The sequence below is a fragment of the Arthrobacter sp. UYCo732 genome (assembly GCF_040547265.1).
In the GTDB taxonomy this organism is placed as follows: domain Bacteria; phylum Actinomycetota; class Actinomycetes; order Actinomycetales; family Micrococcaceae; genus Arthrobacter.
In genome coordinates, this window is sequence record NZ_JBEPPJ010000007.1 from 54,006 (window position 1) to 111,676 (window position 57,671).

Consider the following 57,671-nt stretch of genomic DNA (forward strand, 5'->3'; position numbering starts at 1 on the left):
TAGATGCTCTTATGTGTCGGACTGGGGGCCTACAGTGCTTCCATGACTCCCGACGAAACGACCTCCGGCCCGAAATCGAAGACGAAACGCGCTGCCACGCGCATATGCCCGATGTGCGGCAGTGAGGCCTGGCGAATCGAGTACGGGATGATCATGCCGTCGGCGCGCGAAGCAATGCCAGAGAACATCGAGTTCGCAGGCTGCTGCATCGACATGGTTGTCCGTGAATACCCCGCCACCGGCAAAACGGGGATCGGCACACCCGAGTGGGCGTGCCAGAACCCGGAGTGCCGGCACCGCTGGTGGTGACTTTCGGCCCATATCAGGCCTTCGACACCCCGAAATGAGTCGAGGCGGATGAATCAGTGCTGGCAGCCTGCTCGTCAGAGCTGGCCAGATGACCGTCGGATGCGCCTTTGCCTCTCCAAGTAGTCGAGGACCCTGCCGAGTTCGACGTCGTAGAGTTCTGGGACGGTCTGGACATTACGCCCCGACCCCTTGAGAAGCATCTGGCGCGCCTCGGCGGCGCTACTTCGGCGTAGCGCCCGCACTGCGCGCATTACCTGGTCAATTTCCTTGGCGTTCAGCCGGTAATGGGTGCGTTTCATTGATCCGTGCCCAGTATCAAAGATTTCGTAGCCGTCCGCCATCTTTCCCCCTTGTCATTGTGAATACGCAACATTGTGTGTCAGGGGTCGGACATCATCCAGTCAGGACCGGCATCTGCGGCCGCTCATCTCGACACGTCAGCGGGCCTCCAGATCTGCGCTCTCGACAGAATCCGACCGAGTTCAGAACCGCCTGCCTCCGCCAGCAACCCGGAGTCGCCGACCACGACCAGGAGGCTCCGTGCCCTGGAGAGCCCCACATACAGCTGCTCCGCCGCACGCTTAGGCTCCTTGAAACCGTTCACGCACAACACTACGACGGAGCGCTCCAGACCCTTGAAGCCCAGGACGTGGCCGTAGAATTCTCGTTCGTTCGCGTGGAACTCGCGCCAATAGTCCGCGGTCGTGCCGGTCTCGAAGAACTCTCGATGGATGGGATGCCGTGCTTTGGTCGTCAACAAGGCGATTTGGTTGTTCGCCCACCCCTCCTCGATAAGGGCATCGACACAGTCCTCAGCCACATCCAGGGCGTCCTCGGTGGCACATTCAACTCGACGGACAGGCAATCCCGTGCTGCCTCGCGGAGTGAAATGCTCGCCGGCGAATGACTTGAATGTGTCCGCGATCTTTCGGGTGTTCCGGAGATTGTCGTCAATGTGGATGGGCACCAGACCAACCGCCGGATGACCGGAATCTCCCAAGGCACCGGTCCAACGGCTGTAGACGTCCTGATGATCGTCCTGGAACGCGAAGACTTCGCTGGTGTCCGGGTCCTTCGTGCAAGCCAACAGCGCTTCCCACCACAGTGGCGCGAAGTCCTGAGCTTCATCAACAACGACGGCGTCCAGCTTCAGCCACTCGTCCATGGTGGCAGCGAGTGACTTGAGTTGCCGGGGCATGTCCTCATCGAAGTAGGCCTGGCCGACTCCGTCCGGCACGCCAAGCCCGCGGGCGTAGTCGTGGAACTCCCCGGTGAACACCGGCTTTGCCTGGCGCCATGGCTCTACCTGATCCTGAAGGTACTGTCCGAGGCCCTTGTTGTAGCAGAACAGGCCAACCCGTTTCCCGGACTTGGAGAGCACTTTTGCCTTTTCGACAGCCAGCCATGTCTTACCGCTGCCGGCGCCTCCGGTGAACTGCACACGGCGCAGTGACCGCGTTGCGCGGAGCAGCACTGCCTGTCCTTCCGTCAGGTGGTCCTGCACGTACTCGTCCTGCGCGGGGTCCTGGTGGTCTCCGGCGGGCTCGAGAGTTCCGCTTAGCTGGCGAACGATTCGTTCAGTGAAGGCAGCGGCGAGTGGAGTAGCGCCGCCTCCCTCCTGTTCGATTGCCCGACGGACAAGTTCAGCGGCGGATTGCATATCCGTCTGGTCCAGGACCAAGGTTCGCGGGCAACCAGCCATGTTCCAAGTCTGAGGAACCTTTGTGTAGGGAAAGGCCACGAGGTAAGCGAATCGACTGGTCAGGCGAGACCCGGTTTGGCCGCTGATCCAGTTCTTGAAGGCGTGCTGTGAACCCTGCGACTGGGCAACGGGGCTCTGAATTTTGCGCTTATCGCTGCGGTCCGACTGGTACCACTGGGCATCGTCTACGGAGATCTGGCCGCCTTTGACTTCAATGGCGGCCATTCCGACGCCGGGCCAAAGGACCAGCAGATCAATTTCGTGCTCTGACCTGCCGTCCCGAACCTGGACGGAATGCGCCAGCACCGCCTCCTCCGGCAGGCTGGCCTTCAGTGCTTCCCAAACGGCTTTCTCGACCAACTGGCCATCGCCGAATTCAGGCTCGGCTGGAATGCATCTCATCGCTATACCTCTCTCTGCCGCATCAGGAAACCGGCACTGACAGATTCTCAAGTTTCTGCCGACGGACGTCAGCGAAGCTGGGCCTGCACAGCACCAACACGAGTTCGCTCACTCGCTCGCCGGTGGTTTCGGCGAGCAGTTCGGCATACAGGCTGAGCTGCTGCCAGTATGCGGACTGAGTCGCCTCCGCCATTTGCACATCCGTCTTGAAGTCAATGATGACCAGACTGCCGTCGTCCTCCCGGTACAACAAATCAATGATGCCCTCGATCACCACCCCGTCGCGTTCAACCGCAACGGGCAGCTCATTCCAATGCCGGCGCTCGGCTGCCCGTCGGACGGGAACAGCTGACATCGCCGATCGGGCGCAGGCTTCAAGGTCAGCCGCGGACTCCAGCCCGAATTGCAGGGCCACGGTCCGGGCCAGGCCTCCGAAGCCGTCATCGGCCTGCAGACCTGACACTTCCATGAGACGGTGCAATGCCGTGCCGAAGTCAGCTCCATGCATCCCGACGGCGCCGCTTGAGAATGGCGAACCGGCGGCAGCGCCGTCGTCGGCGAAGCTCAGTTCCTGCGGCGGCTCGTCCCGCGTACCCGCCGCCTGGACGGCCGGCACAGCGCCGCCCTTGGTCAGTGCAGTCACAGACGTGCTGGCAGGAATTGCGGACTGCGCAACCCACCGAGCACGCATGTCCTGCCATTCGTCGAATGCCGGTACAGGAGACACTCCGTGCTGGGATTTCACGCGGGCGGGGAACGCTTCGGGGAACTCAAGTTCCTGCACCGTTTCCGGATCGTCGACTGAGCCCAGCATGCCGCTGAGGCTCGAAGGGCCCCCGCTGTAGAGGGATACGACGAGGTGGCTGGTGGCCCGTGTGCAGGCCACGTAGAGCAGCCGGCGTTTCTCCGCAGCGAGCAGTTCGGCCTCCGCCTTCTTGGCCTCGGGATAGCCGGCCGACTCGATGTTGCCCGAGATGTGCACCTGCAACTGACCGAACTCGTCCCAGAGGGCCTTGTCCGACGAGCCACCTCTGGTGCTGCCCGCCCCAGCCAGAACCACCATGGGGAACTCAAGCCCCTTGGAGGCGTGGATGGTCATGATCCGGACGGCTTGGGCGTCTGTCTCGGGGACCACGGCTTCTTTGACCTTGGCATTCTCCTCTTGCTGAACGGCGGCCCAGAGCAGGTAGTCGCGCAGGCTGCCGTGGGTCGCTTCGGACCACGCGCGCGCTTGATCGACCACAAACCTCAAGCGGCGCCAGACGTCCCGGTAGCGTGGCGAGTCCGTCGCGGACTCGAGCACCCGGCGGTCAGCCAGGATGCCTTCCATGATCTCCGACGGGGGACTGTAGGAAAGATCCCAAGAGAGCGTCTTCAAATAGCTCAGCGCGCGGGCGACAGGCGATCCCGCCAAAGCCTCGGGAGCCGTTCCATGGATGCTCCAATACCCGCCTCCGGCGTGCCATTCGTACAAGTCGTCGTCACCGCAGCCGAGGTAGGGCGTCCGCAGCGCTAGGGCCAGGGACGCCTGGTCCGCCGAGTTGGCGAGGGACCGGAGCAGGAGGAGCAGATCGTGGACCTCCTGTGTTCCGTAGACCAATGAGGAAGCTTCAGCCCGGTACTCGATGCCCGCCGAGTCCAGTGCATGTTCGATGTGAGACAGTGACGTCCGGGTGGGCAGGAGGATGCAGATGTCCCGGGACTCCAGGTTGGAGAGCGCGTAGCAGGGGGCTCCGGACTGCTTCTGCCACGGCGTGCCCCCGTGACCCAGGGCCAAACCAATGGCTGCCGCCACGTCCGCGGCTTCCTGGGCATGCCGGGCCTGGGCGCTGGGCTTCTCTCCGTCGGCGCCCGGCATCATTCCGCTTCGTCCGATGACGGCTACGGCTGGACCAGTGGAGTCGTCTACCTCGGGCCTGGACGGGTCGGCATGGAGTGGTTGATAGTCGGCCTGGATGCTTCCGTTGACCTCGATCAATTGCTCAAACGTGTGATTGACCCAGCGAAGAACGGCGGGAGTGGACCGGAAGTTCGTGTTGAGCCGTGCGACCTCTGCCGCCGTATCTGCTTCGGCACGCCCTCTGGCCGTCATATATGTGGCGATGTCAGCGCGGCGGAACCGATAAATGGACTGCTTTGGATCGCCGACGGTGAAGAGTCGCCCGGCGGGTATCGGGAGCTTCTCCCAGCCGTTGGGACCGCACACCTCGTGTGAGCAGATCCGCAGGGCAATCTCAGCCTGGATAGGGTCAGTATCCTGGAATTCGTCGAGCATGACGTGGTGGTAGCGGCGGTGAACGGCGGCCTGGATCTCGCGTCGCTCCTCGCCAACCAGCAGATTGCGGGCGTGGACCAGCAGGTCGTGGTACTCCAGCTCACCCCGCCGCTGACGTTTCCCCGCCTCGTCCAGGAAGATCCCGGACATGATGGACGTGACGGTCTCCAGCGAGGGTCCCACAATGCTCGCAATGAGCTCCGCGACATTTGCCACGACATCCTGTGCGGCACTTCGCACCTGGTCGACGGGAATCTGCCAGTCACCCTTGGCTCCGCCCTTGAGATGGGCAGTCGGAACTTTGCGCAGGACACCCATCAACATGTTCGGATCGTCAGCGGACTGTGCTTCCTGGAGTTGCAGTAACCAGGCCTCAAGCCCTCTCAGGCCTTTGGCCAGCAGGACGTTGTTCGGATTGGTGCAATGTTCCCGCATGGCCAGGACCTCAGAGCATTGCCGGATAACCGGCCCGGCGTTCAGCTCGGGGATGTATCTGGTCTCCGACGGGCTGTTGTCCTCCAGACGATCCCAGTTTGAGTCGAGGGCCCGTCCGAGGTCGCGGAGGTTGTCCAGCGTGACACCGACCGCCAGCAGCACCCTCAGCGCCTTGTCCGCGCGGGGCTCGTTGAACAGGGCCGCGATCACTGCCTCCCACCGTTTGGTGAACGCAATTTGGGACCGCAGCTCGTCGACGACGTCGATCATCGGCGGGACACCTGCCGCCACTGGGTTCTCGCCAATCAGCCGGGCCGCAAAGGAGTGGATGGTCCCGATAGGTGCCGTGTCCAGCTGGTTGAGGGCCGCCGCCCGCAGAGCCACGGTGTCTTCCCTTGCCTCGTGGGACTCAGCAGCTGCGGCGAGCCGCTTGCGGACTCGCTCCCGCAGCTCGCCGGCTGCTTTCTCGGTGAATGTAATGGCCGCGATGCCACGGAGCTCGACGCCGGAATCCACCAGGGCGCAGATGCGTTCCACAAGCTCCCGGGTTTTGCCGCTGCCGGCGCCCGCCTCGACGAAAACGGTCTTGTCCAGCATCGTGCGCACGATAACGCGGTGGCTTTCATCGCGCAGTTCCAGAGCTGGGGGAAGAACTGTTGCGCTGCTCATTTGTCGTCCTTCAGGATAGCGAGTGAGACCAATTCGGAGGTTTTGGAAAGCCGCTGCCAAGTATGTTTGGCGCCGGCGGTGCCGGCCAGGTTAGTGAAGTTGGAGAAACTCGACTCCTCCGGCTTGTGCGGAAAGATGCCGCGATGCAGAGCGGAGACGATCACGGAGGCGTCCGTCCTTAACTGATGGAGCACCGCGTCGTCGACTGCATACCCAATCGGGTCTGCATCCTGTGACACAAACCAGTACTGGGCCTGGACCGGAACTGCAGTGTCGGCCTGGAGGCTGCGCGCAAAGAGCCCATAGACGGGCAGCTGAAACTTCTTCCCGCCAGCCGTAGGATCCGCTTGAGACATTCCCTTGAATCTGCTGGTGCCACCAGTCTTGTAGTCGACGACTCGGACGGCCCCGGATTCGTGCCGATCGATCCGGTCAACGAAGCCAAGGAATTGAATCTCCTGTCCATCGAGCAGGGCCAGGTTTACCGACTCATGCTGATACTGCTTGCCGTATTCGGCGGGCCCGAACCCTGCCTCCGGTTGCTGATAGGTCCATCCCTTGGCAGCGTCACGTTGGTCCGCCGCGAACACCCGCCGCAGGTCCGCGAGCATTCGGCTCCTATCCCGATCCCAGAGGTGGCCGAGCCACGCTGAGTTTTCGGGTTTCTGGAAGAGGATTTCGCCTATCGAAGTGAGGTCCTGCTCAGTGGATGCTTGCCCACCTTCGGTTGCTCCGAGCACAAACGTTTCGAGGGCTTTGTGAATGAGCTCTCCGCGCTGTATCGGACTGATCTGCAGCTCCAATTGGATGTCCTCGAACACGCTGACCTTCAGGACCCGCTTCATGAAGTAGCTGAAGGGGTTGGTTGCCCAGTCCTCGAGGCTTGTGGGTGAGATGGCCTTGGCCGGATTGAAGAAGCTTCCAGCAAAACGCGACAGATCCCCGTTGAAGCGCGAGAACGCGCCGTGGTGGCGGTCGTGGCGGATTTCCAGGGCACGGTGGAGGACACTGTCGTCGGAGGCAAGCTCATTGCGTTTGCCGCTCAGGCAGGACCTGAGCCGCCACTCCTGTGCGGTGGGGGCCAAGCCGTTTGTTGTTCCGGCGCCCGTCCGGATTCCGTGCTCGTAAGACCTGAGCTCCACCACAGACTTTGGATCTTCGAAGCCGGCGGAGATCCAGCGGGACATTTCGTAGGATCCCCCGCCTCGAAGATTGCCGCGCGGGAAGAACACTAGCGTCCGGGATCCGCTGGCCAGCGCCGCGAGAAACTGCTGGTGTGTCAGGGCAATTCTCTGTTCCGCCGTCGGAAGGCCGGTGCCCAGTTCGACCTTGATCTGGTCAGGGAGCAACGGATCCTCTCGGACCTTGGAGGGCGCGAGGCCCTCAGCCATTCCTGCCAGGATCACGACGTCGAGGTCCCGCCCAACGCCGTCGGCGATTGTCCCAACCGAGATCCCGACGCCGATTTTTCCTCTCCGCCCGGAACGGCGGTTGATTCCTTGTTCTAGCGCGGTGCGCAACGCGCCACCGCTGGGAGCGGGCGCCACTCCGTCGAGCAGGGACAGGCTGTCTGCTATCTCTAAGACTTCAGCCCGGGCGGCGCTGACCCGCGGGTGCTCTGATGCCGAGCGCGGGCCCAGGAACTCCTGGACGAAGTCTCGGAGTTCCGCTGCCGCCCCAGCCCATGAGGAGGCCTTCGCGACGCGAGCCAACCCGCCGGACAGAGCGTTGCGGAAACTGACGAACTGGGCCAACTCCGCCAGTCTCCGGGCTTTTCGCTCCTGGGACTCCTCGTCCAGCACCACGTCGCTCTCCGGTGCTTCCTCGTCTCGCGGCGGGTTCAGGTACAGGCGCTCACAGGCGGCGGCGGACGGAAGATCATTGTTGCTCCAGTGGACACTGCCTTCGGCCATGGTGTTGAGAACAGCCCTCACGTCCAAAGCTTTCGGGTCCAGTTGCAGCAGTCTCAGCAAGCCGCGGGCCTGGGGCGAGTCGCGAAGTTGCTGAGCCGAGGGGCCGCTGAACTCGATGCCGGCCTCATCCAGCCGGCGGGCCAGCAGGGAGCGATACGGGTCTGACGCAGAGTAGAAAACCCCGATGCGATGCCCAGCGACGCCGGAGCCGAGCAACTCCGCAACGGAGCGCACGATGGCGCGGCACTCATCGTCGGAATCGGAAGCGCTGTAGATGCTATCTACCCCGCGGACCGAACCATCGGCCGCCAGCGACTGCATGCCCGCAGCGGACAGCGTGTCGAGCAGGTGCTCGGCGCTGGGCCCCTGGCCCTCAGGAAGCATGAAGCCGATGATTGTACCGAGTTGGTCCAGAGCCCCCGGCTGGCTGAGAAGGAGCTTTGCCGCTCCCGAGAGTGCCTCGGCCTCGGTGAAGTACGCCGATTTGAGCGCGGTCATGGCTGCGTCGTTCAGACGAAGCACGTCCGGGACAAGTTCAGGCAGTGACGCCGAGGCGTCGACGTTGACACCGTCCAGCGCCGAGGAAGTCCTCGTCAGGGCTGCGGCCGTGCCGGGCTGGTCTGCAACCTCCTTGAAGACACCAGGATTGCGGGCGAGACTTGCCGTCAGAGCGCCCTGCCGGATCATGGGGTCCAACAAACCTCGGCCACTGGCCTCCGGACTCGGTGCAAAGAGGTCTATGGCCAGATCAATGAGCGTGAATGCGCGGACTCCGACGACACCACTGCCGGACTTCCTCGCCAAATAGCGCGGAATATCGAGGGCGCTGGCCCGGGAGGGGACGAGCACGGTCACCGGCGCGAACGGGTCTCCCGCTTTCGCCTCCTGCACCAGCCGTTTCAATTCGGCGAGGGCGGCCTGAGCCGATGCAAAGTGCTGTGTCGTCATGCTGTGATCCCCATTGGTTGTCGAAATTTTCGGTGCATGCGGCAGGTCGCCGAGCAATGGCCTTGAGAGACTGCTCAAGCCGCGTTCTGAAGTGTTTGGACTGCGCCGGCAAGAGCATCGGCAAGTGTGACGCCGCCGTCCGGACCGGGCCCGGTCGGGAATTCGCCGGTATGCCATCGAAGCTTGCTAGCGTCGTCGCAGTCCCGGCCATATCTGAAGCCTTCGAGTATCTGGTGCCCCGCTTCAATGTGCGGGATACCGTCCTTGAACCAGTTCGGAAAATCGTGATTCGGAGCAGACCAGCCATTCACGGTCAGGTAGCCGGTATCTATGGGCCACGTGTCGGCTGGCAAATATTGCTCGGACACAATTTCGAACCAGACCCCATCGGCGCTGGGAACTGCTTGGGCGTAGGGTGTCAGTCCTTCGGCGTCCTCGGCGTATTGAATGCTCAGGAATGAGTTCCACGGCATGTTTGCGAGGACCTCACTGATCAGTTCGCCCGCTTTTGCCCAACCTTCCTGGACGTCTTTCTCGGCTCTGATGTGGTTGACAAGGCCGTCGTACTCATCCTCGACTTCTGACGGCATTGCGGCGCCGATCATCGACTCCCAAGCGCCGAAGTGCCTCCTGATGGCGACCACGGACGGGCGATGGCGGCCGGCGGCCATTTCGACAGTCGCCCAACTGTCGTAGCTTGCCACGTCTTTCGGGGAGCCGAAGTAGCGGGACTCTCCTCCAAACCTACGGGCCGCCTCAACAAAATCAGACTTGCTGAAGCTAACTGGGTCCAATGTCGGCTGCAGCCCTGCGGAAGCCAACGCGGTGCCCCAGAACCCTTGGCCCAAGTGGCGCCGCACGGTGCGTGCCGGCACCGGCCAAAGGTCTCCGCGATCGGGCAGTTCGTCTCCGAGGTCCGCCGAGATTGCCTCCGCTATCTCGTCGTAGTCTGAGTACGAGATTCCGGCGTCATCACCGGCGCGGATGGCCTGCGCCGTTGTTTCAATGACCGCCAGGATTTCGGCTGGCTGGCCGTAGGGGCCGCCCGGACCCAGGAAGTTCCGGATCTCGGCGACCGATGAGAGCGGCATCATCCCCAGAGCCAATTCATAATCGGGTTGGACTCCGCGGTGGCGGCCCAGCACGTAGAGCAAGCTGAGCATTTCGATGGGAGGAACAAACTCCACCTCACCCCTATGTAGTTGGTAGGCACGGTGCGCGAGTTCCTTGAACGTGTGCGTAGTCCGGAGCATTTCCTCGGCAATGTCGACGTCGACGGGTGCTCCGAGCGCGGCGAGAACCTTGGGTATATCCACGAAATCGAGCCCGGCTCGGTTGAGCTGTTCGAAGCGTTCGCGCTCTTGGTATAGGGCTGCCAATGTGGCATTGCATCGATTCCGGAGGGCCCTGGACCGCTGCTCCTCGCACCGGTCCGCGACCCGGCTACCGAGGATGTCCAGAAGCGCCCAACTGCTCGTGTTGGCGGCAGCCGCGATGCACCGCAGTGGATCCCCGGCCAGGAAGGATCTGGTTACCTGCCCAATCACGTCGCGCGGGAGAACGTCAGTCTCGGATGAAGGTGTGCTCACGCTCAAAACCCCAGTGATTGTTGCGGCGGGTGGATTGCGCGCCGGACGGCGGATGGCAAGCCGACCAGCAGGGCGCCTTGCTCAGTATCCTCTTCGAGCACGTCGTCGTCCTCGTCCTCATCCTCTTGCGGAAGGATAATCCCCATTGCGGAAGCCCAGGTGCCGTAGTGACGGACGATTTCCACCGCCGAAGGCCGGTCATTCCTCATGGACGCTTCGGAGTAAACCCACCGGTCATAGATGGCAATGCTCATGGGATGCTCAAAACCGATGCATTCCTCCGTGAAACCGTCGAGCGCATCGAAAAAGTCTTTGTCGGTAAACCTGGACTCGGAACCTGGCAGGCTCAGCCCGGCAGCTTGCAGTGCATCGTCCGAGAAGCCATGACCGTAACGGCGTAGCAGCACGAATCCCGGCACCGGCCACTGGCCCTCGGCGGCAACTCTCGTGTTGCCCAGGCGCGAAGAAACCGTCGCCGCCGTTTTCGTGTAGTCCGCATAGGAGATGGTCCGCGCCGCCCTGGCGCGGATGGCGAGCTTGGTAGTTTCCGCCACGGCGGCGAACTCCGCCAGGCGTCGCGGCGGAAAGTTGGGCTGCATGAGTGACCGGAGCGCGGCCAACTCTTCGATCGGCATGGTGCCGAGCGCCAGTTGGCAGTCCGGTTCGATTCCGTGGTGTTTGCCCGCCACGTACAAAAGACGGAGCTTGTCGCCCAAGGTCCGTGGAGGTAGTTCCCTCGCCGTCCGCTCGGAAGCGACTCCGGGAATGTGCACGAGCTCGACGGCGACTTACACGTCGATGGCCGTCTGCAGCGCTTTCAGGACCTTCGGCGTATCAGACCAGGCAATCCCGGCGCCGTTCAGCCGGTACAGCAGGACGCGGTTCTTGTAAAGAAATTCGTCCATGGCCTGGCTCCGGCGTCGGACGGATCTCGCGCGCTGTAGCTCAAGGTGGCTGGCTGGTTGCGTGGCCAAGAAATTGCAGAGTTCGTCGACCGTGCAGCCCAGATCGGCGGCGATGGCGCGGAGAGGTTCACCGGCGGCGTACGCGTCGCCCGCTGGTTCACTGCGCATCATGGCCTCACGCTGTTCCCGACTGAGTTCAGGAGTTGTAGTCATGCTCACAGTCCTACCAGTAACGGCCGACATTGTTGGGCAGGTGATGATCTTTGCCCCGCGGTCGCGGGACCGCGGATCGGGCGAACGCTCAGACGCTCTCCACAGCGGTGGCTGCAGCCTCCGCGGTTGCTTCCGTGCGCTGCGGGTCGTAGCCGTCAAACATGTACTGACGCAATACCTGTGATCGCGATGGATGGCAGAGCTTCTTCATTGTCTTGACTTCGATCTGCCGGATCCTTTCCCGGGTGACGCCATAAACCTTGCCGATTGCGTCCAAAGTCTTTTCCTGGCCATCAGTCATCCCGAAGCGCATAGCAATAATTCCTGCCTCACGGTCCTCAAGTGTGTCCAGAACAGCACGCAGCTGTTCCTGCATAGCTACTTGAAAGAGCGGATCCGTCACGTCCAGCTCAAACGGATCGGCCAGCTGTTCGGCGAGCGATTCGGTTCCTCCTCGGCCATCGGGAACTTGCATATCCAGCGAGTAGATCGCCTTGTCCAAGGTCAGAAGGTAATCAACTTTCTCGACTGAGTTGTCCGTGAGGCGGCCAAGATCTTCATTGGTGCATGAGGATCCATTCATTACGGCAGTACGCTGCTCCGACTGGAGCTTCTGAATCTGCTCCACAATGTGGACAGGCAAACGGATAAGACGTGCCTGATCGGCCAAAGCCCGGGTGATGGCCTGGCGAATCCACCAAGTTGCGTAGGTTGAGAATTTGAAACCCAGGGTGAAATCGAACTTGCAGACCGCCCGGTGCAACCCCAGGTTGCCCTCTTGAATGAGATCCAGGAAGTCGAGCCCGCGATTTGTGTGGTTCTTGGCTATCGACACGACCAACCGAAGATTCGCATTTAGCAGCGTGTCAGCGGCTCGCTTGCCGAGCAGCGCAAGGAATTCAAGTTCACGGGTCTCGCGCCGCGGCCGCGGCGCATCTTTGTCCAGGAGGAGCTGCTCCGCGTAAAGGCCTGCTTCGACTTCCTGAGCCAGTTCCACTTCCCGCTCAGCAGTCAGCAATTCGTGGCGGCCCAGCCGACGGAGATAGTCAGCGACGGCGTCATCCGTGACGCCATCACTGCCGGCGAGCTGTTCAGGCCACTCGTCGTCTTCCAAATCAAAACCCGTTGGCTCGGCATCGTCTTGGGGTTCTTCATGTGGCGGCTCGGGAGACGCCTGGGGCTGCTCCCCACCAGCGATCGGACCCACCTCGCGGAAGGGCGGAAGTTCGGGTTTGGGCTCGGCCACAATCTGGTGGAGAAATCTCTGCAGCCGGTCCAAGTCGGTCCTGATGTCGAAGAACTCGACATTGCGGGCGAACGGAAGCACGCGGCCCAGAAACTCTTCGCCTTGGACATCGGGGTCCTCGACAGTGCCCTTCGAGTACAGGACAACCAATCGCCCGACCCGTCCGTCGGCCTTCTTGCGGATGACGCGTCCGAGTCGCTGGACCATCTGCCGCTGGCTGCGATTGGCCGCGACGATGACGCCGAGGTCAGCTTCGGGCACGTCGATGCCTTCATCGAGCAGCCTAGGCGCAGCGAGGATTTGCGAAGTGCCGTTGCGGAAGTCCTCCATGCCCTGCCGGCGTTCATCCTTGGCCATGCCGCTGAAAATGGCGGAAGCCTTGGAGCCCATTGCCGTGTACAGCTCCTGGGCACGCCGTGCGGACTCTTGAGTTTGGGTAAACACCAGCGTGCCGCGGGAGGTGTCCACGGTTTCCTTGAGCGCCGCCAGGGCGTGGTATTTCGTCCGGGCCTCTGCCAGCAAAGTGAGCCTGGACGCCATTGCCCGCATGTACTTCCGCGCAATCGTCGATTCCCGAGTGATGGAGTCTGACCCAGCCAGCGCGGCGACTGCGGCAATGAACTGGTGGAACGGCCGCCGGGGGATCCCGGCGTAGGTCTCCAGGTTGCGCGCCGCTTCCAGCATGGTGTTCGAGAGGTCGTCGTAGTTGACCCTCTCCGCGGGCGTGAGTTCAACACCGACGAGGGCAATGTCGAACGGCGCAATGACATTGTCTTTTAGCGCGCGGTCGTACCAAAGCTTGTAGACGACTCCGCCGAAATAGGGCGACAAGACCGTCTCGTGCTCTCCGTCCGACCGCTCGTACGTGGCGGTCAGTCCGAGTCGCCAGGCGAATCCTTCTTGAAGAGCCCCGGTGAACATGGGGGCGGCGTAGCGGTGGCATTCGTCCGCGATGATCAGCCCGGCCTTGTGGCTTCGCAGCGTCTCGCGGTTGGACGCCGAATGGACAATCGCCACCAGAATGTCCACCTGATCGAGTGAATCTGTGCGGCCATCGCCGAGCGCTCCCCGGCGGGCCCGGGGAAGGTCGCGCTGGATGGAGGACAGCCATTGACGCTGGAGCTCCGCGGTGGGGACAAGGATCAAGACCTTGATTCCCTGGCGGACGGCTTCAAAAGCCGCAGCGATGCCGACACGGGTCTTACCTGATCCGGTGACCGCTTCCACGACCCCGCGCCGAGCATTTGAATGCCAGGCCTTCAGAGCTTCCTGTTGCCACGAGTACAAGAATGCGTAGTCGTAAGAAGTTGGGACAGCGGCAGCCGCAGCAGACTCGGCGTCCCCATTCATCACCTCGTGGATCAGGTCAGTCAATTAATCCCCCATTTGGACTGTTCAAGCTCGTGAAAGCAGACTACTTGGCCGGTGTGACACTATTCACTCGGTCCGTCGGCACCGCGCCGAGCAGCCTAAGAAACAGCGGGTTCGGATTCGTCCCTGGCAGCACCCCGCGCACATCTTCCAGCGCCTCCAACGGAGTGATCCCCGCGACCCGAGCCCCATACAAGGCCGCCACAGTCGGCGTCCGGGACTCCGCCCGGACGCAGTGCAGCAGCACGGTCTTGCCCTCCGCACGGAAGCGTTCGACGGCGGCCGCCGCGTCGCGCAGCGCAAACGCGGCATGCGCGTTGTCCTTCTCAATAGGGGAGTCGATGACCCAGAGCGTGGCGTGGTCCTCCGGTGCAACACACGGCGCGTCCAAAGTCCCCAGCCGGCACAGCGACACCACGGCGTCGATCCCCAACTCGGCGACCTGCGAAAGCGATCTGACGCCGCCCAGCCAGACGCCGTCGTCGTAGGGGTGCCGGACCAGCGCATCGGTGCGGCCCCACATGCTGTAGTCCTGGCGCTCGGCGCGCGGCCAGGATGCGGGCCGGCGCCCCTCGCCGCGGCCCAGTTCCATGCCGAGCATCATCAGGTCGCGGGCCCGCAGCCCGGGCCACCCATGAAGACGTCGCCGCCACTCAAAGGGCACGGCCGTGTAGCCGTGGGCGCCACCCAGCAGTCCGCCCGCAATGGCGGCAACAGTGTCGGTATCCCGGCCGCCGCGCACTGCTTCCTCCAGCGCGGCCCGCAGGTGCGCCGGGCCGGAGGCCGACAAACCCGCACAGTGGATGGCACTCCAGGCGCCCTGGAAGGCCTCGACCACCCAGCCGTTGCGGCTGAAGTCCCGCGGCCGGCACCGCTCGGCCACCTCGATCCGGTCCCGCCACAGCGCGGCCCGCTCGGGTGACAGCAGCGGCAGCCCGACGCGCACATCGAGAATCCCGCTCAGCACCGCCTCCCGGATGGCCACGCACCAGAGCCCGCAGGCTTCCTGCGCGTCCGGGTCGGCGTGGGTCAGCGCGCTGAGCACCCCCGCCTCAGCCATCAAGGACGCTGGGTCCCGGTCGAGGTACGCCAGCGCCAGCGGGGCGGTGCGCATCAGCGAGCCGTTGCCGGCGCTGCGGCCGGTGCGGGCGTGGAAGTCCGCGGCGGCGGTGCTGAAGTCGGCGGCAGTCACCTCGCTCCGCCCGGAGTCGGAGGCCAGCCGGCGGGCGGCGGCGATGACGGCACTCGTCTGGGCGCCCACGTCCTTGGCATCGGCGGCCCATGCCGTCCAGGCCCGGACCACCATGGTGAGCGCCGCGGGGGAGGAGGACCCGGCGTCGGACGCCGCCTCCAGCAACGCCTGCGCGATCGGGACGGCCATGGACGTGTCGTCGGTCCACTCGGCCGGCGCGAACCCGAACGGGCCGCCGCCTTTCATGGTGACCGCAGCTCCGTCCGGCAGCGGCGCGCCGAACTCGTAGCCGGCGCCGAGGGCGTCGCCGGCGGCCAGGGCAACAAGAACGCCGGCCGCGCGGTCATTCTGCAAGGGGGTCAGTTTCATGCTAGCTCCATCAGGGGGTGTTGGGTGTTCCAGCCGGTCAGGTGGGCCAGCTGGGGGCGGCGGGCGGGAAGTTCGAAGGCGATGCCCGCGGCGGACACCGGACCGGCGGCCCCGGAGACGTTGCGGCTCCGGAGCGCACCGTGGCTCCGGACTTCAACCGCCGCGGCGCAGCCGTCGAACGCGCCGAAGTCCAGCGCCTGGACGCGGGCGGCGAAGTCGCGGGCCCGCTGGCCCGGCATGGGACCGGAGGCCAGCGCCAGGGGTGGGAGGAGCTCCAGGTCCAGCAGTGCGGAGTCGATCAGCTGTTTGTAGTGCCGGCGGAACAGCGTGCCGGTGCCGAAGACCTCCAGGAGCAGCGGCTGCGTGCCCAGCCCGATGACGACGCCGCGCTGGCCCTCCAGCAGTGCGGGGGCATTGGCGGCGTCGAAGCGGTTGTGCGCGTTGTCCTTGACCAGGTCCAGGTGGTCCAGCAGGGAGCTGGTTACCGATGCGCCGCGGGCCGCGTCGAAGCGGCTGACCCGCTCCCAGATCCGCCCCTGCCGGTCGCCGCGGCGCCGGTCCTCGAGGCCGTTGGCCAGCTCGGACCGGACGTTCAGCGGTGCGCGCCGCGCCTGCCGGCGGTGGCTGGACTGGCCGGCTTCCCAGCGGCCGGCCTCGACGCAGAAGGTGTCGATGTCGCGGGTTTCGCCGGGGCCCAGGACGACGTCGCGGGCGCAGGTCCGGTGCTGCTGGCCGCCTTCGAGCAGCTCGCCTTCCAGCAGCAGCGCCGGATGCGGGCCGTTGTTGGTGACGGTGAGCCGGGCGACCTGGGGGCCGCTGGCGAGTTCGGTCACGGCGACCTCGGCGTGGGTGCCGGTGCTGATGCCGAGGCTGCCGGGGCCGGACGTCCAGACGGGAAAGATGCTGAGCGGGCCAAGCCTGCTGCCGGCGCCGACGTGGAGCTGGGGGACTTTCATGGTGAACCTCCGGATGATTTAGATCAGTTCTGCGCTAATTGGTTCCAGTATGCACGGCTTGCATCTTTAGCGCAATACTGCAATAAATAATCCTGTGAAGGATTCCCAGAACGGCCCCGGAACGTCCCTGCTCGACTACCCGCGCCCCTCGGTGGCGGTGGATACGGCGGTGTTGACGGTGGCGGAGGGTTCCGTCTGCGTGCTGCTGGTGCGGCGGGCGGAGGACCACCAGCACGGGCGGTGGGCGCTGCCGGGCACGTTCCTGCGGGAGCGCGAGACCCTGGCGGACGCGGTGCTGCGCTGCCTGTGGGAGAAGGCAGGGATCTCCGGGCGGGTGCCGCGGCAGCTGCAGGTCTTCGACGACCCGGCGCGCGACGACCGCGGCTGGGTGCTGTCGGTGGCGCACGTGGACGTGGTCCCGCTGGCAGCGTTGGAGGCGGCGTTAGCGTCCGACGGCGTGCGGCTGGCCTCCGTGACCGGGGAACCGGTGCTGATCGCAGGGTTGCCCTACGGCCACGCGGAGATCGTGGCGAAGGCCGTGGAGTGGCTGGGCGCTGCCTACGCGGAGGCCCCGGATCCGGGGAAGCTCCTGGATGAGCCGTTCACACTGAAGGATTTGCGCGAGCTGCACGAGGCGGTGGCGGGCGAAACCCTCATGCGCGACACGTTCCGGCGTTTTATGGAGCCGAAGCTGTCGGGGACGGGGCAGATGTCCGACGGGACGCGGGGGAGGCCGTCGCGGTTGTGGGTGCGAGGTGCATCCCTAGCATGAGCCCGCACTCCCGTCGGTTACGTCGACCCGAAATAGTGCCCCGGGGGTCGGAGAAACGCCGGACTATTTGACGTATCTGCCCTAAACAGCGGCGGAGGAGGTTTAGTGCCCTAACCAGGCTAATCTGCGAAGGGGCATATATAAAGCCTGCGACAGGGGGACAAATAGACCCACGCCACGGAGAACAATTGGGAGGATCTGCCGGCATCTGTCATGCTCGTCGCATGATGACATCACTACCTTGGGCCAGAAGTCGTGGTTTTGGTCGGCTTCTCGCGAAAGAGACAAACATATCGGACTTGCTGCAGTTCCTGAGTGATCTTGACAGTAGGCCTTGGGTGGATTTTGTTGGGTTTGTTCCGGCAGAAGTGAGGCGCGAGGAATTTGCTTCGAATAATGCGGACCTCCTGTTGATCGGTGAAGACGGGCGACGGGCCGTAATCGAAGTGAAGCTGGGTCACAATTTGGGCGATAAGCAGCAGGCAGGCTATGAGAAGCTCCCGGACGAAACAGGGCTTTACCTCGCGGCACTGACCGTAGACGCAGCGCGTTTGGCAGAGGGGTTGGCGAGCCGTTGGAGCTTCCTTAGCCTCGCAGAGCTCTTTGCGGCCTGGACGGGCGGAGCTGATGTTGTGGCGCGCACGGTCGCAGCACAGGTTGCGCGGATCCTAAGTGAATGGGATGACGACGTCGCCGCGGTGCTTACGCCGTATGAGGAAGCCGGAGCCAAACCTCTGGCTGCGCTGAATCAAAAGTTTCTCGCACGAGGCCTCACCCGACAAATCGAATTTGATCTTCGGGGTCGCGGGCTGCTTGCCTCGGCAGGAGTGACCAGCGGAGGAGGTCTGCCGCTCGTCCAAGCGTGGAGGCCCATCAGGGACGAGGGGGACGACAGATGTTTCATGGCTGAAGTCCGATGGTGGGACGGAAAGCCAGGAGGCGAACTGAGGTTCGGTGTCGACTTCTGGCCCCGCCCGGGCCAGCTTGAAAATGAGGATGTCCGGCGGGCGGCCTTCGACTTGGCATGCAGTATGGACAGTTTCATTGAATTCGCGGCCATAAGTACGCACCTAGCGAATGCTAATCCTCGGCTAGCCGGGTTACTCGACCGAAAGACTATGGCCCGCCCATCTGGAAAGGGCGACTGGGAGCAGGTTATCCTCCACGGCTTCGCGGGGGCAGTCCTCCCAGGCGGTAAGAGGAACACCCGACGGAGTACACAGCCAGCATTCTATGGTGATGGGGCACTGCGATTTCAGGCCATTGTGGATATCGACTTCATGAAAGCAGGCGGTCGAGACGTTACAGAACTGCTGGAGGCGACCTTGGCTTACCTGGTGGAGAAACAACCTAGGTAAATGCTCGCCGGTTCAGGGATGACATCCGTGATCTTCGAAGTCGGCGCTAGTAAGTAACAATGTGTTGCGTTTGCCGCTGCTACGCGCGTCTTCGTTGGTTTCTCCGCGCTCGACAAGTACGTTCGACTTGAAGAGGTCAAGGCTTCGGAATCATCAACAATTTGGGGGAGATGCAATGAGTACATCGCAAAGTGAATTCGCTACCGTCCGTTCTATCTATTCCGACTTCGTCGAGTACCAAAATTTGGATAAGGAAGATGGGGCCGAGCCCGTTGACGGAACAATCTACGCGATCGACACCAACGTTCTCCTGAACCTCTATAAGTATTCACGAAAAAATGCCGATGAAATGATCGGTGCCCTCACCAAAATGTCGAACGTGCTATTTGTCCCTCACCAGACCCTGCACGAGTTCTGGTCTCGACTTGAGGACGTGCGGAAAGGGGATCACCATGGGGAAGCGGCTGGCAAGGTCGGCGCGGCTTCTGCCGAGGTGAAGCGGACGGTCGAAACGTGGCTGTCGCGAACGGGCCTTAGCCGCGCAACCGTGGACGCCGCGAGCAACATCCAGGACTCCCTCAAAGAAATGCTGAACGCTACCGCCCGGTTGCAGGACATCATCAATGAAACGCAGCAGGAATCTGCAAAAGGCAGTTCAGGGATCATCGATGCCCTGGAAAACATTCTCAGGGGTAGGGTCGGGCCTACGCCCGACCCTGAGACCCGTCAGCAACTGCTTGAGGTTTTCCGTCGCCGGGTTGCCGATGGCATTCCTCCGGGAAATCGCGATGCTGAATTGAAGAACGGCAAGACAGACAAGGCTGCGGGTGATTTCCTCATCTGGCGGCAGTGCCTAGACGAGGCGCGGAGGCGAAAGGAAAAGGAAGGTCGAGCCTTCGACTTGACCCTAATCACAAACGACTTGAAGGACGACTGGGTACGTGACAAGAGCGGGCCGAGACCGCTCGCCCATCGGCTTCTATTGCGTGAATACGCCGAACAGGTCGGTGGAGTTTTCCGCATCGCCACCTTCCTTAACTTGCTGGACACTGCATCGGACCACTTCGGCGCCACCGTGTCAGAGGAAGCCAGGGCTCAGGTCCAAGAGGTCAACCGTACAGACGTAGCCGGATGGACAGCCGACAGCGCATCGGTATATCTGAAGATTCTGTGGAATGGCTACAAGGATCAGCTCGCGGTTCTCCTGGCCTCGTATTGTGTTGCCCGCGATGAAGCCCCGCCGCTGACCATGGACGAAGCCCGGAAGATCTCTGGCCGTGACCACATGGCGGGCTTTGCCAGGCCCTTTAAGACCGTTCTCACTACAGATCGATTTCTGGCAGCTGATGAGGCCGAAATTACGATCCCAATGCTGAGCCGCGAGTTCGACGAAGAGCTGAACGATTACGTCTACAAACTCCAAGGTGATCCCATTTCAGCGCTTGGTGAGGCTATTGCTAGCGACGCAGATTTCGAAGCGAAGCTTATCGATATCAGCCAGCAAATCGAGACCATTCGCGAAGGACGTTGAACATTGAGCGTCACCTGCCGCCTCGTCCTCGTGTGTGACGTATATGCCATGGAAGCGCCGAAAAACTCCGACGGAGAATGGCGTGTGGGCCCGTTCGTCGAGACGTACACCGATCATACGGGTCGTGGTGTAAGTACTGATGGGGCAACCAGGGCCACAAATTTCCCCGTGAGCCTTGCAGACAGGTTGTTTGGCAAGACCAACGCGCCCTCAGGTCAGGTTCGCTTCTCCACGGCAGCTCTTAACGTCTCCTGGAATACCGATGTCCAGCCAATTTTGTCAGGGCAGGCGTCATTACGGCACGCGGAATTATTGCTATCTGAACCTAGTGCCCCGGGCCAGGACAGCAACCGGCCGGGCATCTTGGCATTGCACTTCGAAGTCACGGCGCCCAGCTTCGCTGATGCAGTACAGGTCACAAACCTCCTGGCTCGCCAGCGCGGTGGGATGGGGGCCTCGCCGATCCACGGTGCTCTGACTTACGAGCGGCTACGAAGGTTACACCCCGAGCTCTGCCGAGGACTCGTTTTCCCTACGGACGGCGAAGTCGGAGCAGAAACCGAATCCACCATCTTCTCCATGATCCTGATTGACCAGATGACCGTCGGGGATGCGGACCCGGGGATGCTCAGTATCAAACAGGCGTACAGTGCGGCGTCCTGCCAGAACATCGAGCGTTTGCATGCTTCTGGTGAGGCATTGGATCGAGCGTCAAAATCCGTTTTGCAGATCAGCAAAAGTTGGAGTGCTCTATTCCTGCGGCACGGAGCATCGTTTGTGGTCCACACCGGCGTGCAGGATCCATTCCGCAGCTTCATGCCGATCTATTTTGGGACTTTGTACACCGACGCCCTCATGCTGGTCCGTCTTCAATTGCTAATCGTGCGGCAGGTGGAAATCGCCGCCGTGTCGTTGCTGGAAAGGGCGGCGGCGAATCCGCATCTTGGTTCCGTGTCAGAGGACTTTGAGAACCTTGACCGCCAGCTCGCTATCAATTCAGCTCGGTATTGGATGCGGCGTTCTGAGTCGAATGCCGGTAACTCGATCAAGATCATCCACGCAATTCAAGACGCCATGTCGTTCCCCCTGCGCCTGGGCGCACTGGACGCCCACATTGACGGGCTGGCTCGAATATCGGATGCCGATGCCAAGAAGCAGTCCCTGGACGCCCAAAAGAAATTGACTAAAATCGTAACGCTATTGGGCTCCATCGCCATCCCAGTCACTTTTGCTACCGATCTGTTCCAGGTCCTTGACTTGCCGGTCACACCCCTCAGCATCTGCGGGTTGGCGGTGGGCATCTTCTTGCTCGGTGGAGTCACGTGGTGGGGACTCAGACGCCATTTGTCCCGCTCTTGAATGAAGCAAATGGAGTCTGAAGGCGCACATAGATGATCGTGCCTCGGGCGGTCGCTTTCAGATGACCTCAAATCGCGGCAGGCGATGGTGTTCAGCAACCAGCAACCAGCACCCCGAGACCCTTTGGATGAGGCAAAGTCCATGGTCGGTAGCAGTCAATCTCGAGACTGAATCTAAGCCGCAAGTCTTTGACCAGCCCGGGCGCCATGACCGCGGTTGGGTGGGGTGCGGGGCAGGGAGCAGGAGGCGCCCCGCGTCGCACTCTCCGTCAGGGCGACACTATTTATCAGATGTCAACCCCCAGTGCCGAGGGCATGCGCGCTCCGCGTCCCCCGCCCCGCACCCAATGATGCGGTCGCATGGCTTCGCTCAAGCCTGCATTCCAAGCTCTTCTAGTGCGGCATCGATAACGCTCCAAACTTCCGCAGTGTCAACTGAACGTTCGTGACGCGAGAGCACCAAGAGCTGCTGTCGCAGGTCGTCTTCGGCCTTGGTCAGCCCGCGGTTGTAGGCGGGAGCTAGCAGATAGGAGTGGTTGTCCGTGGCGTAGGCGGCCATCATGTCCAGGAAGATCTCCAGTTCCCTCCCGGCCGTAGCGACCGCCGTTTGGACCGAGGCCTGGGCGGATCCCGTTGCAGGCGCGCTCCCCGACATGGGAAGGATGTCGAGCCTGCCTTCCCAGACGAGATTCTGCAGGGGCTCGTGAAAGAGCGACAGCACCGTGCCCATCTGGTGGTTCTTGGAAACGTCGTGCGGAAGCGCACGCCTGACGTCGTGGACGATTTCGTGGAAATGATCGTCAGCAAGGCCGAAGCCAACAAATAGCAAATGATGCGTCAGCAGATGTGCCTTGACCAGCGCGGAAAGCGCGTCCCTGTTGCTGTTGTAGCCGAGGTAGTCGTCACGGGTGAGCACGATGCTGTCAGGCTGAGTTACTGAGCCGTGGAGCTTAAGGAGCCAGTCGTTGCCGACCGCGGGAACGTTTTCTGGCAGCACTGTTCGCGGCTTTTGGGCATCCTCGCAGGCTGTCTCGAACAGCCTGTCGTAGTTCAAAGTGATGGCACCGGCTGAGGGCAGGGTAGCAAGCAGCGCGGGTGCCAACCCATATCTTGGCAGATCGACAGCACCTGCGACGGCTTTGCCGAAGGCTTCCGGAGAGCCGTGCTGATCGGCGTACAGCTGTTCGAGCACGCCCGCCTGGTCAAGTGCACCCAGTGCCTTGAAAGCGGCTTCCTCCGCCGCCTTCAGATGTACGCCCGACCTCAGCTTGTCGAGGAGTCGGCTCCAGCTTGGAGCTCCGGCGCTTACGCTGACGCCGGCTCCAAAAAAGGGAACCAAGTGCCCAGAGCGGGCTTCCTGTCCCAGTGACTCGGCCTTCTCATGCAGGCGGTCACCGAGGGACGGCCACGACGAGTCACTCGATACCTCCCGCCTCAGTTTTTGAGCCAGCGAGAAAGCCGCTCTGTCTCGGAGGACAAGGACAAGGTCCACGCGGTAGGTGCCGGCCAATTGGCTACAGGCATCGAGAATCGTGCGGAGGGCGGCGCCAAGGTGGTTGCCGGCGCCGCCCCCGGCTGTTCCGAAGAAGGGCAAGGCCAGGAGTCGATAAGGTCGGTTATCTGGATCCGGAACGGCAGACATCGCACTGGCCACGAACGCTTCAAGCCGTTCAACGACGACGGCGGGTCCCCAACCGCCGTCGACGGGGACGGCAGTCAGAATGGGCAATGGTTCCGATGGGTCCCACGGCCGGATTGGCTCGGCCAGCGCGACTCCCTCTCGGAACTCAGCCGAGGACGAGCCAGACGCAAGCTTCCGTATCTCGGGATGAGCTTTGAGCCAGTGCTGCTCGATACGAACGCTGGCATCCGTTGGCAATAGCCATGCATCACATCTGAGATTCAAGATGTCGGCCATGGCTACGAAAACATGAGGCTGAGTCATGCCTTCTGTTTATCAGAACAGCGAGGCAAAGCCGCTTCTCGGTTCCGGCTGTGCGCCAACGTGCCGGTTGTCGAGCGCCAATTGAACCAGCACTCTGGCCCCGGAGTGGCACCTCCGGGACGGAGCTTACAGAACTGCCCGCAATATCCGTTCTCGATTCCTTTCGAAGGCCGCAGCGCCATTACCGTCGGGTGCGGGAACGCGGATTATGGGTGGGTGTCCCATCGCCGGAGTGGCGAGATCGCGCAGTGCGTCGTAATACGCGCGCTGCCGCTGCCGGCCGCCCGGGCCGAAGGCCGCCGCAGTTTTCGTCTGGCGGTACTTGTCGGCTTTAGGAGCGAACTGGCGGCAGAGTTCTTGATACTCCGTGGCTTCGAAATCCAGGGGATAACGGGCTGGGTAGTAGTCGAATGACTGCAGCCGGAAGCTGGTGAAGTGCTGTAGTTCGTCGATCTCAATGATCGTTCCGGTCTCAACGTGGATGAAGTCGCCGGGCAACGCCGTCATTCGTTTAGCTGCTTGCTCACTGGCTTTACCTCCAAGCGACAAAAAGATGTCACTCAGCGGACTGGTCACGTCGGAAGCTCGGTCGGGCAAACCGAAGTGCCCCCTTTGATTGAGCCACGGTACCTTGCACCGCGCGAATTCCACACCCTCACGGCGAGCGGCTTCCAGAAACGCATTCTCACAATCCCCCACAGGCATGGAGCAAGCATAAAGGGCTGGTCTACTGTCGGCACGTAAGCCGATGCAATCGCACGCCGGGCTGATCCAGGTTTCTACGTGGGCACAGGATTGGAGCCGGCAAAATGGCCACGATGCATCAGCGGGCTAAAAGTTTGGTGTCCAGACATGTACCCAATTACCCTGGCGCAGTGACTAATTCCATTGGGGGAGTGGCAGCGAAGCAGCTGCCCGAGGGCTTGTACGAACTGCTCAGCACGGATGCGCTCGGCAGTCTGCTGAACAACACTGCTGATCTGCAACCTGTCTTCGCCGACATAGAAGACCAAGACTCCTCGGACGTCCTCTCCCGCCACGTAGCCGACGCCGTCCGGCGGGCCCTGGCCGCGGCCAAACCCACCGACCGCGTGACCCTCGCGAACAAGCTCCTCCAGGAGCTGAACACCGAAGACCGCATCGCACCCGGCCCCACCCAGCTCCAGTCCCTCCACCGCCCGGACGCGCTCAAACGCCGCAGCCTGCGCCGGCCTACCACCAGGCTGAGCAACTCAGCGCTGCTCACCAACAGCAAGGACGATCCCAACCTCGCCGCGGAACTCAGGACCGAGATCGAATCCGCCGACACCGTAGACCTGCTCTGCGCCTTCGTCCGCTGGACCGGGCTAAGACTCCTCGAACCTGCCCTGCAGCAGCTCAAGGAGCGCGGCGCCAAACTCCGGGTCATCACCACCACCTACATGGGCGCCACGGAACGCCGCGCCATCGACGAACTCGTCAACCGCTTCGGCGCTGAGGTAAAGATCAACTACGAAACCCAGGCCACACGCCTGCACGCCAAGGCCTGGCTGTTCCGCCGCAACTCCGGCTTCGACACCGCCTACGTCGGCAGCTCCAACCTCAGCCAGGCAGCCCTCCTGGACGGCCTGGAATGGAACGTCCGGCTCAGCTCCGTCGGCACGCCCACCCTGCTGCAGAAGTTTGAGGTCACCTTCGACAGCTACTGGGAGCAGCGAGCATTCCAAAGCTACGATCCGGAACGCGACGGCGAAAAGCTGGACGCCGCACTGGAACGCAACGGCGGCCGGCGAACAGCCGTCCCCGGGGCAGCCACCGGCCTCGAGCTCCAACCGTTCCTCCACCAGGAGGAGATACTCGAAGGCCTCGAAGCCGAGCGGCTCAAGGGCTTCAACCACAACCTCCTGGTCGCCGCCACCGGCACCGGCAAAACCGTCATCGCCGCCCTGGACTACAAGCGCCTTTGCGAAGCGGCCGGCAAAGACCTGAAGCTGCTCTTCGTCGCGCACCGCCAGGAAATCCTCAAGCAGGCCATGCGCACCTACCGTGACGTCATGCAGGACGGCGCCTTCGGTGAACTCTACGTCGGGGAGCACAAACCGCAGCAGTGGAAGCACATCTTCGCCTCGGTCCAGTCACTCTCGTCCCTCGGCATTGAACAGCTGGCCCCCGACTTTTTCGACGTCGTGGTCATCGACGAATTCCACCACGCCATGGCGCCCACCTACCGCCGGCTGCTGGACCACCTGCAGCCGCAGCAGCTCCTCGGGCTGACGGCGACGCCGGAACGCGGCGACGGCGTCGACGTCGCCCAGCAGTTCTTTGACGGACGGACTGCCAGTGAACTGCGGCTCTGGGACGCCCTGGACGCGGATCTGCTGGTGCCGTTCCACTATTTCGGCGTCTCTGACGACGTCGACCTCAGCCAGCTGGAATGGAAGCGCGGCAACTACGACACCGCGCAGCTGAACAACCTGTACACCGGCAATGACGCCCGCGCGGCCAAGGTGATCCGCGAACTCCGCGACAAGGTCACCAGCACCGAGCAGATGCGGGCCATTGGCTTCTGCGTCTCCGTCCAGCACGCCCACTACATGGCCGAGGTCTTCAACCGCGCCGGAATCCCCTCCGTCGCCGTCGACGGCAGCACCGACGACGCCGACCGTGCCGCGGCGCTGGAGCGGCTCCGCCGGCGAGAGATCAACTGCATCTTCGCCGTCGACCTCTTCAACGAGGGCCTGGACCTGCCGCAGGTGGACACTATCCTGATGCTTCGGCCCACGCAGAGCGCCACGGTCTTCCTCCAGCAACTGGGGCGCGGGCTGCGGCGCGCTGAGGGTAAAGCGGTGCTGACCGTCCTGGACTTCATCGGCCAGCAACGCCGGGAGTTCCGCTTCGACCTGCGCTACCGGGCGCTCACCGGCTACGGGCGCAAGGAACTGGAAAAGGCAGTCGAGGACGAATTCCCCTACCTGCCGTCGGGCTCTCAAATTGTGCTGGACCGGGTGGCGCAGAAGGTTGTGCTGGACAACATCAAAGCCCAACTGCGGTTCAACCGGGCCCAGCTGGTCCGGGACATCACCTCGTACGCGGAGACGGAACTCGAGAAGTACCTGGAGCGGTCCGGGAGCGACGTGAAGTCGATCTACCGGTCCACCCGGGATTCCTGGACCGGCTACCTTCGCCAGGCCGGCCTGATCGAAGGGTTCTCGCCGCTGGAGAAGGTCCTCAGCGGAAGGATCCAGGAGCTCTCGGACGCAGACGAAAAAAAGCTCCTCGGCCGTATGGCAGCCCTGATCCACGTGGACGATCCGGAACGCGCCGCGGCGTACTCGATGCTCGTCGGCGCCGACGCGCCCTGCTATGCGGAGCTCGGCATGCGGGAGCAGACGTTCGCCCGCATGCTCTTCTACACGCTGTGGGATGACGGCGGCGGGTTCCAGTCGTACGACGCCGGACTGGACTACCTGCGCAGCTACCAGTTTGTCTGCAGCGAGATCCGCCAGGTCGTGAAGCTTGGCGTCGTCGCATCGAAGCACGCAGCCAAGGGTTTGGGTGCGGGGCTGCAGCACGTTCCGCTGCTTTCGCACGCGACGTACCGGCGTGAGGAGATCCTGGCGGCGCTGCAGTACGGGTCGCTGGAGCTCGGCAAGAACGTGCAGCACCGCGAGGGCGTTGCGTGGTGCCCGGCGACATCCACGGATGCCTTCTTTGTCACGCTCAACAAGGACGACAAGAAGCACTCGGCGACGACGATGTACAAGGACTATGCCATCAGCCCTGAGCTGTTCCACTGGGAGTCTCAGAATGCGACGTCGCCCGGAAGTCCGACGGGCAGGCGGTACCTGAACCGGGCAGCGCACGGCTCGAAGGTCCTGATCTTCACGCGCGACACATCAGAGGACGAGACCGGGCTGACTGTTCCGTACACATGCCTCGGCCAGGTGGACTATGTGCAGCACGCGGGGGAGAAGCCGATCGCGATCACCTGGAAGCTGCACCGGCCGATGCCGGCCGATGTGTTTGCCACGGCTGCTGCGGTGGCGCAGTAATGTCTTTTGCCTGCAACGACCTAATCCACTCTTAGCATTCGATCCGGTACCTAGTCACATGTGCTCGGGAGCTGCACTCCGGGTTCCATCCGTGTGAAGCGCGTCAACAGAGGTTGCCGTTCAACTCACCCGTATGCACGGCGGACACCTTGCTGCATCCAAAAGGCAGATCTTGCAATAAAAATGCGCAGACGTATACTTTGAGTGCATCTTGTGTGCGTTATTACATCAAAGGAGCCAACGTGCTGCTCGCACTACGCGTAAGAAACTTCCGGTCCATCCGCGAAGCGCAGGAACTAAATCTTCGCCGCACAAAGCCGGTGTCGCCCGACTTCCTGGGCCCGGGCCATGAGACGTGGGACCCGCTCGTAACTCCCGTCGCCGCGATTTACGGCGCGAATGCCTCGGGTAAGACTTCGTTGGTGGAGGCCCTGAAGTTCGTACTTCACGCAATCCGAAAGTCTCAGGGCTGGGAGCCGGGGGCCAAGATCGACCGCCAGCCCTTTCTGCTGGACCAGTGGTCACGTCAGGAAACAAGCGAGGTCGAGCTGGAGTTCTTGATGGATGGGGAAAGGTACCAGTACGGATTCGGGGTGAATGCCGACGAGTTCGTCACCGAATGGTTGTACGTCTATCGCTCTACCAAACCGACCGTGCTATTCGAGCGTGGAGTAAACGAAGATGAATACTGGACTTTTGGGCGTTCTCTAAAGGGACAGAATATGTCTATAGCTAAGCGCACACGTCCCAATGCCCTTTTCCTCTCCGCGGCTGCGAGCGACGCGCACGAATTTCTCACGAAGGTTTTTGCATTCTTTACAACCAAAATTCGGGTGTATAACTCTTCTGCCTACGAGGGGGCACATACCGAACTACCAGCACGCATGTATGAAGATGACGATTTCACGCGCCGCCTCACAGAGATTCTCAAGGTAAGTGATACTGGCATTCGAGGCGCCCACATAGAAGTCAACGCTCAATCGCCCGAAGACCGCCTGGAAATCAGAAATAGGCTAATTGAAGGCGGTATGGGTGAAAGGCGAGCCGAGGAAATTCTGGACAGATGGCAGGCGGACACGAAGTTCGTTCTGTCTTTTGAACACCAAGCGGGCGATCGCGTCCAGACTCTACCCCTGGAGGCGGAGTCGACTGGAACTCAGGCTTTGCTATCCCATGCGGAGGCAGTGCTCGACGCCTTAGCTGACGGAGGCGTTTGCGTCTTCGACGAGATCGACACGAGTCTGCACCCCCTGCTTGTTGCGGAACTGATTAAACTCTTCCAAACTCCAGCGACCAACCCATTACAGGCGCAGATCATCTTTACCACTCATGAGGCCTCGCTGCTCGATCCAGGCGGATCTGCACAGGGAAGCCTCGACCGAGACCAGGTCTGGGTCACCCAAAAAGACGAGTTTGGAGGCACCAACTTAATCGCCTTTAGCGAGTTCAAACCCCGCCCCAATGAGAACCTGCGTCGAGGTTACATGTCTGGCCGATTTGGTGGTCTGCCCCTGATCAAGTCTGATAGTGGCTATGCAGAGGCTGTGCGTTAATGGGTAAACGGAGCTTTGGTAAGGCGACCAGCAATCGACCGAGGTCTTCTGGGGGCCGTCCTCAATACCTCAAGATTCTTATCGTCACCGAGGGAGAGGTCAGCGAACCTCAGTACTTTGAGTACGTCAAGAATGAATTGAGCTCCTTTGGAGTGAACGTCAAATGCGTTCCGGGAAAGGTTGATCCGCTCAGACTCGTCAATAAAGCAATAGAGATGCGAGATAAGGAACGTGCAGCCTACGGCAGCGCAGGGGAGTTCGACGAGACGTGGGTAGCTGTCGACGTGGACCGTCATGCAAAGTTGCCCGCGGCCGTCGAGCTAGCGCTGAATGAGGGAGTCTCCCTGGCCATAAGCAACCCCTGCTTTGAACTGTGGCTCTTGCTCCATCTTGAGGCTTACTCGTCCTTCGTGGAGACCAAAGATGTGACTGTCCGATGGCGCGAGAAATCTGGTGCGACCGACAAGTCCCTCGATCCGAAGAAAATCGCGGGAAAGTTTGACGACGCGGAACGACGCGCCTCCGAAAATAGAAAGATGCATGCTCGGGACGGGAAGGCACACCCAATGGACAACCCCAGTACCAGCATTGACGAGTTGGTCCGCCGCCTCCTCGATGGAGCACGCGCTTCGTCGGACAATCCGCGCCTGTCAATTTAAGCCGTAGCGGACTCGTTGCCAAGCCCTGGGCCGACAAGCCCCTGCTCAGGCAGTGTTCCCACGATAAGAGGGGGATGTCACCTAGCAAAGCGGCGTCGGCGGACAGATAAGCTTCCATGTAGCTATCAAAGGTCTTGTCAACAGGGGGAACACGCGTGGATGCGTTCGGAATTCGTGAAAAGCTGATCGCCGGCTACCGGTCTTTCACGGAAGGCTTCGTTGACATCCAGGACCCGCGGATTAAGGATGCCGTCGTCGAGCTCGGAGATAAGGGCCGGCAGTGGCCCGACCCTTGGCTGTCCCTGAATCCCTCGTTCAGCTCCGGCGGCCGCATAGACGAGCTCGTCCGGCGTGGGCTCCTTCACCCCGACTGCGATGCCGTTTTCAGGCCTAAGAAGGACGCCGGCGATCGGGGCTCGGCGCCTATCACGCTGCACAAGCATCAGCGCGATGCCATTGAAATCGCCGCCAAGAAGGCTTCATACGTCTTAACAACGGGCACGGGCTCCGGCAAATCACTTGCGTACATAGTTCCAATTGTGGACCGCGTGCTCCGCGAAGGGACGGGTAAGGGCGTCAAGGCCATCATCGTTTACCCGATGAACGCCTTGGCCAACAGCCAGATGGAGGAGCTATCCAAGTTCCTCGACAACGGATTTGATGGAAAGCCGCCTGTCACGTTTGCTCGCTACACCGGCCAGGAACGTGGCGAGGCCCGCGAGAACATTCTGAAGAACCCACCGGACATCCTGCTGACGAATTACGTGATGCTCGAATACGTCCTGACCCGGCCGGAGGAGCGGCAGTCCCTCATCCGAGCGGCCTCCGGTCTCCAGTTCCTCGTTCTGGATGAACTACATACGTATCGCGGCCGGCAGGGCGCCGATGTCGCCATGCTCGTACGCCGCTTGCGGGACGCTTGTAACGCTCAGAGCACCCTGCAGTGCATTGGCACGTCCGCCACGATGTCGAGCGGTGGAACAGTCGCCCAGCAGCAGAGGGACGTCGCCGAGGTCGCTTCCCGGATTTTTGGAACCGTTGTTTCGCCGGAGCACGTGGTGACCGAGACCCTGGTCCAAGCGACCACCAACCAGCACCGATCGGACCAGGATCTGAAGGCTGCCGTGAGAGAACGCGGTGACGCCGAGTACAGCAGCCCCACGCTGGACGGCGGATACACGCTGATGACCTCAGATCCGCTGGCATCTTGGATTGAGGACACGTTCGGCCTGACAACGGAGCAGGAATCCGGCAAGATCATCCGCAGACAACCACAGACCGTCACCCATGCCGCAGAGGAACTGGCTAAGCAGACCGGGGAAACAGCAAGCAGCTGCGCCACCGCTATCCGCGCGACTCTCCTTGCGGGGTCGAGGGCAAAGCACACTGAGACCAACCGTCCGCTGTTCGCCTTCCGCCTTCACCAGTTCATTTCCAAGGCCGGCTCCCTCTATGCCACAGCGGAGTCCGAGGACACGAGGCTCATCGAGACCGACTTCCAGCTGACCGTCGGAGGCGCGGAGAAGCGGCTCTACCCCCTCGCTTTTTGTCGCGAGTGCGGTCAGGAATACCTCATGGCACGGTTGACGGAAACTGGCGGCGAATCACGCTTTATCGCCCGGCACGAACTGAAAATGCAGGATACCGGCGGCCCGGACAATGGCCAAGACGGGTATCTGTACATCTCCACTGAGCAGGAATGGCCGGAACAGGCCATTGAGGCGGGCCGTATCCCCGCCTCCTGGCTCAACGAGGCGGTGTCTGGGAATCGAGTCATCGAGTCCAAACGCAAGCGGATTCCGTCGCGCTACCGCGTCCAGCCTGACGGCGCAGCGGCCGGGGATAACGAGTACACCCAGGACGATGGCCAGCTCGCCGCGTGGGTCCCGGGAAGCCTTGGTTTCTGCCTGAACTGCCAGGTCACCTATGAATCCGCCCGGAGCGGTGAATTCTCCAAGGTTGTGACGCTCGACCAAGAGGGCCGCAGCAGCGCGATGACCGTGATCGCAACGAAGCTCGTGCAGTTATTGAAGTCAGAGGCCGGCAGCGATTTGAGTCCGCGCGCTAAGAAACTGCTGACTTTCGTGGACAACAGACAGGACGCGTCCCTCCAGGCCGGCCATTTGAACGACTTCGTCCAAGTGGCCCAGCTTCGCTCTGCCCTCTACCGCGCAGTCGCTTCGGCCGGGGATGACGGAGTCGACGCGATGGAGCTGGGCGATGCGATCATCAAGACGCTCAGCCTGGCTTGGTCCGACTATGCGCGGACCGAAGATCCGCTGGACCCTAAACCGACCAAGCGGGCCCTGAACGAGGTGGTGACCTACCGTGCGCTGCGGGATTTGCAGCGCGGTTGGCGGATCACCCTGCCCAACCTTGAACAAACAGGTCTCCTGATAGTGGACTACCCTCTCGCCAAGAACCTGGCGGAACAAGAGCGCCGCTGGGAAAAGGCTCACTACGTGCTCCGGGACGCGGACCCCGGCAAGCGCGAGGAGATCATTCGGGTTCTGCTGGATGAGTTCCGCCGCGTTCTTGCCATCGACGCCGAGGAACTGACGGCGGACTGGCTGGACCGCGTCAAGAACCGCAGCCGGGAATTCCTGACGGGTATTTGGGCTTTGCCAGAGCAGGAATCTGCTGCCAGCGTCGGGCTCGTGACCACGGAGCCCAAGAAGATGGCTTACCGGACGACTCTCCCCGTGACCTCCTACGGAACATTTGGCCGATGGCTAGCCAAGACGGCCTCACCCGGCAATAAGCTCAATCGCGCCGAGGTGGACGAAGTCATCGCGTCGCTCTTCCAAATACTGCTCGAGACCGGGTTCATTGCCGAGGTCATCGACGGCAAGGTCTCCGGCTACCGGCTCAAACTGTCCAGCATGGTTTTGAGGAAGGGCGACGGCGAGTATGGCGCCCCGGATCTGCTCCGACGCACCTATCATGCCGATCAGAAGCCCCGTGTTATCCAGTTCTTCAAGGACCTGTACCTGGTACAAGGACAGGAGCTGGCCGGCCTCAAGGCGGCGGAGCACACTGCCCAGGTACGTGCAGAAGACCGTGAAGCCAGAGAACAGGCGTTCCGCGAAGCGGAGCTTCCCCTGCTGTTCTGTTCTCCAACCATGGAGCTTGGCGTCGACATCGCCGACCTCAATGCGGTGGCGATGCGCAACGTTCCGCCGACGCCGGCAAACTACGCGCAGCGCAGCGGCCGTGCGGGGCGTTCGGGCCAGCCGGCCCTGGTGCTGACCTACTGCGCCACCGGCAGCCCTCATGACTCCTACTACTTTGAACGCTCTAACCTCATGGTTTCCGGTCAAGTCCAGCCGCCGAGGTTGGACTTCGCCAACGAAGACCTCATCAGGTCACACGTCCACGCTATCTGGCTCGCTGAGGCTCTCGCCGCAACCAGCTCGGGTCTGGGTAAGTCCATGAGCGGTCTTCTCAAGCTTGAAGACAAGAGCTACCCCCTTCAGCCCGAGATCAGATCTGTCCTAGCTGATGAACAGGCCGCCAAACGCGCCAAGGCATCGGCAGAGGTCCTCCTCCGGAGCATCGAGGGGGAACTGAAGGACACGTCGTGGTGGACTGAATCGTGGTCCGATGCGGTCATTGACACCGCTCTGGCCAACTTCGATCAGGCCTGTGAGAGGTGGCGTCAGCTTTACCGGAGCGCCATCACCGAGCAGGACGCCGCGCACCGGGCCAGCCAGGATCACTCCACCGATTCCAAGCAACGGGAAATGGCGGCCAACCGGCACCGCGAGGCCGGGCAGCGCTTGGAAATCCTCCTTAACGACAGCGATTCCAAGGGCCAATCGGACTTCTACACCCTGCGTTACTTGGCGTCCGAAGGCTTTCTTCCGGGATACTCGTTCCCACGGCTGCCATTGGCTGCCTTCATCCCTGGCATCCGCAGGGGCAAGGACAACAACAGCACCTGGTTGCAACGCTCGCGTTTCCTGGCGATTAGCGAGTTCGGTCCGGACTCGCTGATCTACCATGAAGGCGCCCGGTATCAGGTGAAGCGTGTCAGCCTGCCGCGGGACTCCGACGGCGGGGGCGTGGGAGACGTTGTCCTCGGTGAGGCCCGTGTCTGTGTCGCCTGTGGGTACCTGCATCAGCGGGAGGCCGGGCTCGACATCTGCGAGTCGTGCAACGAACCGCTGGCCGGCAGCTGGTCAAACCTGATGCAGTTGCAGTCCGTCATCACGCGGCGCCGTGAACGGATCAGCGCGGACGAGGAGGAACGCAACCGCCAAGGGTTCCAGCTGGTCACGAACTACCGATTTGCACCCCACGGGAAGAAGCCAGGCCGCTCCGATGCGCAGATGCTGAACGGGGACGCCGTCATCGGTTCAGTGCACTACGGCGACGGAGCGACTGTCCGGGTGACCAACCTGGGTCGACGGAACCGGGCCAACCAGGATCGGCATGGCTTTTGGCTCGATCTCATCACGGGCGAATGGCTGTCGGAAAAGAAGGCCACCGCGGATACCGGAGATGCGGGTGAGGCCACCGACGCGGATGACATGACCGTAGAACAGTCCAAGAAGAAGCAAATGGTGACGCCTTACGTTGAGGACCGCCGCAACATCGCCGTCGTCCGCTGGGCGGAGAACGTGACGCCCGCAGAAGCAACCACCATGCAGTTCGCCATGGAACGCGGCATCGAGGCCGTGTTCCAGCTGGAGGACTCCGAGCTCTCCAGCGAGCTTCTCGCGGACAGTGAGGATCGGGGACGTCTGCTGTTCATCGAGGCCGCGGAGGGCGGCGCCGGAGTGTTGCGCCGGCTGCAAAGCGAGCCGGACGCCATGGCCAGGGTCGCCGCCAAGGCGCTGGAAATTCTGCACGTCGATGCCGCTACGGGCAACGACATGGAAAACAGCTGCGTCCGTGGCTGCTACCGGTGCCTATTGTCCTACGGCAACCAGCGTGACCACGAAATCATCGACCGGAGGCTCGTAATAGACCGGCTGATGCAGTTGTCCGGCGCGGTCACAGTGGCCGCAGCACCGACGCAGAAACCCAGGCACGCTATGCCTCCCGGAACTGTGGCCAGCCCGCGGGCCCAAAGCCTGTTGGACTATCTGCTGCAGAACGGGCGAAATCTGCCCGATGAAATCGGCCCCAGCATTGAGGGGAATGTGGTGGATTTCGTCTACACCGCTAAGTTGTCGGTGGGCATTGCCGTGATTGTGGAGGACGTGTCCAGACCTCCCGTCGATGACCTGGCACTGACGTACGGCAACTGGAACGTCATCAGGTGCCGTCAGGACGAAGACTTCTAAGCATTTGTTAGTGGACACACGAACGTGTTTGGAGTGGTGGAGTGACTAGTACGACGGCGGAGCACAGTTTTGCGGTTGGCTCGCTGGTAGCGGCCCGCGGCCGGGAATGGGTGGTTCTGCCCGAGAGCACCCCCGACTTCCTTGTCCTCCAGCCCCTCGGCGGCACGACCGATGACATCGCAGGAGTCATCCCCTCCATCGAGGAAGTGAACCCGGCGTCCTTCGGTCTGCCGCTGGCAACCGACCTGGGCGATGACCGCAGCGCCCGGCTGCTCCGCGACGCGCTCCGTATCGGGTTCCGCTCCAGCGGTGGCCCGTTCCGTTCCCTGGCAGGGTTGAACGTGAGCCCCCGCCCCTATCAGCTCGTCCCACTGCTGCTGGCGCTCCGCCAGGATGTCGTGCGCCTCCTGGTCGCCGACGACGTGGGAATTGGCAAGACCATCGAAGCTGGACTGATCGCCTCCGAGCTCCTGGCTCAGGGCGACGCCAGCGGACTCGCTGTCCTATGCCCGCCGAGCCTGGCCCAGCAGTGGAAGCAGGAACTTTCTGAGAAGTTTGGCATTGACGCCGAGCTGGTCCTGCCAGGGACAGTGAAGCGGCTGCAGAGGGAAGCCGGCTACGACAAGTCCATCTTTGAGTATTTCAAACACACGATCGTTTCCACTGACTTCATCAAGTCCGAATCCAAGCGCCACGACTTCATGCGGACCGCACCAGACCTGGTGATTGTGGATGAGGCCCACGGTGTCACCGCCGATGATTCCGGCAAGGGCGGTGTCGGCCGCACGCAGCGGTACGAGCTGGTGCGAGGACTGGCCGACAATCCGGACCGTCACCTCGTGCTGGTGACGGCAACGCCGCACAGCGGCAACGACGGTGCCTTCCGCAACCTGATCGGCCTGCTGGATAACAGTCTCAAGACTGTGGACCTCTCCACCGAGGCGGGCCGCCGCAAACTCGCGGACCATATGGTTCAGCGCCGCCGCGTGGACATCCGCAGCTACCTGAAGTCGGACACCAAGTTCCCCAGCGACCGGGAGACAGTCGAGGTCGCCTACAAGCTTTCGCCGGAGCACCGGGCGTTCTTCGACGCAGTGCTGAACTACGTCCGCGGCCAGGTGCAGGATACCTCCGGCACCAAGCGTGACCAGAGGATCCGATGGTGGTCCGCGCTGTCCTTGCTGCGCGCTATGGCCTCCTCGCCGGCGTCCGCCGCCGCAACCCTGAACACCCGCGCAGTGGCTGAAGATTCTGAATCGGACGCCGCGGCAGAGAAGCGCGGCATGGCTGGAGTGATGGACCAGGTGGAGGACGACGGCGGCGAAGGCATCGACGTCGTGCCCGGCTCCCGGCCGGATGCATCGGATGAAACGTCGTGGGAAAAACGTCAGCTCAATTCGTTCCTCAAGACAGCGGGGGAGCTTCAGGCCAACCCCGGGCAGGACGCCAAGCTTCAGCTTTTGGTCAAGCGCATCCGAGCGCTCATTGCCGAGGGCTTCCAGCCCATCGTTTTTTGCCGCTTCATCCCAACCGCACACTACGTCTCGGAGTACCTGCGGGAGGTTGGGAAGAGGAAGTTCGACGTCGAGGTAGTCACCGGTGAACTGCCCTCAGAGGAACGCGCCGCTCGTATCGCTGCGCAGGCGGAACGCGCCGGCGACATTCCGAAGGTGCTGGTGGCCACAGACTGCCTGTCCGAGGGCGTGAACCTGCAGGACGGCTTCCAAGCCGTTATTCACTACGACCTCGCTTGGAACCCCACCCGTCACGAACAGCGCGAAGGGCGGGTGGACCGGTTCGGACAGCTCTCGGAAACCGTCCGCGCCCTCACCGTCTACGGTGATGACAACGGAATTGACGGCATCGTGCTTGATGTTCTGCTGCGCAAGCATGAGAGCATTCGCCGGGACCTGGGCATCAGCGTACCCGTCCCGCCGCGCAGCGATCAGATCCTGTCCGCCCTCCTGGAAGGCATCATGATGCGCGGCAAGAACGGGGATCAGCTGGAGCTGTTCAGCCTCACCCCAGAAGCCGAGGAACTGGACGCTGAATGGCGAAGCAGCGCGGAACAGGAGAAGCTCAGCCGCTCGCGCTTCGCGCAGAATGCCATCCGCCCGGAAGAAGTGCAGACAGTCGTGGACGCAGCCCGGCGCAGCCTAGGCGACCCCGACGACGTCGCGGCCTTTGTGAAAGCAGCCCTCGAAGAAACGGGCGCGCACGTCGATACCACTCCCGATGGGCTTGTGGCCGAGCTGACAGCGGCTGTGCCGGGCATCCGCAACGCCCTGGGCTCGGATTCCAAGATCCGCTTCGTCAACGACTTCCCGGCCCCGCACCACACCTCAGTGCTGGTACGTACGGACCCCGTCGTCGCTGCCGCGGCAAACTACGTCCTGAACTCCGCTCTTGATGCGCAGCTCACGGGCAAGGAACGCCCGGCCCGCCGCTGCGGGTTCATCAAAACCAACGCGGTGGACAAACTTACCGTGGCCCTCCTGATCCGCTTCCGCACCAAACTGGTGCTTCCCGCACGGCTCGGCGACAAGACAGACATGGCAGAGGAGGCCCGCGTACTGGCCTTTAGCGGCAGCCCGCAGAATCCCATCTGGCTCCCGGAAGAAGCCGTCGAAGCGCTGCTCCAGGCCAGACCGCACGCGAACGCCGGCGATGTCACGAACATGATGGCCGCCATCCTCGGCTCCCTCGACCAGCTGAAGGACCAGCTGGACCAGAAAGCCCGCGAGGTAGCTGAACAAATCCGTGATGCCCACCGCGAGGTCAGGATCGCCGCCCGTGGCGACCGTGCCGGCCAGCTTGGCATCCGAGGCCTCACAGTCGAACCGAATCTCCCCGCAGACATCCTGGGCGTCTACGTCTACAGCCCGGCCGGAGGCACCAAATGAGCGCGGCATTCCAAGCCATCACCGTCGTCGGAGGAGTCGTTCCCCCCTCGTTGCTGGGGCGCATCCAGGCCGGGGAAGTCAATGATGCCAGGAGCATGGCTCCGGCCAGTTTCCACCTTGCCGGCACGGAAACGGTCCGTGACGCGGCCTCACGGACGTGGATGTACCTTCAGGGTGCCTGGCGCGCATGGCGCGAATCGGACGCCGCCAAACGCCCGGACGGGCAAGGCGCCGGCACCGGTGATGCCCGGCAGAAGTGGCTTCTGGTGCTACTTCGCGAACTCGGCTATGGGCAGGTTCCGACGACCCCCGGCGGCCTGACGATCGGCGGCGAGGCGTACCCCGTCTCGCACCGTTGGGAGTCCGTGCCCATACACTTGCTTGGCCCTGGCGTGGACCTGGACAAGCGCACCCCGAAGATTGAAGGTGCGGCCCGGCGCGCGCCCCAGGCGATGATGCAGGAATTCCTGAACCGTGAGGACACTTACCTCTGGGCCATTCTCAGCAACGGCCTCAGGCTCCGTCTCCTGCGGGACTCCACCGCGCTGGCAGGCTCCGCATACATCGAGTTCGATCTCGAGACCATCTTCGAGTCGGATCTCTATTCCGAGTTCCAGCTGTTCTGGCAACTCTGCCACCAGTCCCGACTGGACAAGCGCGGTGGCTCCGCAGCGCCCCCGTCTGACTGCTGGCTGGAACTCTGGCGCGGTGAATCCGTCGAGGCCGGAGCTCGTGCCCTCGACAAGCTAGGTGCCGGCGTCGAGAAAGCTCTGGGCTGCCTGGGCTCGGGTTTTCTGCGCCACCCGGATAACCGCTGGCTCGTCGATGCCCTGCATTCCGGGGATCTAAGCCATCGCGACTTCCACAAGGCACTCCTTCGCACTGCCTACCGCCTGCTCTTCTTGTTCGTCGTGGAGGATCGCGGCGCACTCCTCGATCCGGCGGCGACCACAGAGGCCCGCCACCGCTACGAGACCTATTTCTCGACACAAAGACTGCGGAAGATGTCCCGCACACGCGACGGAGGCCCGCACCCGGACCTGTGGCGTACCCAAAAACTCGTGTTGGGCGCCCTGGGCGGCGACGGCCTCGCTGCCGTGAGCCTGCCGGCTCTCGGCGGACTCTTTGACCCTGACCCCCGGGCCCTCCGGCTGGAAGCCCAACCTCGTGACGACCTCCTGCTGGGTGCAGAGTTGGCAAACCAGGACTTCCTGAAAGCCATCCGCGGCCTGGGCTGGGTGGCTGGAAAGACCGGTCGTCTGCAGCCGGTTGACTACCGACACCTCGGGGCCGAGGAACTGGGCTCCGTTTACGAATCTTTGCTGGAATTGGTGCCCCGCGTCGATACCGAGACGCGGTCCTTTGAACTTGCGCACCTGGCCGGGAACGAGCGCAAGACCACCGGCTCCTACTACACCCCGCCGAGTCTGGTGTCCGCGCTGTTGGACACAACCCTGGACCCGCTGCTGGACCAGGCCGTGAACGGTGCGACAGGACGGGACGACGCCGAGGCCCGGCTTCTTGCGCTGACAGTGTGCGACCCGGCCTCCGGCTCCGGCGGCTTCCTGGTGGCCGCCGCCCGGCGGATTGCCCGTCGCCTGGCCGAGGTGCGCGCCGGCGATAACGAGCCCACACCGGGCGAGGTGCAGAGTGCGCTGCATGACGTGGTGGAACGCTGCATCTACGGCGTGGACATGAATGACCTCGCCGCCGAGCTTGCCAAGGTGTCCCTGTGGCTGGAAGCCATGCAACCCGGGAAACCGCTGGGCTTCCTGGACGCACGGATCAAGATCGGCAACAGCCTGCTGGGAACCACGCCTGCGCTGCTCGCCGGCGGCGTACCCGAGGGGGCCTTCTCGGTCTTGGAGGGCGATGACAAGAAGTTCGCGGCGGTGGCCAAAAAGTGGAACAAAACCGAGAACACCCGGAAGGCGGACAAGCTCTTTGGCTCGCTGGGGCAGGACGCCTTCAGCTTCGGCGGCACGCAGTCGGCTGTCGCGCAGCTGATCAGCCAGCGCCGCGAACTGGTCAAACCCGTTGCGAGCGCCGGGGAGGCCCGGTCCCGAGCAAAGGCCTACGACGCCTTCGACCACTCCGCGGCCATGGAGCAGAAGAGGCTCCACGCGGATGCCTGGTGCGCAGCCTTCGTCTGGCCCCTGAAAGCTGGCGAGGCCGAGCCGCCCACCTCATCTATCGTCCGGCAGCTGGGCGACTCCGGCCAGGCTGCCGGATACGCCGAGACGGTGGCTGAGATTCACAAACTGGCCGATGAGTACCGTTTTTTCCACTGGCACTTGGAATTCCCGGAAGTCTTCGGCGACCCTGAATCCGGCGAAGATGTCGGAGACGAGGGCTGGCCCGGAGGTTTCTCCTGCATGCTCGGCAACCCGCCCTGGGAGCGGGTCAAGCTACAGGAACAGGAGTTCTTCGCGGCACGCAACGAAGAAATTGCGAAGGCACCGAACGCCGCCGCACGGACTCGGCTCATCAAGAGGCTCGTGGAGGACGACCCCATCCTCCACAACGAGTTCCTGGCCGCCAAGCGCAACGCGGAAGGTCAGAGCGCGAGCATGCGCACGTCCGGCCGGTACCCCTTCAACGGCCGCGGCGACGTCAACACTTACGCCGTCTTTGCTGAGCTTTTCCGGAGCCTGACCGGGCCGCACGGACGCTCCGGCGTCATCGTCCCGACGGGCATTGCCACGGACGCCACCACCCAGTATTTTTTCAAGGACCTGGTTGATACCAGCACCATCGCGGCGCTGTACGACTTCGAAAACGCCCGGGCCTTTGTTCGAGGGCGTGCACAGAAGCTTCAAGTTCTGCCTGCTGACGATGGCCGGACGGCTGGCGAAGGAAGAAGTGGCGTCCTTCGCGTTCTTCCTGCATGACCCGGCCGCCATTGCTGTCTCCGAGTTTGAGCTCAGCCCCGACGAGATCAAGCTCATCAACCCGAACACCGGCACCCTGCCCATCTTCCGTACCCGCCGCGACGCAGAAATAACGCTCGGCATCTACCGGCGCGTCCCGGTCCTCATCAACGAGAACGATCCCGTCAACGGCAATCCCTGGGGGGTTTCGTTCATGACAATGTTCCACATGTCCAACGACTCACACCTCTTCCACACCCGCGAGCTGCTGGAGGGCGACGGCTGGACGCTGAAGGGCAACGTCTTCGAACGGGCCGTTGGCGGGAAGCTGGAGAAGATGCTGCCGCTGTACGAGGCCAAGATGCTGGACCGCTATGACCACAGAGATGCTGATGTGGTGAAGAGCTTGACCGCCGACAAACGGCAAAATCAGCCGAGATATTTGTCGGATGAACTCCATGTGGATGCAAATCGAGAAGCCCTTCCTAACTCATGGATAGCTGATCACAAGATGCCAGCCATTAATGTCGGTTGGTTGACGGGTTTCTCGGACGTAACCAGCGCAACCAATGAGCGAACAATACTTGCGTCAATTCTTCCACTCAGTCCAACGGGACATACGTACCCACTGTTCTTCGGGAAAAAAAGGCATCTGCTGCTCGCCCTGCTAAACAGCATCGTGGTTGACTTTGCAGCGAGACAGAAGGTGGCAGGTCTCCACCTAACCTACTCGTATGTGAAGCAGCTTCCCATCTTGGAGCCGACGGTCTTTGGTCGGGAGTGTGGTTGGAATACGGCCGAGACTATTGAGGAATGGGTGTCCTGCAGGGTGCTCGAATTGAGCTACACGTCATACTCCGTCGATGCATTCGCGCAAGAATTGGAGGACCGTAGGCCTCCTTTCAAGTGGAATTTGATTCGTCGAGAATCCATGTTGGCGGAAATAGATGCAGGATTCTTGCATCTATATGACGTAGGTAGAGAATCTGCAGAGCAGATTTTGGATAGCTTCAATACGCTCACGAAGAATGAAGTTCGTTCCGCTGGAGAGTACCGAACCAAACGCCTGATCCTCGAGGCCTACGACGCGATGCAAGTAGCAATCGACTCGGGGATCCCCTTCGAATCGATACTCAATCCACTGCCCGGCCAAGGCCCCCGCCACCCCGCCAAGGAGCTCTCCGCATGACCCAGAACTTGAACTGGACTCGGGTCATCGAGTTTGCCGGCAACTTTATCGAAACTGTCGACCTTCACGCGGAGGAGAACGACTACAAGAAAGAGCTTGCGGCAAAGCTCTCGGCCGTGCGGACCGAGTTGCTGGCAGGGGATCCTGGATGGCACCCACACTTTGTTCGGGCCCTGCGGACGACGAACCTCGTCAACTACAGAACCATTGGTTCCATGGACAAGCTGGATGATGCATCGTCGCAGAGCCTGCAAGCCCTCTTGACGAGTTTTTGGTCGGGGGCCCCCGATACAGGGAAGATGAATGCCTTGGTCGCCGGCCTTAAGGAGTTGAACTCTCGAGAACTTTCCCAGGGCATCGCCACCGGAGTGGGTTCTGTCTTGCTTATGGCTGTGGATCCGACCGAGTTCCCGCCGTACCGTCCGGAAGCGGTCCGACTGTTCTGGAACATCATCGGTTTTGACTACAAAGACGCCGTACGGACTCCGCAAGGACGCTATGACGCGTTCTTGGACGTCCTGGATCAGCTCCGGTCGGAGCTGGCTCTTGCGGGCCTCGGTAACTTTGACCGCTTGGAGGCCCAGGGCATCATGTGGACGGTCATGAACGCCGATCCGACGGACGAATGGGCCTCCCAGGACGTTGTGAACTTCCGTAAATGGCGCGGAGACAAGGCCGCGGCTGCCGAGGTCGATCTCAGCACTCCTGCTGCCACGATAGCTCCCCAGCTCGAAGCCGCAGGGCGACTGATCCTCGAGAGCGGATTTCGCAGCGCGCCTTCCGCCATCGACGGCGCAACGCCAACGTGGACAGTTGAGAACGCTCGCGAGCTGGCAAGAAGAAGCGAGCTCGACGTCGGCCCCGGAACCTTCATGGCCAAGTTTGAGCGGCAGTTGCAGGGGGGTGGCCGTGGCGTGGTTCTCTTGGCAGCGGAATTGGCCTATTTGCAGGTGCTGCCGCTCTGGAATGTAAGTGGGCAAACAAAGACGACCAGGATCAACAAGATACTTTCGTGGATTGAGGGAGACGCCGTATCGCTGCCGTCGCTTCTTCAGGAGGGTCTGGATGTCGAAGGCGCCTTCCACGGCGGTGTCGGATTCAACATCCAAGTGGCAGAGCACATGAAATGGCTCTCTCGGCTCGTTGAGCATGTAGGGACACAACCAATGAGCCTGATTGAAGCCGCACTTATGGACCCTTGGGCGTTTCGCGACATCACCCAGTCAGTCCCCGATGACCGCCCCATGATCCGTTACAGCGTGGACTACATCGTGTGGCCGGGATACTTGCCCCCTGTTGTAAAGCGGGACCACCGGACAGAGATTTGGCACGCATTTGCAGGCGTCATTGGCGGTGCAACGGGTCGAAACGAGAACGACGAGGCCGCCATTGCCAAAGATCTCCACGCCATTCGGCTCGTCCAACAGGGCAGCTCGAATGAATTCGTGGAATGGTACAGCGAGCCCTATCTGAGCCAGTGGCGGGCAGGCGCGGAAGACTCCGGACAGCGGGCATGGCTGGTCAGGCAGAGCCAGGCAGGGACGACCATGCTGCACCCGTGGCTTGAAGACGGGTTCGTGTCCACCCCCGCGCAACACCTTGGGTCACCCACGCCAGGATCGAACCTGAGCCAAATACAGGCGGCCATCAATAAGGGCTACCAGCACATCGAATATTCGGAGCGCAAACTCCGTGCCATGGAATACCATCGCTTCCTCAGCATCATGAAAGTGGACGACTTCGTCCTCACCGCCTTCGAAGATGGTCTCTATCTAGGCGTCGTGACCGGGGAGGCTCACTACGTCGAGGACGCGACATCCCGCTTGCGACGCGCTGTCGCGTGGCAGAAGACGCCGATCAGCAATGAAGACATGCCCGCACCCCTGCCGCGGCTGCTGGCCGAGCAAGGGTCAGTCGTGGACCTTACCGAAGCACTTTCCATCATCACGGTCTGGTTCGGTGTGGAAGCTGACCCCGACAACGAGACGGAAGTTGTGGCACCCCTGCCGCAAATCGCCGTCGTACCCCGCTTGAAGAAAGCCACGCCAGAACTGGCACGAAAGCTGCACGTGGACCAGGAGCACTTGCAGGAGGTGATCCGGCTCCTCCAGACCCGGCAGCAGATCGTATTTTATGGACCTCCTGGAACCGGCAAGACCTTTCTGGGAACTGCTATCGCCAAGTTCCTGGCGGGGGAGGAGCACTCCGACCACGTCAAGACGGTCCAGTTCCACCCTTCCTACGCCTACGAAGACTTTTTTGAGGGCTACCGGCCGGCGAAAAACCAGGACGGAAACGTGGCATTCAGCCTCGAAGCGGGTCCGCTGCGGCGTATCGCCGACGAAGCGGCATCTGAGGGCAACCGCGACAAGCCGTATTTTCTGATCATCGATGAGATGAACCGCGGCAACCTCGCCAAGATCTTCGGCGAGCTGTACTACCTGCTGGAGTACCGCAACGAGGGCATCAACCTCCAGTACAACCCGGAGAAGGTCTTCGCCCTGCCGCCCAACCTGTTCATCATCGGCACGATGAACACCTCCGACAGATCCATCGCGATGGTGGACGCGGCCATTCGGCGTCGATTTGCGTTCATTGAGTTGCACCCGCAGGACGGCATGATTTCGGGGCTGCTGGAACGCTTCCTCAAGGAGAACGGAAAGCCTTCTTTGCGGGCAGATCTCCTCAACGCTCTAAACAACGAGATTGAGGACACGAACCGCGACCTGATGATTGGGCCGTCTTACTTCATGAAGCCGCACGCCGAAACCGATGAGGGGCTCGAGGAAATCTGGAAGTACGAGCTGCTGCCCCTGCTGGAGGAACAGTACTTTGGGCGCCTGAAACGGGACCAGGTCCGGGAGAAGTTCGGACTGGCGGCCATGAGGAGGAAAGCCGGCGCTGATGTTGGGCCGGTTGATTTGTCGCTCGGCGCTGGCGAGTCGGTTCCCGAGGGACAGGACGAACTCGGGCAACTCATTGCGGAATCCGAAGTCACGCCCCGCTGATGTTGCAGAACATCGTCCTGGACGAGCTGCAGACATCGTCGGACCCCGTCGAGCTAGAGCGGGAAGTCGCCGCGATGCTCCGGGACACGGGGCTCGTCGCCGTGTTGCCAGCCCATGGCGACAGGTGGACCGTGCTGCCGACAGGAACGGTTGGGGCGGTCCAGGTCGGGAACTTGCTGGTTGAGGTCAAACCCAAAGAAAAAGTCGGTCTCAGCCGGCTACTTTTCCTGCTCGGATATGCCACGAACCCGGGGTTTCGGCCCGAGGACGTTGCCGGTGTCGAAGACACCGATCTCTTCGCTGCCCTTGGCGAATCCCTGGTCCGCCAGGGCCTGCGGGCGCTGGAACGCGGTTCGCTCAGCGGGTATGTCCACGTTGAGGAGGCGCTGCGCACCGTCCGTGGGCGGATCCGGGTGGGCGACCAGATGACTCGTCGTCCCGGCATGCTCTTGCCGCTGGAAGTTGCGTTCGACGACTTCACTGTGGACATCGCCGAGAACCGTATTCTGCGGGCTGCGCTCCGGTTGATGATGCAGGTCCCGAGGCTCTCCGACGACGTGCGTTGGCGACTGGCTCACTTGGATTCCAAGCTGGACGGAGTGTCGGAGCTGCGAGCCGGGGCGCCGCTGCCGGCGTGGAAGGAATCCCGGCTTAACGCGCATTACGTACCGGCGCTTCGGCTGGCAGAGATCATCCTGCGGAACATGTCCGCGGAGGCCGGGCTCGGGACGCATTCTGTCGCCTCGTTTGTGGTGAATATGACCACCGTGTTTGAAGACTTCATGACGACAGCGCTGGAGGAGGCGCTCGACAGGTATCCGGGGGAGACCGTCGGGCAGTATCAGGCGTTCCTAGACGTGGCGGAGCCCATCAGGCGCCGAAGTGACCGAGTCCGAATGTTGGTCGACTTCGTCCACTCCATCGATGGAATTCCTGCGATGGTTTTCGACGCCAAGTACAAAGCAGCATCCCCGTCCGGCGCCTACCCAAACGCTGACCACTACCAAATGCTGGCCTACTGCACTGCGCTGGACGTCAAGACGGCGTGGCTTATCTATGCAGGACCAGGGCAGGCCCGGGTGCGTCGTATTAGAAACTCAGTGGTTTCAGTTGTGGAATACCCCATCGACCTTTCGCAATCGCCGGAGGACCTGTTGGCGCGAGTGCAGAAGCTGTCGGTCGCGGCATTCGAGAAATGGCGTGTCAGCGAGAAAAACGCGTCGCTATGCGCGTCATAGGTCCTTGGCTGGAACCGGTCGCATAAATGTCTGTGATCGCGGATACATTATTATCAGTTACATAGCGCGGCCCTGGGGGCCACAAAACTGGGGGAAATAGTGAGCGTGGACACCGGCGTCGGGAACCTGTCGAAGACATCTGAACTGCAACTCGAGCAGGCCTTCTTTGACAGGGCCAAGCAGCACCGTGACGGCCAGAACAGCGCGTGGTCCATGGCAGGCGCCTCGGCCGGAACGCCCGTCGAGCGCCGGGCATATAAGAACGCCATGGAAAAACGTAAAGTTGCCTCGCCCGACGACCCCGTGGCGCTGACCAGCATCGACTACGAGGACGGCAACAAGCTCCACATCGGTAAGGTCGCCATCTTCGACGATGAAAAGGACTTGCTGGTTATCAACTGGCAGGCGCCCGCCGCTGCAGTGGCCAACCAGGCATCCGTGCATAATCCCATGGGACTGCGAAGCAAACGAATCTTTGACGCACCCGGAAACAGGATCGTCAGCTTCGAGGACATCGTCTACAAAGCGTTGGCAGAGGCCGTCAGCGAACTCGACGATCACAGCTACGCAGGGGATGCCCTGCTCCAATCCCTGACCCGCAAGCGTGGGTCGGAGATGACGGACATCGTCAAGACAATCCAGGCCGCGCAGGACAAGTTGGTGAGAGCGGATAAGGATCAACTCCTGATCATTCAGGGCGGCCCCGGAACCGGCAAGACCGCCGTCGCGCTTCACCGGGTGTCGTGGCTGCTGTTCAACTACCAGGACGAACTGCCGCCGGAAGACGTCCTGGTGGTCGGACCCAACCCTACGTTCACACGGTACATCCGGCGGGTCTTGCCAGACTTGGGAGACGGCGACGTGGTCCAGCAGGCACTTCAGAACCTGCTGTCCAACGACGTCCAGCTGATCGGTAGGGACAGCCCCGCCGTGGCCACCGTGAAGGGTTCGGCTCGAATGAGTCAGGTCTTGGAGAAGGCACTCAAGCAGCGAATTCGGGTGCCGTCCGCAGACATCCGGATTCAGCGCCGCAATACGGTCCTGACGATTTCATTGCCCGCGAGCAGTGTTGCGGAAGTCTTGCAGAACCTTCAATTCGACTCATTTGCTGATGGACGCCGCAGGTTTCGGCAGAGGCTGGTTGAACTCTGCGCGCCGCAGCTGGGCAACATCCGCCAAGTGTCTCCTGAACAATTCCTGGATCTCAGAGCCCTCGATGCGGAAGTTGAGAAAATCTGGCCGCAGATCACTCCGCAGCAGTTCCTCAGGGACCTTCTCGGTTCGAAGGAAAGGATGAAGCGGGCCGCCGAGGGACACCTGGCACCGGCCGAGATGGAATTGGTCTATCGTCAGCAGGCGGAGAAGGTCTCGGACGAACCATGGACCATGGCTGACTTGGCGCTGCTGGACGAGGCGCAAGCTGCGATGAGGGAAGCGCCCCGCACTTATGGGCACATCGTCGTGGACGAGGCCCAGGATCTGTCGAAGATGCAGCTCCGGGCGATTCGCCGTCGATCGAAGAACGGCTCCATGACCGTGGTAGGCGATATCGCGCAGTCTACCGGCCCCTATTCGCGGGACTCGTGGGACGACATCGCCGCCACCCTCGGAGAAGGAATCTCCGGTCCGGTGGCTTCGCAGATCGCAGAACTTGAGCACGGCTACCGAGTCCCGAAGCAAGTGTTTGACGTGGCACTGCCGATCCTGCAGTCCGCTGCGCCTTCCGTCACGCCGCCTAGAATCCTGAGAGACGTGGAGTACGCTCCACGATTTGTGGGAGTTCCGACCGGAGAGCTGACGGAGGAAGTTGCCCGCACAGTGTTTACGCACAGTGGACGGGGTCGTTTCGTGGGCGTGGTCGCCCCCGTGAATCTCTGGGCGGGCCTTCGGGAGGCTTTCCAAGCGGACGATCTGCAGTGGAGCGAGTCGACAGAAGGAGAACTCTCCACAGCGATCAACCTGGTGACCCCGGAGGACGCAAAGGGCCTGGAGTTTGATGCCGTGATCGTTGTGGATCCGGCGGCCATTCTGGAAATGCCGCACGGTGAACGCATGCTGTACATTGCGTTGACTCGGACGACGACCCATCTGGACGTCATCTATCCGTTGGGATCCCTGCCTTCGATTCTCGGTGGCGAGGAAGAGCAACGTTCGGACACTCCGAAAGATGGAAGAACGCAGGGTGTCGATGCGCCAGTCGTGTCGACGACTACCCAAGATCCATACGAGGGGACCGTGAACTTCGAACCGATGCAGCAGGGTGGTTCGCCGATCAATGAGTCGGTCCTCCCGGTCCCGGCCGATATAGCGCCGGCGGACACGGCTGCCGGCGGAGGGAATGTTGAAAAGGCTCTTGTACAGAACGAAATGGCGAGCCTTGACGGTATGCAGCAAGCAATGGCCGCCCACTGGGCGAAGTTCTTTTCCACACAGCTGAGCGAAAACGTACCAGCCAAGCTGATTCCTGCTGTTTTGGAGGAATTGGCGCGCATGAAGCTGGACGACGACTGACGCGATCCGGTTTGTATCGAGTGGCTAACCATTCACGGCCTTCTCCGACTCGCTGGTCAAATACGGTCACGGGCCCAGATATTCTGCAGTGAATGATCGAAGCCCGCCGGTTTCGACAATGTAAGAAATGCAGCAGACATTCCGACTCGGTCGGAAGGCAGGGGAACTGGTGTCGACAGCCAAAGGCGTCTTGGACAAGAAACTCGCGTTGCAGATGCAGCGGTGGCGGGACGACTTGCTGTCAATCGACAGGCGTCAGAGACTGGTCTACTTCCAGCATCCTAAGAGTGGGACGTTTGAAGTAGTTGAACCTGGTTGCTTGGACGTCGAAGCCATTGTCAACGACGGCGATGTGATCCTCGAAAGCATTGGGCCGGCGGAGCGTGACGCGGAAGAGTCCGCCGCGGGAATCGGTCTGCCTACGAGGGGACCCCGAACTCTAAGGATTGCGGCCAAGACGACTGCGCAAATCCTCAGTACGTCCAAGCGCCTCCATCAACGTTCAGAACAGGAGTACGCCGATCGAGGAGTTTGGACCCTGTATCTGGGCTACGGCATGCTCAATTGGGTAGATCCCGCCGACTCCAAGAAGATCTCAAGTCCTCTGCTTTTGGTGCCAGTCCGGCTCGTGAAGGAAGGCCAGCAGTATGTGCTGCGGCGAACGGAGGACGAGCCGGCACTGAATTCAGCGCTCGGACTCAAGCTCAGTCGGGATTTCGCCGTCGACCTGCCTGAGTTTGAAGTCGACGATTTGGTTGTTTCAAAAGTCCTTGCCGGAGTTCGACGAGCGGTCTCGCACGAACCAGAATGGAGTGTCGATGATCGAGTTGTGATGTCCATCTTCAGTTTCCACAAGGAGGCTATGTACCGCGACCTCGAGCAGAACGAGGCGAAGATCGTCGCCAATGGCATGATCCAGTTGATGGCGCTCGGCCCGGACGCCCCGAATTCGTCGGATTTCTCCTTTGATCCTGTAGCCGATGAGGATCTGGATTCTCATCTGGCGCCTGAGAAGTTACACAGCATCCTCGACGCCGACGGCAGCCAGAGAAAATGTGTACTGGCCGCACGGGAGGGCCGAAGCTTCATCATGGACGGGCCTCCCGGCACCGGCAAGAGTCAGACAATCGCCAACATCATTGCTGAGCTCATGGCGACGGGGAAGACTGTACTTTTCGTCAGCGAAAAAGCTGCCGCGCTGGATGTGGTGCGCGATCGATTGACGCATCGGCAATTAGACCCATTTCTTCTGGAACTGCACAGCCACAAGGCCACCCGTAAGCAAGTTGTTCAAACACTCCACGCAGAGCTGACTCGCCGGCCGATCGCGAAGAACTCGTTCTCGGATACGGACCGCTCCCAGCTCGCTAAGAGCCGGAAACGGCTGACCGACCACGCCAATGCTATGAACGAGATCCGCAGGCCGCTCGGTCGAAGCCTCCACGACGTCCTGGGTAGGCTCGCCCAACTGGCGGAATTTGATGCATATCCGACGGGCGATCCCAATGTACTTGGATCGCTTTCGGCGGACCTTTTGGCAGAACTCCACATGGCAGCAACGTCCCTGTCTAAAGTTTGGCGTCCAGCTGAAGAAGGGGAGTCCTTCGCGTGGCGTGGGCTTGCTGGCGATGGACTAACGCAGGCCCGGGTCAAAGAGCTGGAGACTGCCGTGAGCACCCTGTCCCAGGCCACGGAATGCCTTCTCCGGGCGGTCCGCCTCTTTGATGCCCAAGTGCCGTTTTGGTCAGCCGGACTGGATGTTGCCGGCGTCCAGTCCAGGACACTTCTCACCTCATTGCTTCGGGACCGGCGCCAAGTGCCCCGAACTTGGTTCTCGACCGCCAAGCTGGGTCCGCTCTTGACCAAGATAGAGAAGCTTCAGTCAGACGAGAACTTGTTGAACGCCAAGGAAGACCAGGTGCGCCAAGCGTGCGCTGACCGATGGAGCAGGAGCGACAAAGACCTTCAGGTCCCACTCGGCGAATTCCTCCAACGCGATTCAAAAATCTACAGCCGTCCTCTCAACCAGCTCACTCTCGGTCAGATCGACGGCACTGAGCAAGGTGCCTCGGCGGCGGCGGATCAAGTCAGTTCCATTATGGAAAAGGCCCAGGAACTGGGCCGTCTGTTCGACCTGGAACTCGAGGCCCTAACGCTGAACAAGTGCCGAGCACTTTCCTCTCTTGCGGAGTTGAGCCAGGGCGGGAGTTTGCCCGAGTCCCATTGGATCAACCCGAGTGTGCAGGGCGCCCTGGACGAGAGTGCACGCGTCTTGGGGCAGCTGTCGACGGTTGTGAGAGAGCGCCAGGCTGCGATGGAGGCGGTCTACCGTCCGGACATACTGTCGCTCGACATCAACGGGCTGAGGGTTCGCTTCGAAACTCAACATCGGGGTCTTAAGCTGTGGAGCAAACAGGCCCGGCTGGACAAGAAGGCCCTTCGCGAGGTCACCGTTGCTGGCGTTGTGAACAAAGAAGTCATAGCAATGCTCGGCGACGCCTTGGCGTGGCAGACGGCTCAAGAAAACCTGTCGGCCAACGAACCTGAATACGGTCCCCGCCTTGGCAGCTACTACCAGGGCGTCGCAACTGACTTCACGAGAATCGCCCAGGCCCTCGAAGTCGCTAGATCCGCCATCAAATTGGCAGGCGACGATGTTGGTTCTTCTGCGCTGGCCCGTCAGCTCAGCCGGTCCAGCACCCCTGATGCGGAGCTTATTCCACTCGCGCGGGACGTCGCCGGCATGGTCGCGCGCTTCGGCCGCGACACAGGTGCACTCTTCAACGAGAAGTTCCTAGAATCGGTTGGCGACGTCCCTCTGGGTGCGCTTCACGGAAGTCTTGTCGAGGCTGGGGAGAATTTCACGGCTGCGAGGCCCCTACGCACACGATTGTCAGAAATTCTCGGAGAGATGACGACGCTCTCTGCCGCAGGCACCGTACTCGGCCAGATCAGCGACTTGGCGCAAACGGAGGCCGCCGCGGCTCAGGCCGCGCCAGCCAACATGGAGGCATTAGGCCCGCGCTACCGGCCTCGGGGCACAGATTGGGCGACACTGCGCGCAGACCACGCATGGATAACCTCGGTGCGGAAGGCTACAGGCGGTCCAATCGACGAAGACGCAGTTCGTTTCGTAGAGGAATTCGAAGCCGCCAACGTCGACCTGGCGGAAGACCACACGAAATGGCTCGAAGCTAGGGACAAACTCGTCGCCTTCTTCGACCCCAAGCGCTCGGCTGAGCTGAGGGCAGATCTGGACCGAGACCTCGAAGACGCAGAAGAGCTCCTGGCTGACTTGGGCGCCGATACAGCCTCTGATGCTGATATCTGGTTTGAATATAGGAAGCTCTTTTCAACGCTGAGCGCTGGCGGCGTTTCGGTGACGTTGGCGTCGCTTCGAGACTCTCGCGCACCTTCATCCCATGTGGTTCCCGCTGTGGAACGCGCTGCGCTGGAGCCATGGGCAGAGCAAGTTATTGAAGGCGACAGCAGGCTCTCCGAACACCGAGCCTCTGGCAGGGAGAGCTTGCTTGAACAGTTCAAAGATTTGGATTCACGTCTCGTAAGCAACGCCCACAGCGCCATCGTGGAAGCTTGCGTCGCTCGGCGTCCACGAACCAACGCGGGCCCGGCTGCGGTGATTGCTCACGAGGCGAATAAGAAATCACGGCACAAGCCGATCAGGCGGTTACTTGAAGAAACCGGTTCGATCGTCCAGGCGCTCAAACCGTGTTTCATGATGAGCCCACTATCGGTCTCCCAATACCTTCCGCCTACCATCCAATTCGACGTCGTCATCTTCGACGAGGCGTCGCAAGTTATGCCCGCCGACTCGGTGAACTGCATCTACCGAGGCAAACAGCTGATAGTTGCGGGAGACCAGAAACAGCTTCCGCCGACGTCCTTCTTTTCTTCAGCGGACATCGAAACGGATGATGAGGACGAGCCTGACAATTTTGACAGCGTTCTGGATCTCTGCAAGGCATCCGGTGCGATGGTTTCGTTGCCACTGTCATGGCACTACAGGAGCCTGCACGAGGACCTCATCACCTATTCGAACTATCGGATTTACGAGGGGAAACTCAACACCTTTCCTGGAGCCACGCATGAGGCCAACGATCTTGGCGTTCACCACGAGTTCGTTGGTGGCGTTTATCAACGTGGCGCCGGAAGCCGGAATCCCGTTGAGGCGGAGCGCGTCGTTGACCGAGTGCTTGAACACAGACGCCTTAACTCGGACCTCTCCCTTGGCGTAGTGACTTTTTCCAGTCAACAGGCGGAAGCCGTCTCTGAGGCCATTGAACGCCGTGCGGAGCATGAGCCGCTCCTTGCGGGGCTGATGGAAGATCACGATCGACTCCACGGATTCTTCGTCAAGAACATCGAATCCGTTCAGGGCGATGAGCGCGACATCATTATTTTCAGTGTTGGGTATGGCCCGGATGAGTTGGGCAAGCTGACCATGAACTTCGGCCCGCTAACGCGCAAAGGCGGTGAACGGCGACTTAATGTTGCAATCACGCGAGCCCGACGTCGGGTGGAGGTTGTCAGTTCCTTCTACGCGGGAGACATGACCGACGGAGCCTCCGAAGGCAACCGTCACCTGAAGAACTATCTCGATTTCGCAGCCAGAGGTCGCGTGGCTTTGGCCTCAGATATCTCCGGAACGGCCGGCGAGGCTGACAGTCCGTTCGAAGAAGAAGTCCTGCGGGTTATCCGATCGTGGGGATATGACGCCGTCTCCCAAGTTGGAGCGGCGGGATACAGAATTGATATCGGTGTGCGCCATCCTGACAAAGAAGGATCGTTCATGCTTGGCATCGAGTGTGACGGGGCCGCCTACCACTCCGCGAAAAGCGCACGCGACCGTGATCGGCTCAGGGAGTCCGTCTTGCGTGGCCTGGGGTGGGAAATCCACCGCATTTGGGGCCTTAGCTGGTACCGGGACCGCGCTACGCAGGAGGTGGCGCTAAAGGTCGCGCTCGATGCTGCCCTTCGTGGTCAGAAAGTCGTCCCGGCCATTTCTGGCCCGGCGGAGGTGCCGGAGCCTATGGAATACGAGGAGATCGATCTTTCGGCGCCTCCTGCGTGGACTGTGCCGTACGCAGCAGCGTCTCGCCCAGCCCATCGTTATTGGTATCAGCCAGGAGATGCCGACGCTCTCACCGACCTTATTCAGTACGCTGGCCACGTGGTGAGCGTTGAAGCCCCGCTCCACGTTGATACTTTTAACTCCCGATTGCGCGAGCACTGGGAAACCGGGGGAATAGGATCACGTGCTCGGGCAAATGTCGAGCGTGCGCTATCGCTGGCAAAAGTCAGCGGCATGAAAGTCAAGCTGGACAAGGAAGGCTTCATCCGGGTTGACGGTGCAGATGCGGTCAATGTCCGACGTCCAACCGAAACTGCCGACCTGCGGAAGGCCGGGTCGATTCCGCCGGAAGAGTTTGATGAAGCCGTCAGGCTCGTGGTGGCCGACGCAATCGTGATTACGGAGGAAGAGCTTCTTATCGCCGTACGCAACGTATTTGGGTGGGCAAGACGGGGCCCGGACATCCAAACCGCCCTCCAGCGGAGCCTTCTAAGATCCACCAAGAAGGGGTACTGCGTCCGCAGGCCAGACGGGTCCTACGAGACGACGCAGTAGCCGTTAATCGGGCTGCAGCTAAGAAGGGAGGCTGGACTGGCACTGGCTGGTCCAGCCTCCCTTGTGTCCAGACGTGCGGGATCAGCGGACGTCAACGGCCTTCGGCTCCGCAGGCTCCTCCGAAGTCGGCGCAGTCAACTCCCTCTTGGGCGACCGCTGGGCCTCGATTTGGCTGGCTGCCCTGATCACAGCGTCACCGCCAGCCTTCGCGATCCCAGCTGGCACCGCCTTTGCAGCGGACGAAACGGCCGTCGTCGTGGTTTTGGCCAAATCGGACAAGGACTTCCGCCACGTCTCGCGCTCGACCTCTCCTTGGCTCAGGCCATCCAGTCCATAAATTTCTGCGAAGGTGCCGATCAGTCTGTTGGCGCTTTCAGCGGAGTCCAGTAGCGAACGGCTCTTCAGCGGGCTTCGAAGACGATTGAAGTCGCTGACGCTGGCGGCCGATGTCAGCGCATCCACCAAGGACTGCAGCCGGTTCGCAGCGGCGTCGTTCCGCTTGGCTGCGGAGACCTGGATGGATGCGGCATGTGCCTCGACCGCCTCGGGGTCGCGTTGGCGCAGGTGAACAAGCTCAAGCGTCTCGAGACGCTGCTGATTCGCTTGGCAAGCAGCCAGAATCACGAGCCATGAACGCAGCTCGTTGTCCGCAAGGGTCTCGGCAGCGTTCATCTTATCGGCAAAGGAACGCGCCTTCAGAGATTGCGTCAGGGTCTCTATCTGGGCCAGCGCGTGTGAACTCGCCTGTGCAAGGGCCGTGGCATGACCTGCGACCTGGGACCAGGCAGTGTCAGTTATCTTGCCGGTTTCCTCATACAGCTCGAATGCACGGAGGAGCACCTGCGTGAGGCCTTGGATGTCGCCCAGTGCCTTGGCGCGGTTATCTTCAAGAAGGCGATCCAACTTGACGTCCATCGCCCGCGCTAGATCCTCGAGCTGCGCGACGGCGCTTTGAAGAGCCATCGTCGCAGTGAGCGTCGCGAGGTTCGATATGACCAGCGGGTTCATGCCGCCTGTCGTGAACTGGGCAAACGAATCAATTTGCCCCTTCGTTCCCCGGAAGGCTCCGCTGAACGTGCCCCCGGGGGAAATGTTGAAGTTTGCCAGCTCTATGAGCCTCTGATGGGAGTCCGGGGTGAGCTGCACCCAGCTGCCGTCCAGCGCCGAGACGACCGCCCCGATGCCCGTGGCCTGCGCTACGAGGTCGGCTGTCCCTCTGCCCGCCTTCTGTACCTGCTTAGCGTCAACATCCAACCGCGAAAGGAGGGTGCTGATTAGGTCTGGGTCTCCCACGAGAACAGCGTTGTTCTCGGAGACGCGGATACCGACTTCGTTGGTTGATTCGATCACAGGAGGATTCTGCCACAGGGGTGGTTGCCTACGCGGACCCAGCACTTAGGGCATCAGGGTGTGTTCACTCTTCGGCGAACTGCGGTTCATCGCTTGGATTACGGCAGCCGGTCCGGGAGGAGCGGGCTCGTAGCACCAGCATCGGGACCAGATGTCACGCCCACGGGCTCATTCCTGCAATCTCAGCCATAGGTCCCGAGAACTTGAGGCCCCAGCCGGTCGACGGACTAGCTGGGGCCGTCCTTGCTGAATGCAGGCTACTTGGCGGGGTATGCCCATTCCCACCCTGCCGGCATGAATGCCTGCTTGTGGACGAGCACGCCAGTAGTTGTGGGGACGTCAAAAACGATCTTTCCTGTCGCCTTCTCTGCGGGCCCGAGAGCTGACGGGAATCTTTCGGCTTCAGGGAGGCACATATATGACTCGAACGACGCCACATCGCCGTTGAATGTGGTCCCATTGTCGGCGATGGCCTTCCAGCCGTAGCCGGCAAGTCCAAACTGCGGGTTTACTGAGTCGGCAAGCGCGGGCATTGTTTCCATAGAAACATCCAATACAACGAAATGGCCGTTCTTTGCCGGCATAGCGGAGCTATTCGTGCACGCAGGGTCAACCTGGATGGAGTTGATTACAAAGCTGGCAACGGTCTTTTCCTTGTCCGTCACAGACGCGCCTTCACCTGGCGTCTTGACGATGTTCCCGCGGGAGGACTTAGCCGACGCCGCGCTTGCAGACGGGCCAGGGCTAGCTGCGTCAGTAGCCTGCGTAGATGTGGCGGGAGCGACAGTTGGCGCCGTTGGCGCGCTTGCGGGCGTGCCGCCGCAACCGGCGAGGAGGATTGGCAGGAGCGCTATGGCTCCAAGAGTCTTGGCTTTCAATGTTCCCCCAGTAGAGAATGCGAGTCAGTTTGCTCAGCTTAAGTGAGGGATACGACGCTCTTAGTTCGTATTGATGCGGCGAACCGTCACAAACAGGTAACAAGTTCGATCCGCCACTGATATTTAGTCATTTGGTGGCCTTAGTACCGCTGCTGCTGTTCGAGTCTGGGAGCCCATTCCTCGAGTCGCGTCACCGTGCCGCGACGTGTGCCGCCACGAACTCCGCGTCGTCGCCCAAAACCGACAGTGTGGCCGACAGGTGCTTGGTGAGCCAGGGGAGGCCCACGGCGTAGAGACCCGGGACCTCGGTAACGCCGCCGCTGTGCCGCGGGTAGTTCCACTCGTCGAGCACCGGCACGTCGAGGAAGCCGAAGTCCAGGCCGTAGCCGGTGCACCAGATGATGGAACTGATGCCCTCGGCGTCGAGGTCAAGGCGGGCTCCTGAGTCCGTCGGCAGCCAGTCGTCCGCCGGCACAGGCTCGGCGGCGGGTGCCTCGATGCCCGCGGCGGCGATGTAGGCGTCGGTCATCCGTCCCAGCCGCTGCCCGAACCCCGCCTCCACGAGGGCGAGGCGTGCGGGGAGGTCGTCGCTGAAGACGAGGCCGCCGTCGTCGGTTCCCTCAAACCGGCCATGCAGCTGGACGCCCCGCCGGCCGAGGTCCCTGACGTGGATGCTGTGGCCACCGCCGTTGCCGGAGATCAGCGGGTTGCACGCAAAGCGCGCCGCGGGGGAGGGGAGGTGGTCCGTCTGGAGGCCGTTGATGCCGTACTCGGGGCCGTGAAGGTTGACCTGCAGGATCCAGTAGAAGACGTCCTGGCCGCGGTACCGGCGCGGAGCCTCGGGGCAGGACGAAACCGACAGGTGGACTTCCCGGCCGGCGTCGAGCAGGTCCTCGGCGATCTGGCCGCCCGACTGGCCGGTGCCCACCACCAGCACGGCGCCCGCCGGGAGCTGCTGCGGGTTGCGGTAGTCGTGGCTGTGCAGCTGGCGGACATGCTGCGGGATGGCGGCGGCGGATGCCGGGATCCGCGGGAGCTGGAACGCGCCGTTGGCGAGGACCACGTTCCGCGCCTGCCAGCGGCCG

General features: G+C 61.8%; 31 protein-coding genes (1 of these 31 only partly in view). 16 read left to right on the forward strand and 15 right to left on the reverse strand.

The window, feature by feature from the left end; genetic code table 11:
- The first annotated feature begins 42 nt into the window (after nucleotides 1–42).
- Nucleotides 43–309, forward strand: a complete 267-nt coding sequence (locus ABIB45_RS11675) for a hypothetical protein (protein WP_354216019.1) — start codon at nucleotides 43–45, stop codon at nucleotides 307–309.
- A 74-nt stretch (nucleotides 310–383) separates the two neighbouring features.
- Here ABIB45_RS11675 and ABIB45_RS11680 read toward each other — a convergent pair whose 3' ends face one another.
- The 10 genes from ABIB45_RS11680 to ABIB45_RS11725 form a co-directional block, all read right to left on the reverse strand.
- Nucleotides 384–608 carry a hypothetical protein gene (locus tag ABIB45_RS11680; protein ID WP_354216020.1) on the reverse strand — a complete coding sequence of 75 codons (225 nt, stop codon included), beginning with the start codon at nucleotides 606–608 and terminating at the stop codon, nucleotides 384–386.
- A 125-nt stretch (nucleotides 609–733) separates the two neighbouring features.
- Nucleotides 734–2,413: a nuclease-related domain-containing DEAD/DEAH box helicase gene (locus ABIB45_RS11685; RefSeq protein WP_354216021.1), complete on the reverse strand. Its 1,680-nt coding sequence runs from the start codon at nucleotides 2,411–2,413 to the stop codon at nucleotides 734–736.
- Nucleotides 2,414–2,435: 22 nt separating this feature from the next.
- Nucleotides 2,436–5,792 (reverse strand): UvrD-helicase domain-containing protein, encoded by a 3,357-nt coding sequence (locus tag ABIB45_RS11690; RefSeq protein ID WP_354216022.1) that lies wholly within the window; start codon nucleotides 5,790–5,792, stop codon nucleotides 2,436–2,438.
- On the reverse strand, nucleotides 5,789–8,653 hold the full coding sequence (locus ABIB45_RS11695) for a PD-(D/E)XK nuclease family protein (protein ID WP_354216023.1): 2,865 nt from the start codon (nucleotides 8,651–8,653) through the stop codon (nucleotides 5,789–5,791). Before ABIB45_RS11695 ends, ABIB45_RS11690 begins: the two co-directional genes overlap by 4 nt.
- A gap of 74 nt (nucleotides 8,654–8,727) precedes the next feature.
- Nucleotides 8,728–10,242 (reverse strand): TY-Chap domain-containing protein, encoded by a 1,515-nt coding sequence (locus tag ABIB45_RS11700; protein ID WP_354216024.1) that lies wholly within the window; start codon nucleotides 10,240–10,242, stop codon nucleotides 8,728–8,730.
- A 2-nt stretch (nucleotides 10,243–10,244) separates the two neighbouring features.
- Entirely contained in the window at nucleotides 10,245–11,015 is a 771-nt protein-coding gene (locus ABIB45_RS11705; protein ID WP_354216025.1) for a hypothetical protein, read from the reverse strand.
- A 15-nt stretch (nucleotides 11,016–11,030) separates the two neighbouring features.
- Nucleotides 11,031–11,360: a hypothetical protein gene (locus ABIB45_RS11710; protein ID WP_354216026.1), complete on the reverse strand. Its 330-nt coding sequence runs from the start codon at nucleotides 11,358–11,360 to the stop codon at nucleotides 11,031–11,033.
- An 88-nt stretch (nucleotides 11,361–11,448) separates the two neighbouring features.
- Complete coding sequence (locus tag ABIB45_RS11715; RefSeq protein ID WP_354216027.1) at nucleotides 11,449–13,980, reverse strand: sigma-70 family RNA polymerase sigma factor; 2,532 nt, start codon at nucleotides 13,978–13,980, stop codon at nucleotides 11,449–11,451.
- A gap of 40 nt (nucleotides 13,981–14,020) precedes the next feature.
- Nucleotides 14,021–15,538 carry an ADP-ribosylglycohydrolase family protein gene (locus tag ABIB45_RS11720; RefSeq protein WP_354216028.1) on the reverse strand — a complete coding sequence of 506 codons (1,518 nt, stop codon included), beginning with the start codon at nucleotides 15,536–15,538 and terminating at the stop codon, nucleotides 14,021–14,023.
- Nucleotides 15,535–16,494 (reverse strand): ARPP-1 family domain-containing protein, encoded by a 960-nt coding sequence (locus ABIB45_RS11725; RefSeq protein ID WP_354216029.1) that lies wholly within the window; start codon nucleotides 16,492–16,494, stop codon nucleotides 15,535–15,537. Before ABIB45_RS11725 ends, ABIB45_RS11720 begins: the two co-directional genes overlap by 4 nt.
- A gap of 94 nt (nucleotides 16,495–16,588) precedes the next feature.
- On the opposite strand from ABIB45_RS11725, the gene ABIB45_RS11730 reads away from it, so the two are divergent.
- From ABIB45_RS11730 to ABIB45_RS11745, 4 genes are all read left to right on the forward strand, one after another.
- On the forward strand, nucleotides 16,589–17,266 hold the full coding sequence (locus ABIB45_RS11730; protein WP_354216030.1) for an NUDIX domain-containing protein: 678 nt from the start codon (nucleotides 16,589–16,591) through the stop codon (nucleotides 17,264–17,266).
- A gap of 224 nt (nucleotides 17,267–17,490) precedes the next feature.
- Nucleotides 17,491–18,624, forward strand: a complete 1,134-nt coding sequence (locus tag ABIB45_RS11735) for a hypothetical protein (RefSeq protein WP_354216031.1) — start codon at nucleotides 17,491–17,493, stop codon at nucleotides 18,622–18,624.
- Between the two features lie 175 nt (nucleotides 18,625–18,799).
- Nucleotides 18,800–20,155 carry a PIN-like domain-containing protein gene (locus ABIB45_RS11740; protein WP_354216032.1) on the forward strand — a complete coding sequence of 452 codons (1,356 nt, stop codon included), beginning with the start codon at nucleotides 18,800–18,802 and terminating at the stop codon, nucleotides 20,153–20,155.
- Nucleotides 20,156–20,323: 168 nt separating this feature from the next.
- The gene (locus ABIB45_RS11745) at nucleotides 20,324–21,514 is read left to right on the forward strand and encodes a hypothetical protein (protein WP_354216033.1); all 1,191 of its coding nucleotides are present in this window, start codon (nucleotides 20,324–20,326) and stop codon (nucleotides 21,512–21,514) included.
- A gap of 369 nt (nucleotides 21,515–21,883) precedes the next feature.
- Here ABIB45_RS11745 and ABIB45_RS11750 read toward each other — a convergent pair whose 3' ends face one another.
- Both ABIB45_RS11750 and ABIB45_RS11755 read right to left on the reverse strand, forming a co-directional pair.
- A complete protein-coding gene (locus ABIB45_RS11750) occupies nucleotides 21,884–23,431 on the reverse strand; it encodes an SIR2 family NAD-dependent protein deacylase (protein ID WP_354216034.1) in 1,548 nt (515 codons plus the stop codon).
- 153 nt (nucleotides 23,432–23,584) lie between these two features.
- A complete protein-coding gene (locus ABIB45_RS11755) occupies nucleotides 23,585–24,163 on the reverse strand; it encodes a DUF7255 family protein (protein ID WP_354216035.1) in 579 nt (192 codons plus the stop codon).
- Between the two features lie 206 nt (nucleotides 24,164–24,369).
- On the opposite strand from ABIB45_RS11755, the gene ABIB45_RS11760 reads away from it, so the two are divergent.
- The 11 genes from ABIB45_RS11760 to ABIB45_RS11810 all read left to right on the forward strand — a co-directional run bounded on the left by ABIB45_RS11760 (nucleotide 24,370) and on the right by ABIB45_RS11810 (nucleotide 54,358).
- Complete coding sequence (locus tag ABIB45_RS11760; RefSeq protein ID WP_502914532.1) at nucleotides 24,370–27,489, forward strand: DEAD/DEAH box helicase; 3,120 nt, start codon at nucleotides 24,370–24,372, stop codon at nucleotides 27,487–27,489.
- Nucleotides 27,490–27,731: 242 nt separating this feature from the next.
- The gene (locus tag ABIB45_RS11765; RefSeq protein ID WP_354216037.1) at nucleotides 27,732–29,042 is read left to right on the forward strand and encodes an AAA family ATPase; all 1,311 of its coding nucleotides are present in this window, start codon (nucleotides 27,732–27,734) and stop codon (nucleotides 29,040–29,042) included.
- Nucleotides 29,042–29,701, forward strand: a complete 660-nt coding sequence (locus ABIB45_RS11770; RefSeq protein WP_354216038.1) for an RloB family protein — start codon at nucleotides 29,042–29,044, stop codon at nucleotides 29,699–29,701. Before ABIB45_RS11765 ends, ABIB45_RS11770 begins: the two co-directional genes overlap by 1 nt.
- A 155-nt stretch (nucleotides 29,702–29,856) precedes the next feature.
- On the forward strand, nucleotides 29,857–34,992 hold the full coding sequence (locus tag ABIB45_RS11775; RefSeq protein WP_354216039.1) for a DEAD/DEAH box helicase family protein: 5,136 nt from the start codon (nucleotides 29,857–29,859) through the stop codon (nucleotides 34,990–34,992).
- A 41-nt stretch (nucleotides 34,993–35,033) separates the two neighbouring features.
- Entirely contained in the window at nucleotides 35,034–37,895 is a 2,862-nt protein-coding gene (locus tag ABIB45_RS11780) for a DUF8741 domain-containing protein (RefSeq protein ID WP_354216040.1), read from the forward strand.
- On the forward strand, nucleotides 37,892–40,786 hold the full coding sequence (locus ABIB45_RS11785; RefSeq protein ID WP_354216041.1) for an Eco57I restriction-modification methylase domain-containing protein: 2,895 nt from the start codon (nucleotides 37,892–37,894) through the stop codon (nucleotides 40,784–40,786). The genes ABIB45_RS11780 and ABIB45_RS11785 overlap by 4 nt, the downstream gene beginning before the upstream one ends.
- On the forward strand, nucleotides 40,698–41,954 hold the full coding sequence (locus ABIB45_RS11790) for a hypothetical protein (protein ID WP_354216042.1): 1,257 nt from the start codon (nucleotides 40,698–40,700) through the stop codon (nucleotides 41,952–41,954). Before ABIB45_RS11785 ends, ABIB45_RS11790 begins: the two co-directional genes overlap by 89 nt.
- Nucleotides 41,951–44,962, forward strand: coding sequence for an McrB family protein (locus ABIB45_RS11795; protein WP_354216043.1), 3,012 nt, complete (start codon nucleotides 41,951–41,953; stop codon nucleotides 44,960–44,962). Before ABIB45_RS11790 ends, ABIB45_RS11795 begins: the two co-directional genes overlap by 4 nt.
- Nucleotides 44,962–46,200: an McrC family protein gene (locus ABIB45_RS11800; RefSeq protein ID WP_354216044.1), complete on the forward strand. Its 1,239-nt coding sequence runs from the start codon at nucleotides 44,962–44,964 to the stop codon at nucleotides 46,198–46,200. Before ABIB45_RS11795 ends, ABIB45_RS11800 begins: the two co-directional genes overlap by 1 nt.
- A 99-nt stretch (nucleotides 46,201–46,299) precedes the next feature.
- Nucleotides 46,300–48,711: a HelD family protein gene (locus ABIB45_RS11805; protein WP_354216045.1), complete on the forward strand. Its 2,412-nt coding sequence runs from the start codon at nucleotides 46,300–46,302 to the stop codon at nucleotides 48,709–48,711.
- A gap of 190 nt (nucleotides 48,712–48,901) precedes the next feature.
- Nucleotides 48,902–54,358 carry a PDDEXK-like endonuclease domain-containing protein gene (locus ABIB45_RS11810; protein ID WP_354216046.1) on the forward strand — a complete coding sequence of 1,819 codons (5,457 nt, stop codon included), beginning with the start codon at nucleotides 48,902–48,904 and terminating at the stop codon, nucleotides 54,356–54,358.
- Between the two features lie 81 nt (nucleotides 54,359–54,439).
- Here the strand turns inward: ABIB45_RS11810 and ABIB45_RS11815 are convergent, their stop codons facing one another.
- The 3 genes from ABIB45_RS11815 to ABIB45_RS11825 all read right to left on the reverse strand — a co-directional run.
- Complete coding sequence (locus ABIB45_RS11815) at nucleotides 54,440–55,708, reverse strand: hypothetical protein (RefSeq protein ID WP_354216047.1); 1,269 nt, start codon at nucleotides 55,706–55,708, stop codon at nucleotides 54,440–54,442.
- Between the two features lie 257 nt (nucleotides 55,709–55,965).
- A complete protein-coding gene (locus ABIB45_RS11820) occupies nucleotides 55,966–56,250 on the reverse strand; it encodes a hypothetical protein (RefSeq protein ID WP_354216048.1) in 285 nt (94 codons plus the stop codon).
- Nucleotides 56,251–56,776: 526 nt separating this feature from the next.
- Nucleotides 56,777–57,671: the 3' portion of a flavin-containing monooxygenase gene (locus ABIB45_RS11825; protein ID WP_354216049.1), read on the reverse strand. The gene runs 368 nt beyond the window's last position; only the last 895 of its 1,263 coding nucleotides appear in the window; the start codon falls outside the window, past its right edge — the gene reads right to left on this strand; it ends in the stop codon at nucleotides 56,777–56,779.

Coding starts and splice junctions, on each gene's coding strand:
- ABIB45_RS11710 (WP_354216026.1), bottom strand. CDS start 11,360: ATGACTACAACTCCTGAACTCAGTCGGGAACAGCGTGAGGCCATGATG.
- ABIB45_RS11785 (WP_354216041.1), top strand. CDS start 37,892: ATGAGCGCGGCATTCCAAGCCATCACCGTCGTCGGAGGAGTCGTTCCC.
- ABIB45_RS11725 (WP_354216029.1), bottom strand. CDS start 16,494: ATGAAAGTCCCCCAGCTCCACGTCGGCGCCGGCAGCAGGCTTGGCCCG.
- ABIB45_RS11680 (WP_354216020.1), bottom strand. CDS start 608: ATGAAACGCACCCATTACCGGCTGAACGCCAAGGAAATTGACCAGGTA.
- ABIB45_RS11675 (WP_354216019.1), top strand. CDS start 43: ATGACTCCCGACGAAACGACCTCCGGCCCGAAATCGAAGACGAAACGC.
- ABIB45_RS11740 (WP_354216032.1), top strand. CDS start 18,800: ATGAGTACATCGCAAAGTGAATTCGCTACCGTCCGTTCTATCTATTCC.
- ABIB45_RS11750 (WP_354216034.1), bottom strand. CDS start 23,431: ATGGCCGACATCTTGAATCTCAGATGTGATGCATGGCTATTGCCAACG.
- ABIB45_RS11685 (WP_354216021.1), bottom strand. CDS start 2,413: ATGAGATGCATTCCAGCCGAGCCTGAATTCGGCGATGGCCAGTTGGTC.
- ABIB45_RS11690 (WP_354216022.1), bottom strand. CDS start 5,792: ATGAGCAGCGCAACAGTTCTTCCCCCAGCTCTGGAACTGCGCGATGAA.
- ABIB45_RS11800 (WP_354216044.1), top strand. CDS start 44,962: ATGTTGCAGAACATCGTCCTGGACGAGCTGCAGACATCGTCGGACCCC.
- ABIB45_RS11820 (WP_354216048.1), bottom strand. CDS start 56,250: ATGGAAACAATGCCCGCGCTTGCCGACTCAGTAAACCCGCAGTTTGGA.
- ABIB45_RS11720 (WP_354216028.1), bottom strand. CDS start 15,538: ATGAAACTGACCCCCTTGCAGAATGACCGCGCGGCCGGCGTTCTTGTT.
- ABIB45_RS11695 (WP_354216023.1), bottom strand. CDS start 8,653: ATGACGACACAGCACTTTGCATCGGCTCAGGCCGCCCTCGCCGAATTG.
- ABIB45_RS11770 (WP_354216038.1), top strand. CDS start 29,042: ATGGGTAAACGGAGCTTTGGTAAGGCGACCAGCAATCGACCGAGGTCT.
- ABIB45_RS11755 (WP_354216035.1), bottom strand. CDS start 24,163: ATGCCTGTGGGGGATTGTGAGAATGCGTTTCTGGAAGCCGCTCGCCGT.
- ABIB45_RS11735 (WP_354216031.1), top strand. CDS start 17,491: ATGATGACATCACTACCTTGGGCCAGAAGTCGTGGTTTTGGTCGGCTT.
- ABIB45_RS11795 (WP_354216043.1), top strand. CDS start 41,951: ATGACCCAGAACTTGAACTGGACTCGGGTCATCGAGTTTGCCGGCAAC.